Annotated in this window: 50 protein-coding genes and 8 pseudogenes (1 of these 58 cut by a window edge); 29 read left to right on the forward strand and 29 right to left on the reverse strand. The window is 67.3% G+C overall.

All coding sequences use genetic code 11. The annotated features are described in order from the left end of the window. Both G3I40_RS20435 and G3I40_RS20440 read right to left on the reverse strand, forming a co-directional pair. A pseudogene (locus G3I40_RS20435) lies at positions 1-308 on the reverse strand (IS3 family transposase); the annotation flags it as partial. Next, the gene (locus tag G3I40_RS20440; RefSeq protein WP_164303579.1) at positions 305-514 is read right to left on the reverse strand and encodes a hypothetical protein; all 210 of its coding nucleotides are present in this window, start codon (positions 512-514) and stop codon (positions 305-307) included. The pseudogene G3I40_RS20435 and the gene G3I40_RS20440, both read right to left, overlap by 4 nt. A gap of 395 nt (positions 515-909) precedes the next feature. On the opposite strand from G3I40_RS20440, the pseudogene G3I40_RS20445 reads away from it, so the two are divergent. Continuing rightward, positions 910-1065 (forward strand): annotated as a pseudogene (locus tag G3I40_RS20445) (transposase); the annotation flags it as partial. A 269-nt stretch (positions 1066-1334) separates the two neighbouring features. On the opposite strand, the gene G3I40_RS20450 reads toward G3I40_RS20445, so the two are convergent. The 4 genes from G3I40_RS20450 to G3I40_RS20465 form a co-directional block, all read right to left on the reverse strand. Next, complete coding sequence (locus tag G3I40_RS20450) at positions 1335-1472, reverse strand: hypothetical protein (RefSeq protein ID WP_164303580.1); 138 nt, start codon at positions 1470-1472, stop codon at positions 1335-1337. A gap of 992 nt (positions 1473-2464) precedes the next feature. Further along, positions 2465-5701, reverse strand: a complete 3237-nt coding sequence (locus tag G3I40_RS20455) for an RHS repeat-associated core domain-containing protein (RefSeq protein ID WP_343244971.1) — start codon at positions 5699-5701, stop codon at positions 2465-2467. Between the two features lie 242 nt (positions 5702-5943). Continuing rightward, positions 5944-6513 carry a hypothetical protein gene (locus G3I40_RS20460; protein WP_239091842.1) on the reverse strand — a complete coding sequence of 190 codons (570 nt, stop codon included), beginning with the start codon at positions 6511-6513 and terminating at the stop codon, positions 5944-5946. Positions 6514-6970: 457 nt separating this feature from the next. Next, complete coding sequence (locus G3I40_RS20465; RefSeq protein WP_164303581.1) at positions 6971-7195, reverse strand: hypothetical protein; 225 nt, start codon at positions 7193-7195, stop codon at positions 6971-6973. A gap of 890 nt (positions 7196-8085) precedes the next feature. Between G3I40_RS20465 and G3I40_RS20470 the strand changes: the two genes are divergently transcribed. The 4 genes and pseudogenes from G3I40_RS20470 to G3I40_RS20490 all read left to right on the forward strand — a co-directional run bounded on the left by G3I40_RS20470 (position 8086) and on the right by G3I40_RS20490 (position 11598). Then, a complete protein-coding gene (locus tag G3I40_RS20470; RefSeq protein ID WP_164303582.1) occupies positions 8086-8466 on the forward strand; it encodes a transposase in 381 nt (126 codons plus the stop codon). Between the two features lie 167 nt (positions 8467-8633). Beyond that, positions 8634-9234, forward strand: a pseudogene (locus G3I40_RS20480) (transposase family protein); the annotation flags it as partial. Between the two features lie 818 nt (positions 9235-10052). Continuing rightward, the gene (locus G3I40_RS20485) at positions 10053-10505 is read left to right on the forward strand and encodes a hypothetical protein (protein WP_164303583.1); all 453 of its coding nucleotides are present in this window, start codon (positions 10053-10055) and stop codon (positions 10503-10505) included. A gap of 82 nt (positions 10506-10587) precedes the next feature. Further along, on the forward strand, positions 10588-11598 hold the full coding sequence (locus G3I40_RS20490) for a YdcF family protein (protein ID WP_164303584.1): 1011 nt from the start codon (positions 10588-10590) through the stop codon (positions 11596-11598). A gap of 660 nt (positions 11599-12258) precedes the next feature. Here G3I40_RS20490 and G3I40_RS20500 read toward each other — a convergent pair. From G3I40_RS20500 to G3I40_RS20515, 4 genes and pseudogenes are all read right to left on the reverse strand, one after another. Then, positions 12259-13374 (reverse strand): MFS transporter, encoded by a 1116-nt coding sequence (locus G3I40_RS20500; RefSeq protein WP_203644475.1) that lies wholly within the window; start codon positions 13372-13374, stop codon positions 12259-12261. Positions 13375-14051: 677 nt separating this feature from the next. Next, a complete protein-coding gene (locus G3I40_RS20505) occupies positions 14052-15011 on the reverse strand; it encodes a squalene/phytoene synthase family protein (protein ID WP_164303586.1) in 960 nt (319 codons plus the stop codon). A gap of 191 nt (positions 15012-15202) precedes the next feature. After that, positions 15203-15809: pseudogene (locus G3I40_RS20510) on the reverse strand (transposase family protein); the annotation flags it as partial. A 732-nt stretch (positions 15810-16541) separates the two neighbouring features. Next, positions 16542-17125, reverse strand: a pseudogene (locus tag G3I40_RS20515) (RHS repeat-associated core domain-containing protein); the annotation flags it as partial. Between the two features lie 40 nt (positions 17126-17165). Here G3I40_RS20515 and G3I40_RS20520 point away from each other — a divergent pair. Further along, on the forward strand, positions 17166-17429 hold the full coding sequence (locus tag G3I40_RS20520) for a hypothetical protein (protein ID WP_203644462.1): 264 nt from the start codon (positions 17166-17168) through the stop codon (positions 17427-17429). Continuing rightward, positions 17426-17791, forward strand: a complete 366-nt coding sequence (locus tag G3I40_RS20525; protein ID WP_164303587.1) for a hypothetical protein — start codon at positions 17426-17428, stop codon at positions 17789-17791. The genes G3I40_RS20520 and G3I40_RS20525 overlap by 4 nt, the downstream gene beginning before the upstream one ends. A 145-nt stretch (positions 17792-17936) precedes the next feature. Here the strand turns inward: G3I40_RS20525 and G3I40_RS20530 are convergent, their stop codons facing one another. The 4 genes from G3I40_RS20530 to G3I40_RS20545 all read right to left on the reverse strand — a co-directional run bounded on the left by G3I40_RS20530 (position 17937) and on the right by G3I40_RS20545 (position 20851). Continuing rightward, entirely contained in the window at positions 17937-18140 is a 204-nt protein-coding gene (locus tag G3I40_RS20530) for a hypothetical protein (protein ID WP_164303588.1), read from the reverse strand. Positions 18141-18569: 429 nt separating this feature from the next. Beyond that, complete coding sequence (locus tag G3I40_RS20535; RefSeq protein WP_164303589.1) at positions 18570-19487, reverse strand: SDR family NAD(P)-dependent oxidoreductase; 918 nt, start codon at positions 19485-19487, stop codon at positions 18570-18572. Between the two features lie 323 nt (positions 19488-19810). After that, positions 19811-20269, reverse strand: coding sequence for a hypothetical protein (locus G3I40_RS20540; RefSeq protein ID WP_164303590.1), 459 nt, complete (start codon positions 20267-20269; stop codon positions 19811-19813). 60 nt (positions 20270-20329) lie between these two features. Next, entirely contained in the window at positions 20330-20851 is a 522-nt protein-coding gene (locus G3I40_RS20545; protein ID WP_164303591.1) for a hypothetical protein, read from the reverse strand. A 995-nt stretch (positions 20852-21846) separates the two neighbouring features. Here G3I40_RS20545 and G3I40_RS20550 point away from each other — a divergent pair. Together G3I40_RS20550 and G3I40_RS20555 are read left to right on the forward strand one after the other, a co-directional pair. After that, entirely contained in the window at positions 21847-22089 is a 243-nt protein-coding gene (locus G3I40_RS20550) for a helix-turn-helix domain-containing protein (protein WP_164303592.1), read from the forward strand. Next, a complete protein-coding gene (locus G3I40_RS20555; RefSeq protein WP_164303593.1) occupies positions 22086-22322 on the forward strand; it encodes a hypothetical protein in 237 nt (78 codons plus the stop codon). Before G3I40_RS20550 ends, G3I40_RS20555 begins: the two co-directional genes overlap by 4 nt. Positions 22323-22414: 92 nt before the next feature. Here the strand turns inward: G3I40_RS20555 and G3I40_RS20560 are convergent, their stop codons facing one another. Together G3I40_RS20560 and G3I40_RS47225 are read right to left on the reverse strand one after the other, a co-directional pair. Continuing rightward, a complete protein-coding gene (locus G3I40_RS20560) occupies positions 22415-24427 on the reverse strand; it encodes a S9 family peptidase (RefSeq protein ID WP_164303594.1) in 2013 nt (670 codons plus the stop codon). A 409-nt stretch (positions 24428-24836) separates the two neighbouring features. After that, positions 24837-25232, reverse strand: a complete 396-nt coding sequence (locus tag G3I40_RS47225; RefSeq protein ID WP_343244972.1) for a DUF6193 family natural product biosynthesis protein — start codon at positions 25230-25232, stop codon at positions 24837-24839. A 141-nt stretch (positions 25233-25373) separates the two neighbouring features. Here G3I40_RS47225 and G3I40_RS20570 point away from each other — a divergent pair. Then, positions 25374-25736 (forward strand): annotated as a pseudogene (locus G3I40_RS20570) (transposase); the annotation flags it as partial. A gap of 42 nt (positions 25737-25778) precedes the next feature. Here G3I40_RS20570 and G3I40_RS20575 read toward each other — a convergent pair. From G3I40_RS20575 to G3I40_RS20590, 4 genes are all read right to left on the reverse strand, one after another. Beyond that, the gene (locus tag G3I40_RS20575) at positions 25779-26135 is read right to left on the reverse strand and encodes an ANTAR domain-containing protein (RefSeq protein WP_164303595.1); all 357 of its coding nucleotides are present in this window, start codon (positions 26133-26135) and stop codon (positions 25779-25781) included. 125 nt (positions 26136-26260) lie between these two features. Next, positions 26261-26665, reverse strand: coding sequence for a hypothetical protein (locus tag G3I40_RS20580; protein ID WP_164303596.1), 405 nt, complete (start codon positions 26663-26665; stop codon positions 26261-26263). Positions 26666-26716: 51 nt separating this feature from the next. Beyond that, positions 26717-27531 (reverse strand): IS5 family transposase gene (locus tag G3I40_RS20585; RefSeq protein WP_164303597.1). Its coding sequence is split into 2 segments (ribosomal slippage): positions 26717-27183 and positions 27183-27531, totalling 816 coding nucleotides; the frame shifts between segments, so codons are not numbered across the junction. A gap of 242 nt (positions 27532-27773) precedes the next feature. After that, on the reverse strand, positions 27774-28340 hold the full coding sequence (locus G3I40_RS20590; RefSeq protein WP_164303598.1) for a hypothetical protein: 567 nt from the start codon (positions 28338-28340) through the stop codon (positions 27774-27776). Between the two features lie 984 nt (positions 28341-29324). On the opposite strand from G3I40_RS20590, the gene G3I40_RS20595 reads away from it, so the two are divergent. Then, the gene (locus tag G3I40_RS20595; protein ID WP_164303599.1) at positions 29325-29672 is read left to right on the forward strand and encodes a hypothetical protein; all 348 of its coding nucleotides are present in this window, start codon (positions 29325-29327) and stop codon (positions 29670-29672) included. Between the two features lie 479 nt (positions 29673-30151). Here G3I40_RS20595 and G3I40_RS20600 read toward each other — a convergent pair whose 3' ends face one another. After that, positions 30152-30397, reverse strand: coding sequence for a hypothetical protein (locus G3I40_RS20600; protein ID WP_164303600.1), 246 nt, complete (start codon positions 30395-30397; stop codon positions 30152-30154). A gap of 335 nt (positions 30398-30732) precedes the next feature. Between G3I40_RS20600 and G3I40_RS20605 the strand changes: the two genes are divergently transcribed. The 5 genes and pseudogenes from G3I40_RS20605 to G3I40_RS47230 all read left to right on the forward strand — a co-directional run. Further along, a complete protein-coding gene (locus tag G3I40_RS20605) occupies positions 30733-32319 on the forward strand; it encodes a PP2C family protein-serine/threonine phosphatase (protein ID WP_164303649.1) in 1587 nt (528 codons plus the stop codon). Then, positions 32316-33410, forward strand: coding sequence for a cobalamin-dependent protein (locus G3I40_RS20610; RefSeq protein ID WP_164303601.1), 1095 nt, complete (start codon positions 32316-32318; stop codon positions 33408-33410). Before G3I40_RS20605 ends, G3I40_RS20610 begins: the two co-directional genes overlap by 4 nt. Then, the gene (locus tag G3I40_RS20615; protein ID WP_164303602.1) at positions 33407-33838 is read left to right on the forward strand and encodes an STAS domain-containing protein; all 432 of its coding nucleotides are present in this window, start codon (positions 33407-33409) and stop codon (positions 33836-33838) included. The genes G3I40_RS20610 and G3I40_RS20615 overlap by 4 nt, the downstream gene beginning before the upstream one ends. Positions 33839-33889: 51 nt before the next feature. Further along, positions 33890-34393, forward strand: a complete 504-nt coding sequence (locus G3I40_RS20620; protein WP_164303603.1) for a MarR family transcriptional regulator — start codon at positions 33890-33892, stop codon at positions 34391-34393. A gap of 202 nt (positions 34394-34595) precedes the next feature. Further along, positions 34596-34769 (forward strand): annotated as a pseudogene (locus G3I40_RS47230) (IS5/IS1182 family transposase); the annotation flags it as partial. Positions 34770-35028: 259 nt separating this feature from the next. Here G3I40_RS47230 and G3I40_RS20625 read toward each other — a convergent pair. Further along, positions 35029-35709 carry a GntR family transcriptional regulator gene (locus G3I40_RS20625; protein WP_164303604.1) on the reverse strand — a complete coding sequence of 227 codons (681 nt, stop codon included), beginning with the start codon at positions 35707-35709 and terminating at the stop codon, positions 35029-35031. A 125-nt stretch (positions 35710-35834) separates the two neighbouring features. On the opposite strand from G3I40_RS20625, the gene G3I40_RS20630 reads away from it, so the two are divergent. The 6 genes from G3I40_RS20630 to G3I40_RS20655 all read left to right on the forward strand — a co-directional run bounded on the left by G3I40_RS20630 (position 35835) and on the right by G3I40_RS20655 (position 43929). Further along, positions 35835-36698, forward strand: a complete 864-nt coding sequence (locus G3I40_RS20630) for a fumarylacetoacetate hydrolase family protein (protein ID WP_164303605.1) — start codon at positions 35835-35837, stop codon at positions 36696-36698. Positions 36699-36751: 53 nt separating this feature from the next. Continuing rightward, on the forward strand, positions 36752-37750 hold the full coding sequence (locus G3I40_RS20635) for a VOC family protein (protein ID WP_164303606.1): 999 nt from the start codon (positions 36752-36754) through the stop codon (positions 37748-37750). A gap of 11 nt (positions 37751-37761) precedes the next feature. Next, complete coding sequence (locus G3I40_RS20640; protein WP_164303607.1) at positions 37762-39396, forward strand: bifunctional 3-(3-hydroxy-phenyl)propionate/3-hydroxycinnamic acid hydroxylase; 1635 nt, start codon at positions 37762-37764, stop codon at positions 39394-39396. Continuing rightward, positions 39393-41369, forward strand: a complete 1977-nt coding sequence (locus G3I40_RS20645) for an acetoacetate--CoA ligase (RefSeq protein WP_164303608.1) — start codon at positions 39393-39395, stop codon at positions 41367-41369. The genes G3I40_RS20640 and G3I40_RS20645 overlap by 4 nt, the downstream gene beginning before the upstream one ends. A 158-nt stretch (positions 41370-41527) precedes the next feature. Beyond that, positions 41528-42508 carry an amidohydrolase family protein gene (locus G3I40_RS20650; protein WP_164303609.1) on the forward strand — a complete coding sequence of 327 codons (981 nt, stop codon included), beginning with the start codon at positions 41528-41530 and terminating at the stop codon, positions 42506-42508. After that, entirely contained in the window at positions 42505-43929 is a 1425-nt protein-coding gene (locus G3I40_RS20655; protein ID WP_164303610.1) for an amidohydrolase family protein, read from the forward strand. Before G3I40_RS20650 ends, G3I40_RS20655 begins: the two co-directional genes overlap by 4 nt. Before the next feature lie 773 nt (positions 43930-44702). On the opposite strand, the gene G3I40_RS20660 is transcribed toward G3I40_RS20655, so the two are convergent. The 3 genes from G3I40_RS20660 to G3I40_RS20670 form a co-directional block, all read right to left on the reverse strand. Continuing rightward, complete coding sequence (locus G3I40_RS20660) at positions 44703-45245, reverse strand: hypothetical protein (protein WP_164303611.1); 543 nt, start codon at positions 45243-45245, stop codon at positions 44703-44705. A gap of 730 nt (positions 45246-45975) precedes the next feature. Further along, on the reverse strand, positions 45976-46422 hold the full coding sequence (locus G3I40_RS20665) for a DUF2267 domain-containing protein (protein ID WP_343244973.1): 447 nt from the start codon (positions 46420-46422) through the stop codon (positions 45976-45978). A gap of 93 nt (positions 46423-46515) precedes the next feature. Further along, positions 46516-46959 (reverse strand): Hsp20/alpha crystallin family protein, encoded by a 444-nt coding sequence (locus G3I40_RS20670; protein ID WP_164303613.1) that lies wholly within the window; start codon positions 46957-46959, stop codon positions 46516-46518. A gap of 125 nt (positions 46960-47084) precedes the next feature. On the opposite strand from G3I40_RS20670, the gene G3I40_RS20675 reads away from it, so the two are divergent. Continuing rightward, positions 47085-47732 (forward strand): hypothetical protein, encoded by a 648-nt coding sequence (locus G3I40_RS20675; RefSeq protein ID WP_164303614.1) that lies wholly within the window; start codon positions 47085-47087, stop codon positions 47730-47732. 225 nt (positions 47733-47957) lie between these two features. On the opposite strand, the gene G3I40_RS47935 is transcribed toward G3I40_RS20675, so the two are convergent. After that, entirely contained in the window at positions 47958-48086 is a 129-nt protein-coding gene (locus G3I40_RS47935) for an LPFR motif small protein (RefSeq protein WP_275410205.1), read from the reverse strand. 480 nt (positions 48087-48566) lie between these two features. Here G3I40_RS47935 and G3I40_RS20680 point away from each other — a divergent pair, with 480 nt between their 5' ends. Together G3I40_RS20680 and G3I40_RS20685 are read left to right on the forward strand one after the other, a co-directional pair. Continuing rightward, on the forward strand, positions 48567-48935 hold the full coding sequence (locus G3I40_RS20680) for an STAS domain-containing protein (protein ID WP_164303615.1): 369 nt from the start codon (positions 48567-48569) through the stop codon (positions 48933-48935). Positions 48936-49083: 148 nt separating this feature from the next. Next, on the forward strand, positions 49084-49461 hold the full coding sequence (locus G3I40_RS20685; protein ID WP_164303616.1) for an ATP-binding protein: 378 nt from the start codon (positions 49084-49086) through the stop codon (positions 49459-49461). Positions 49462-49678: 217 nt separating this feature from the next. On the opposite strand, the gene G3I40_RS20690 is transcribed toward G3I40_RS20685, so the two are convergent. The 3 genes from G3I40_RS20690 to G3I40_RS20700 form a co-directional block, all read right to left on the reverse strand. Further along, positions 49679-50257, reverse strand: a complete 579-nt coding sequence (locus G3I40_RS20690) for a LysE family translocator (RefSeq protein WP_164303617.1) — start codon at positions 50255-50257, stop codon at positions 49679-49681. A 95-nt stretch (positions 50258-50352) separates the two neighbouring features. Next, positions 50353-51222, reverse strand: coding sequence for a SigB/SigF/SigG family RNA polymerase sigma factor (locus G3I40_RS20695; protein ID WP_164303618.1), 870 nt, complete (start codon positions 51220-51222; stop codon positions 50353-50355). A gap of 162 nt (positions 51223-51384) precedes the next feature. Next, on the reverse strand, positions 51385-52593 hold the full coding sequence (locus G3I40_RS20700; RefSeq protein WP_239091844.1) for an FUSC family protein: 1209 nt from the start codon (positions 52591-52593) through the stop codon (positions 51385-51387). A 473-nt stretch (positions 52594-53066) separates the two neighbouring features. Between G3I40_RS20700 and G3I40_RS20705 the strand changes: the two genes are divergently transcribed. The 4 genes and pseudogenes from G3I40_RS20705 to G3I40_RS20720 form a co-directional block, all read left to right on the forward strand. After that, on the forward strand, positions 53067-53522 hold the full coding sequence (locus tag G3I40_RS20705; RefSeq protein ID WP_164303619.1) for an STAS domain-containing protein: 456 nt from the start codon (positions 53067-53069) through the stop codon (positions 53520-53522). Positions 53523-54186: 664 nt separating this feature from the next. Next, a complete protein-coding gene (locus G3I40_RS20710; protein WP_203644464.1) occupies positions 54187-55617 on the forward strand; it encodes an MFS transporter in 1431 nt (476 codons plus the stop codon). Between the two features lie 209 nt (positions 55618-55826). Then, positions 55827-56633 carry an alpha/beta hydrolase gene (locus tag G3I40_RS20715; RefSeq protein ID WP_203644465.1) on the forward strand — a complete coding sequence of 269 codons (807 nt, stop codon included), beginning with the start codon at positions 55827-55829 and terminating at the stop codon, positions 56631-56633. Positions 56634-56720: 87 nt separating this feature from the next. Beyond that, positions 56721-56986, forward strand: a pseudogene (locus G3I40_RS20720) (SDR family oxidoreductase) (it continues 517 nt past the right edge of the window).

A 56986-nucleotide genomic window follows, 5' to 3' on the forward strand; every position in this document is an offset into this window, starting at 1 on the left:
CTCTTGCCGCGTTTCTTGCCGAACACGCTCCACCAGCGGTTGTCGCGGCAGATCCGCCACGCGGTCCGGTCGGCCATGCCAGATCCCATGGCGCGGGCCTCGTCGGCCAGGAACCGGTAGCCGAACTCAGGGTCCTCGCGGTGGGCGTCGAACAGAGCGTTAGCCCGGGCGGCCTGTGCGAACTCGGCGTCGGTAACCGGCCGTTCAAGCCATCGGTAGTAGGGCTGTCTGGCGAGCTTCAGGACCCGGCACGTCACCGTGACGGGCACCCCGCCTGCGGCCAGCTCTTTCACGAGCGGGTAGATCATTTTCCCGGCAGGTTCGCCTGGGACAGGTAGGCAGCGGCCCGGCGCAGGACCTCGTTCTCCTGCTCCAGCAGCTTGATCCGCCGACGTGCTTCGCGGAGTTCCGTACTCTCCTGGCTGGTCGTTCCGGGCCTGGTCCCGTCGTCGATATCCGCGCGGCGCATCCACTTCCACAGCGTCATCGCGTGGACGCCGAAATCGGCGGCCACCTGCTCGACGGGTCTGATGCACGATCGGGTGACATCTTGACCTGACCCTGTCCCGGGTTCCTGAACGACCTCGCGAACATCGGACTGGCCCCACTCGCCGGAGCTCTGCAGAACACCGGAACGTCGTAGCGCAGGGCATCACCACCCCTTACAACTCCAAGGTCAACAAAGGCCGCTTCACCGACGTCAAGCTTCAGAAACGGATCATGGCCGGGCGTGCTGGCGCCCCGCTCCCCCGCCACCGCGTCGTCCTGGTGACCCACATTCGCCGACGCTCTGCGAACCGGTCGGTCATCTCACCGAGATGATCTCCGCCTACGAAAATCTTGTCAGAGCCACCTAGAACGTGTCCGATGGGTCGTGTGACGCTGCCGCTGGGGCTCGTTCCGTGGGTCATGGGGCGGGGAGATCTTTCGGATGAAGAGTGGGCCCTGTTGGAGCCGCACTTGCCAAGGAATCGTGGGCGGGGTGGACGCTGGCAATGCCACCGTCGTGTGATCAACGGGATCCTGTTCCGGCAGCAGACCGGCCTTCCCTGGCGGGACCTTCCTTCCTGGACAAGGAGCGAGGTCGGGTCAGCGCCCACTACTTCGTGGTCACCAACCCAGTTCTGCAGTGGCTCTGCTGGCCCACAGAATCACTCGCCCGCCTCATCGAGAGCCGAGGTTAAACGACAAGCTAAGACGATGTCTCGATTCACAGGCGGCGGCCTACTGCTGGCTGTGGTTAGTGTCGTTTTCGCGCTCGGAGTAGCCGATTAAGCGCTCTCGGTTCGCGATAGGGGCCCGACCATAACTTGGGGCCCCCGTCTCGACCATCGTCAGTCTTTGTTCTTCCTCCGTTTCTGATCCCGGAAAAACGCCCAGACGGCGACGGCAACAACTACGACGAAAATGAGTGCCGTGGCCAAGGGGCTTCCTTTGACTCCTGTACCCATCACCAGGAGGGTGATCGTCATTCTGTCCCCTTTTCAGAGCCAGAGACTGCTGATTACCGCGCCTGCAGTCAAGGCGATGCCAGCCGTAATAGACCTCGAAGCGACACCGAGCGCCGTCCCAGCCTTCGACAGCCCCTCTCCCCAACCGTCGATCCTGGAAAAGAATTCTGTCCGAGCCCGACCCCTCACGCCAGGGGGAACCGGCAAGTCCGTTCGGCGTTCTACTTCTTTATCATCTTGATCCTTTTTTCGTACCTGGACCAGGAGAATGCACTGATCACCACAACCAGGGTGAGCATTATTGCTCCTGTAGGCCAGAAACCATTCACGGCACTCCTTCCGATTTGCGGACGATTACGTCCAGTCTCAATCACCGATCGCCGCACCACCGGCACAAACGGCTTGGTAGCCAATGTCAGTAATTTTTGCTGCCGTGCACCCAACTTCGGCGGCTGCCATTGTAGTTCCAACTCCTCCGCCAGCTGCGCTAAGAATGCCCGTAGCCGCAATCTGTCCGGGAGAATCGCCCTCGGGTCCATGGGGTTGATGGGGGCGCCGACTGCGTAGGCGTAGAGGTTGGATTCCTTGCCGGAGGGGTCGGGCTGGGCGAAGCGGTCGAGTTGGCGGCCCTACTAACGGCTCCATCTATCTGTACGAGGCGAGGTGTAGGTATGACACGGCGCGATCGTGCCGCTCGGCGATAACTGGCGAGCAAACGCCGTGAAGCCCCTCGCAGGTGAGTGGTCTGGTGAGCACTCGTCCGCGAGGAGCTTCACGGCATTGCACTACTGGCCCAGCGCTATTGTCGCGCGCCGGAGCAAGTCAGAGGAGGCTCTATGAGTCAGCGCCTCCGCTTACGCGTCGAACGCCCATAAATGATCATCGCGATGACGACTGCTATCGCCACCAGGAAAATGATCAACCCCGCGTTCCCGTCGGGCATGAGCCGTCCGCTATTCGCGAGCGGAATCTGTCCGAACTGCTTCATAGCTCTCCTCTGCTGCGCACTACGCCTACGACCAGGCGTCAGTTGCAGAACTCTCGACTTCGTTACCAATGTACTCAGCCCCTGTGAAGCAGGCTGCGCCTACAACAAAGGCGCCTGCTCCCATGGTCGGAGCACCCGCAAGCGCAGCCCCTGCAACGCAGGCGTCTTCAGCCATGAAAGAAACGGCCTCACCAGCCGCAATGGCCGCAACCTGGCCCCAGTCACCATCCTGGGCGGCAACAGCCGCCTTCCCGAGGGAATAGATTCCCGTGACCTTCCCGGCACCATCCAACATTCCCTTCATCGCGCCCTCAACGGACCAATTTCCGCTCGGGTCGATGCGGTTGACGGGGTCTCCAGCCGCGTAGGAGTACAGGTTGCTTTCCTTGCCGGAGGGGTCGGGCTGGGAGAAGCGGCCGAGTTGGGGGTCGTAGTAGCGAGCGCCCATCTTGTAGAGGCCGGACGGGTCCAGATAGGTGCCGGTATAGCGGTAGGGCTGGTTCGTACCGCTGGTGGTGCGGGCTTCGCCGTAGGGGCCATAGCTGTAGGTCGCCGTGCGCTTGCCGCTCGCGTCGACCAGGCCGATGACGCTGCCCTGGACATCGGTGAGGTAGTACTGGCTCGCCCCGCCGCTCGTCATGGCTGTCAGCGTGCCCGAGGCTTCCCGGACGAAACCGGTCGTGCCCTCACGGGTCATGCCGGTCGCGGCATTGGTGAAGGTCGAACTGCCCCGAGTGAGTCGGTCGTTGTTGTCGACGCCGGCGTAGCCGTACGTGGAGGCCGTCCCGGAAGCCGTCAGCGCGGACAGCTGGGCGTACGGCGTCCACTGGCCGCCCGAGCGGGTGCCGGTGGGCGAAGCGGCGGAGGTCTCGTTGCCGTCGCCGTCGTAGGTGAAACCGGTGTTGCCGCCCAGCGAGGTGAGTTCGTTCGCGTTGTTGTACTCGCGGGCGGACTGGGTGTCGGCGCACGCGGGGAGGCTGGTGCCGGTGGAGCGGCCGGTCATGTTGCCGGCCTTGTCGTAGCAGTAGGCCCAACCCGCGGTCGTGGCACTGTCCTTGGTCTCCACGGCCTTGGTCAGGCGGCCCTTGGAGTCGTAGGTGTAGGCGGTGGCGGCGCCGTCGACGGTGCGCTTGTTGATCTTGTCGGAGTCCTTGCCGGACTTGTTGTAGTCGTAGGAGATCGTGGACAGAACGGTGGAGCCGTTCTTGACCTCGATCTTCTGGGCGCGGCTGGACTTGTCGTAGTCCGTCTTCTGCACCGTGCCGCCCGGGTACGTGGTGGTGGTGCGGTCGCCGTTCTTGTCATAGTCGTAGGTGGTCTTGGCGCCGCCGGGCTGGGTGAGGGTGGTGAGTTGGTTGGCGTCGTTGTAGTCGTAGGTGAGGGTGCCGCCCGCGTCGGTGGCGGTCTTGACGTTGCCGGCCGCGTCGTAGGTCACCGAGCTCGCGCCGCCCGCCGGCAGGCTGCGGGTGCGCTCGCGGCTCTGCTCGTCATAGGTGTACGTGCTCGTGCCGGTGGGCGAGGTGCGGGTCTTGATGTTGCCGTCGGCGTCGTAGACGAACGTCGTGGTCTTGCCGTCGCTGGTCTGCGTCTTGAGGCGGTCGCGCTTGTCGTAGGTGTAGACCGTCTTGATGCCGCGGCCGTCGGTAACGGTGTCGGTACGGCCCAGGGCGTCGTAGGTGTAGGTGATGTCCTCCTGCGCGGAGGGGCGGTCGACCTTGGCCAGATTGCCCTTGGGGTCGTAGGTGAACGACGTCTTGTTGCCCTCGGGGTCGGTGGCCGCACAGCGCTGGCCGGGCAGGCCTTCGCAGTCCATGGCGCCGGACTTCGGGTTGTAGTCGTAGGTCCACTTCGCGCCGTCGGAACCGGAGGTGGTGTCGGTCTGCGACATCATGTTGCCGGAAGTGTCGTAGCCGTTGGTGACCTTGTCACCGCTCGCGGAGGTCAGCGTCTCGGGGTAATGGCCGCCGGACTTCTGGGTCCAGGCCGCGGTCGACTGCGCCCCGGTGGGCTGGGTGGCGGTCTTGGGGTTGAAGGAGTCGTCGTAGTCGAACTTGACGGTGTTGCCCGCGGTGGAGCCTGTGCCCATGCCGTCGACAGCGCTGGTGACGTTGTTGTCCGGCCCCCACGACTTGGAGCGCTCGCGGCCGAGAGGATCGGTGGTCTTCTTCAGGCGCCAGCGGGCGTCGACCGTCTTCTCGGTGTTCTTGCCCCGCGGGTCGGTGACACGGACCACGCCTTCGCCCTCGCTGCCGGGCTGCGGCAGGATGTAGCGGAAGGCCGTGGTGGCGCCGGTGCCGGCGGTCTTGTCGACGACCCGGGTGATCGACGCGAGAAGGTTGGTGTTCCAGGTGAACCGCGTCTCGCGGCCCTCCGGCGTGGTCACCTTCGTCATCCGGTGCGAGGTGTCGTACTCGAAGGCCGTGGTCTTGCCGTCGGTGTCGGTGAACGTCTTGAGGTCGTTGCCCGACCACGTGTACGACGCGTAGCGGCCGGTGTTGTCGGTGACCTTGGTGATCTGCTTGCCGTCATTCCCGAAGTTCAGAGTGCGGCCCGACGCGGAAGTGATCTTCGAGGTGAACGCGCCGGAGTAGCTGATCGTGGTGGCGTTGCCGTTCTTGTCCTCGACCTTGCTCACGCGCGCGTCACCGGTCGTGCCCGAGCGGGTGAAGGTCGTCTTCTGCCCGTTCTTGCGCGAGGTCAGCGTGAACGACTTCTTGTCCGAGGACTGCGTGAGGTCCTGCTTGTAGCCGGGGGCCGGGGTGAACTTGGAGCCGTCGCGCTCGAACACGGCGATCGTGCCGGACGGACCCTGCACATAGACCGACGTGGGGTTCGGCTCGTGGATCAGGTAGTCGCTGCCGGTGGTCGCCTTCCAGCTGGTGTTCAGCCCGTTGTAGGCGAGACCGAAGGACAGGCCGGGGCCGGCGTCGGCGATGTCGAAGGCGTTCGCGGAGACCAGCAGGTTCCCGTTGCCGTAGTTGACCTGCGCGCCGACCGAGTCCGACAGCGGCGCCGCGAAGAACTCCGACCAGGGGACCTGGCCGGTGCCCAACCCCTGGAACGTGGACTGGAGGATGCCTTCCTGGACCAGCTTGCGGTCCTTGCCCGGAATCCCGATCGGGGTACTCTTCGGGGCCTTGGTCTGTCCCACGGGCGACGCGGTGAGCCGGGGCGAGGCGGGTCGGTCGGCGGCGGGCGCGGCCGACGCCTGGGCCGGGATCAGGGCAGCGAGCAGCGCCGTCCCGGCTGCGGCGGCGACCACTGCCGCGGCGGCAGAGCGTTTGCCACGTCTGGCTCGCCGGTTTTCGGGCATGACAGAGTGCACGAGGAACTCTCCTTGGATCAACAGGCTTCACGGGCCATGTGGTTGAGGAGCGGGACCCGGCGGGTGGCGGCCGGTGGGCGGCTGCCACCCGCGCACATCAGGTATGGGTCACGGCGCAGAGGGCCGCGAGGTCCCGTCGTGGAAGCCGGCGCGGGGCAGTCGCCCGCGCCGACGTCGGGTCAGCAGCGCTTGGACGACCTGCCGCTGTAAGCGCCCTCCTCGTCGGCGATGGTCAGTTTGCCGTCGCCGGAGGTGCAGTCGTCGACCGAGTCGGCGCCGTTGCCCCAGAACTCCTGGGACAACGAGTCATAGACGCGGCGCTCTCCTTGCAGCACCTCACGGTCGTAGTTCCAGACACCGACCTGGAGGTCGAACTTGATCTTCTTGTCCAGGAACGACTTCCACACCCACACGTAGCCGTAGTTCTGCTTGCACTTCGGCGAGTAGAACTGCTTCACCGAGGCGATCGTCTCGGTGCCCCGGTAGGCATAGGCCGTCGTGCCGATCTGGTAGGCGTCGGAGCACACGCCGGCCGCCGTCGCCGCTGCGGTGGCAGGGTTTCCGGCCTCCGAAGGAGCGCTCGAGGCCGGCGGCTTCGCGCCGGGAGCGGGGACGGGCCCCGTACCGGCGGATGCCGTGCCCGCTGCGGCCAGCGTCAGGGCGAACGCCCCCGACGCGGCGGCCGCACAGGCCAGCGTTCTCAGATTCTTCTGGGCGCGCGAAATCCGCGCACCGTTGGTGCGTCGCATCAAGACTTCCCCCCACAGGAAGACAGACCTCGCAGACCCCTGCGGTCACGAGGAGCCCACAACCTGTCACGGGACCTACACAAGCCGATGGTTGTGCCCTCGAACATCTGCACCACACGGGCCAGAACAAGCCCCTCCGCATCACAGGTTCCAGACAGGAACGCACGTGTCACCGGCCCGCATGTCGACGGAAGCCGGTCACAGGCCCGTCAAGTACCGGCAAAACATGACTGAAAACGATTGTTTGCGCTGCTCGAAGTGCGCGAGTGGTTATTCAACCGCGCCATTCGAGCCAGGTGTAGACCATGCTTATGGCGCTCTTGTCCCGGTATGCTGTCCGTTTTGCCACGTCCTGGGGAGAGTTGAGGACGCAACGAAAATGGCGTCAGGCATGAGCCGCTCACCGAAACCCATTTGACAAGCGCTTTCTCTCGCGAGAGCACCGCCACCTGTTCCGTCAGCCGGTGAGCAGCCCGATGCGCAGGGCCGTGACCGTCGGTGTGTCCACGCCCGCGAAGGGCACCTGGACGTGCCACGCCAGCATGCCGAGGAGCTCCCGGTCCGCCTTGCCGGGCCCGCCGTTTCGGCGTGCGAGACCATCCGCGCGAACACTGTCCTGGTCGATCCGGGGATGTGTGGGGCTACGGATCGCGAACGTACGTAGGCGCGCAGGCAAGCTCACCCACCAACGACGTACGGCACGGGACAAGTTGGGCATGCGCAGGTGAACGGCCAGAAATCGGCGAGGCTGGTGAGGGGGTTTTGGGGCGAGTACAGGGGCGCTTTGAGACGGGGGTTTCCGTTCAGGCAACACCATGACAGCCCGTTGCAACCTGCCTACAAGAAGATTGCAAGTGTCATGCGGCATGCTCCTCAGCGCCCGGCCTCCCGGCCCGGCAAAACCCAAAGAGCCGATAGAGCATCCTGAAATACGGGACTGCCTTCCACGGCAACCTGCCTACACGAGACATAAAACATGCGGGGGGAAATGAAAACGCGAAATCTCATTGTCACCGGAATTCTCAGCATAGCTGCGTTGGCGCTCTCCATGGGGCCGGCGAGTGCGGGCGAGAGCGTGTCTGTGAGCGTGACGCATCCTGACTGCCCAGCACTTCTCCATGTTGCCGCGGAGGGAAGCTTCACCAACAATGGTGACCTTTTCTACGCGTACGACGTCTGCACCGATGGGCATTCTGCGGTGTTGCAGGTGGACGCATCCCCGTTCTCCACGGATCCCAATCATTATGACTGGAAGATGCAGGTCAGTTCGGGCGCAGGGGAATCGGCCTACAAGACGCACAACTACACTGAGGGTACTCGGATAGCAATTCGTTCCTGCGTCTACGAGGGGGCCACCAGACTCCGTTGCAGTGGCTGGGAATTCGGAACCGCATAAACGCGGCAGGAAACGCAGAGACCCAGGTCCATGACCTGGGTCTCTGCGTTTCCCGGTAATCTCAACCTTTCACGCTCAAAGAGCTCGTAACAGGATCTTGCTGAAACAGGTTGGTGGGGCGTTACCGGTGTGACGATTCGGCCGTTCGTGATGGTGTGGGTACTCGACCGTGGATCGTGGACGACGAGTTGTGGGCGCAGATCGAGCCGTTGCTTCCGCCATGGCCGGAGCGGTCGCCGGCGCCGCGGCCAGTATCGGACCGGCTCTGTCTCCAGGGCATCCACTTCGTTCTCTACAACGACATAGCCTGGCAACTCCTGCCCCTGGAGAAGGGTTTCGGCTCGGGACAGACATGCTGGCGCCGCCTGGACCGGTGGCAGCAGGCAGGGGTCTTCGACCGGCTGCACCAGCTCCTGCTCGCCAAGCTGAACGTGGCCGGCGAACTCGACTGGTCACGCGCGTGCGTGGATGGTTCACACGTCCGCACGAAAAAGGGGGACCCGACATCGGTCCGTCGCCGGTCGACCGGCGGAAGACGGGCAGCAAACATCACCTGATCTGCGACGGACGCGGCACACCGCTGAAGGTCATCACGACCGCAGCCAACGTGAACGACGTCACCCAGACCCTTGCTCTGGTGGATGGGATCCCGCCCGTCGCCACGGCTCCAACCCGAACCGAGGCGAACTGCGCAAGCGCCGGATCCCGCCTGTCATCTCCCGCATTCGCCCAACTCGGCGCCGGGTTCTCGATATCGCAGGCCACCGCCTGGCGCTACGTGGACGAGGCCCTGGAGGTGCTGGTTCCTGGGCCCCGGGCCTCCACGAAGCCCTTACCGGCCTCGGTGACGGCGACCACGTCATTGTTGACGGCACGCTGATCCCCACCGACCGCGTCCGCGCCGATCAGCCGTACTGCTCACAGAAGAACAAGAAGCACGGCATGAACGTGTAGGTCATCCCCCGCCCGGACGGCACACCGTTGCGGTTCTCCCGCGCGACACCCGGCCGCACACACGACCTGGCCTCCGCCCGCGCCCACGGCATCGTCCAGGCCTGCCTGACCAGGCAGATCCTCGTCCTCGCGGACCGCGCCTACAAGAGCGCCGGCGCCACCTTCCGCACACCGTACTACCACCACAGCGAACAGCCCGAGCACTACCAGCAGTTCAACCGTGACCACGCCCGACTCCGAGCTCCCGGCGAACGGGCCTTCGCCCAACTCAAGTCCTGGCGCATCATGCGCAGAGCACGCTCCTCCCCCGCCGCATCAGCCGCACCGCCCAAGCCATCCACACGCTCCTGACATGCGACTACTCAGGATGAAAGAGGTTCAGTCAGAATGTCTCTCTACTTCTTTTCACGCTTGAGGCGCCAGTAGAGCAGGGCGAACGCCACCACCATGACTATCGCTCCGAGGATGACGGTGGCTGCTGTGTTGTCCCCGATCCCAATGCCCACTACTGCTAGGTCCACTTGCTTTCACCTTTCAGAGCCATCCGCCCGTTATTCCTGCACCGTCGAAGTAACCCAATGCGGTGTACTCGAGGTCAACCCCCAGGTCTGTTTTCCCCCTATACCAGCCAGCTTTGTCGCGGCTCCGACGCCACCCGTCCCTAGTTCCAGGAGTCCGACCGCTGCGGTTTCCCCTGCAGAATTCCCGATGCGATGGAACCCGCAACACTCAAGCCAGTGCCCACTGCGGCCGCTCCGATTGCCGCGGGCACCGATACCGAGGCCAGGGCGACAAGTCCGACTACGGTCCCTGCCAGGCCGAGGCCTTCGCCCGGTGAGAGTAGTCCGCTGAGGTCGGCGCGGTTAACGGGGTCCCCGGCGGCGTAGGCGTAGAGGTTTACGGTCATCCAACCGCTTACGCCCCCGCAATGAGGCGGGAGGCGGGCAGCAGCGGCCGGGCGAACTCCCCTCTGTATCGGACAGTTCATGACGACGTATCACCTGATCATGGTCCACCACGCAAGATCAGCATTTGACCCCACCCCCTAGGGGTGAGTGCGACCGAAGGCGTACAGCTAAATGCCGTGAAGAATGACGATATCCGGATTTAGGAGCGAAAGAATGTGAGTACGAAGAGATCGACGTCCCCGCGTGACAGTAGACGGGGACGCATGTGAACAGGAGAGAACATGCGTGGCGTTTTGATTGGCGTCCTGGGGGCCGTGGCAGTGGTCGGAGTCGCGGCGGCGGTCGCCGTGCCCGCGGCCGAGCACTGGTATGACGGGCGCCATGAGCAGACGTCCACCTACGCCTCGGGCAAGGAGGCGAAGGAGCAGCGGGAGAGTGTTCCCCGGTGGCTCCCGGACGACGCCACGTCGGTGACCTACGCGATGAGGACCACCGGAGGCGAACGCATCCTCAAAGCGACGCTTGGCGAGAGCCGCCTGCCCGCGCAGTGTCAGCCGCTCGGCGGCAGGACCGCCCCGCCGCCCGAGATCAGCGCCTCATGGTTCCCCGCGGACGCCGACGATACCGCGAAGGGACGCTGTGGCTCCTACTACGTCTCGCTGGACAGCAACACCTTGTATGCCTGGCAGACGAACAAGGACTGGGTGGCAAAGAACCACGGGACGGAGGAGTAGTCCCCGTCTGCGCTGCCGCTCCCGCCCCACCGGTCCCGCCCCGCGTTGACACTCGCGCGGCCCACGCCCCCTGAGGTTCTCCGTGCTCGCATTCGCTCCGCCGGCCGTTCTTCTGCTCTGGTTCTGCTGGGGCGTCCGCCAGGACCGCCGCCAGTTCCGCAACGCCGTGCTGCTCGGCCTGACCGTGCTGAGCCTCTCGCTCGCTCTGCTCACTCAGGTGGACCGCCTGCCGCACCGGCTGGCCGTGCCGGTGTACTCGCTGGTCTTCCTCGTGCCGGTACTCGCCGTCATCGTTCTCGGCGGCTTCCTCGTCGCCAACGGTCTCACCATGGTCCGCAAAGAGGGCCGCAGACCGGCGAACCTTCTCTCAGGGCTGGCCGGGACCGGCATCTTCGCCGTCCTCATTCTGGTGATGACGGCCGACTACGTGGGCGACTCGAAGGGCTACCGGGCTTTCATCCTGGCCGTCGTGTTCGTCACGGGTTACCTCGCGTTCCTCTTCCTGTGCTTCCTCGGATACGCCTTCCTGTACGGGCGTATCCGGGTACGGGGCGACGTGGACTTCGTAGTGATGCTGGGTTCGGGGCTCATCGGCGGTGAGCGCGTGCCGCCGCTGCTCGCCTCCCGGCTGCGGGCCGGGCTGACGATCCACGCACAGCAGGCGGCGCGGGGCGCGAAGCCTCCGGTGCTGCTGGTCTCCGGCGGCCAGGGACCGGACGAACAGCTCCCGGAGGCCCGGGCGATGGGCCGTTGGCTGATCGACCAGGGAGCTGACCCCGCACTCGTCCTCGAGGAGCCGCGGTCCCGTACGACATCGCAGAACCTGCGCTTCAGCCGCGCGATGATGGAGGAGGCCGACGAACGGTACGTGTGCGTCGTAGTCACCAACAACTTCCATGCGTTCCGCGCGGCCATGACCGCCCGCCGGGAGGGGGTGCGCGGACAGGTCCTGGGATCTCCCACCGCTTCCTATTTCTGGCCCAGCGCCACGATCCGGGAGTTCGTCGCCGTGTTCTGGGAGCACCGCAGGACAAACGCCGTCCTGTGTGTACTGCTGGTGGCCCTCGCCGTGGTGCTGGGAATGGGCCTATAAGTCCCGGCGCATCGGTGCGCGTTCAGGTCGATACCGGACGGCGCCGACCCGACCCCGGCGCACCGGTGAGAGTTCGAGCTCGGGACCGGCCGGCTCGGACCCGCTGCCTGTCACCGGGACAGCGGGACACCACACCGAACGGACCACACGAAACCACCCCGGGCATGTGGACCGTCAGCCACCCGTCCGCGAACGCCGCGAACGACCGGCCGACATACGAGGCCCGGCGCAATCACGGCGGGGAAAGGCGCCTACAGGCCGGAACACGATGTCGGCCACTCCCCCGGCATGGCCGTTCACCATCCAGAGCTCGTTCCCCTCGGTGCCCGGACACCGGTGCAGGGCGTCGCCATGCCGGGTCACCGCGAAGAGAGCGTCGTCGCGCCGCGAAGCCGACGTCGCCCCAGCAGCAGGCCGGGTACCGGCCCGTTAGCACCGACGTCAATCACTCGGTACCGGCGCTGGCGCCCACCAGCACACGGGCCGTCTCTCCGGCCTCGGCCACCAGGTCGTCGTCGGCACCCGCGACCCCGAGGCCACCCTGGCCCGCACCGAGCCCGACATGATGGGCACCGAACCCTTCGCCGCCTTCCACGCCGCCCACCCCGAGCTGACACTGGCTCCCTTCACCGAAGCCGACGGTGCAGCCAAGGACGTGTTCTAACCATCGCGTCCAGGCAGGAGTCGCCCGCCGAGTAGCACCGTGCAGGCCCCGACGGTCAGCAACCCGCCAGCAAGGAAGGTGCCACGCACGCCGGCGAGCGGCAGGACCAGTCCCCCGACCGCGGCGCCCACCGCGATGCCGGCGTTGTAAGCGCCGGAGTTCGCCGCAAGCGCCATATCGGTGCGGCCCGGCGCGCAATGCAGCATCTCGTTCTGGGTGGTCATGAACACCGGCCCGAGTGCACCGCCCATCAGCGCCAGGAACACCACCGCCGCCACCGGATGGGTGCCTGCCGCGTACAGGCCGAGCATGCCCACCGCCTGTGTGGCCACGGCAGTGGTCAGCGCGGACTGCGCGAAGCGGTCCAGCACCGCCCCGGTGATGCTCACCCCGGCCAGACAGGCAACACCGAAAACCACGAACAGGGCGCTGACCGCGCTCGAGGAGAACCCGCTCACGTCGCCCAGGAACTTCACGATGTAGGTATATCCCGCGAACGCCCCAGTCGCGGACAGGGTTCCTGCCGCCAGCACGATCCCGAACCTGCGGGTGTCGGGACTGGTTCCGTAGGCGGCGGGCTCTTCTTCCGGGCGTGAGCTCGGCAGCAGAACGGCGATCGTCACGAGGGAGATGAGCCCCAGAGCCGCCAGCATGGCGACTGGCACCTTCCAGTTGCTCTGCTGGCCAAGCCAGGTACCAGCGGGAACACCGAGCACGAGGGCGAGCGAACCGGCAACGGACAGCGCCCCGACTACACGTCCGCGGACCGCACGCACGAACAGGCCCACCGCGACAGGGCCCATCACAGCCCAGAACAGCGCCTGAGCGAGCGCGGTCAGCAGCCGCGCCACAAGGAGCAGCCAATAGGAGGTGGCCGACGCCGCAACGAGGCTGGACACCACCAGCGCGGCCAGTAGCCCCGTGAGCACATGGCGTCGGGGCACGGCCCGCACGGCGTGGGCCAGCGGCAAAGACGCCACTGCCACCGTCACGCCATAACCGGTGACCAAGAGACCGACCGCTGACACGGACACTCGCAGGCTTTCGGAGATGAGCTCCAGAAGGCCGACCGGCAGATTCTCCGCAGTGTTGAAGGTGAACGCAGCCAGCATCAGCGCTACGAGCACTGCCAACCTGTGCCATGGAGCCGGTCGCGGCGTGACCCTTCGGTCTCGTCCTGAGCTCGTCCGTTGAGCCTGTTCCGTGGCACCGTCCATAAATGCACCTCACCGGGCTCACATGTCCCGCCGCAACCGAATTTTTCTGTCATGTGGGGACGCTCAAATGATCGAGCGTTGGCTTCGAAGCCGCCCACTCCTGGGTTCGAAACTGCCCCACTCAAGAACGCCAACAAGCTGGAGAAGAAAGGGAACAGTGCACGGTCGGAATAACCCCCTCCCGCCAGTAGTGGCCGCTCTGCACAGCGGCTGCCGCCCCGACCCTCAGCCGGACAGCGCCAGCAAGAGGATCGCGGCCCTGCGCGAGTCTGGTCCTGGCCGTACCGGGCGACGGCCAGTGGGCCTATTCCTCGGCTGCGGCCCGCCGTGTCTGTGCGGTGTCGGTCCGCTTGCTGCAGCTGGCGGACCCACTCCCGCGAGATGCCGATGGCCTCGGCGGTCGCCGGGCCGTCTGACGTTCCAGCTGCCGTATGCCATGCCCGAGGAGCGACATCCGCGCTCTCCAGCTCGACAGTTACGCCACCGCGAACCGACTACGGTCCTGGCGAAAGCAGTTGAGCCGCCACGAACGAACCTGGGCCCGTAGCCGCGCTCCTGCCGCCCAATGTGGTCTACCGGTCCAGGACTGCGTGGACCTTCGTCTCTGTCCGGTTTCGCCGTGCGGCCCGGTACTGCTGGATCAGTGTCTTCATAATGGCTGGCAGGGACACATCGGCGCCTCCGTCCACCAGGTTGCCACCCGCCTGCTGCACTGCGTCCAGCTTGAGATGCTGCATACGGCACAGCGCCGCGACAAAGGGGCGCGTCGCAGGGGCGACGAGCTGGGGAAGCTGGTCGGCCACGCGCAGCTGATCCTGTGCCAGGGCGGTCTGCTCCTGCACGAGCGCGGCCAGCGAGCGTCGTACATCGGCCGTGGGCTGGACGATGCCGTTCACGGTCAGCTGATGCCGGTCGAGGTCCTGCTGGGGGATGCCGACGACGCCGCCGGCCGCATCCTCTGCGAGATCGTCGAGCCAGTCCAAGCGCTGCATCGACTCGATGAGTGCTCGGCATCGGGCTTCGAATGCGGACTGATCGGCGTGTGCACCGGCAGGAGCGACGAAGCCGGCCATGAGCATGAAGGCGGGCAGCGAGTAACCCGTGACGTACTCCTGCAGCTCCTTTTCGGTGCGGAACCCCGCGTAGTCGACGTCCAAGTGCGCGCCGTCGAGGAAGGCCTCAACTCGCGGTCGCAGGCCGGGATGGCGAGCGACGGTGTCGGCGAGCGTCCGGAGGGTGGCGTCGGTGCCGGCCACCGGCTCGTCGAGCGCAGCACGGGTGGCGTCTGCCCATTGCGCCAGCGCGGTCTTGCGGTCGGCGACCGCCCCGGTGTCGATGAGATTGTCGGTGGCGTGCATGAAGGCTACGGCGGCGATGACCTGTGGATGCAGAGCGGGCGCCAGCAGGAGCCGTACCGCCAGGTATTCCTTCTTCGCGAAGGACCTCACGAGATCGCGCTGACGGGAGTAGTCCGCGGCCAGGTCGGCGCGCCTGATTCCGGCAGTGCGCAGCGTCTTCTTCCAGGTGGGCATCACAAAATCCTAGGAGGTGCGACGGGTTGTGCGGGCTGCCAGCGGGCGGACGGTGCGCGACCTGCGGCCCCGAACAGGCACGCGTGGACGCACAGCTCTTCAAGGCGGGAGGTCCAGGCACAAGCCTGCCTAAAGGGTGTTGTACACGGCTGTGTTCGGGCAGGTCGGAGCCGGTTGGCGCGGTCCTCTGGTCATGCTGCGAGGGCGTGGTTGTGCGTCTGGGCGACCGCCTGGACAGCGTGGTGGAAGCCGTTGCCGTGTTGCCGGCAGTCGCGGAGGTTCTTGTAGTTCTTCAGCCGACCGATCACATGCTCCACCCGCGCGCGGACCGTGCGGTGGGCGTCGTTGTCGGCCTCTTCGCCTGGCATCAGCTCGCGTCGGGGGCGTTTGCGATGTGGGGTGACCATGCCGCAGTTCAGGTAGGCGCCGTCGGCCAGCACGGTCACTCCCTGGCAGTGCGCGGCAGGCCCGGACGCCCGCCAGGCGTGCGCGTGCGCGGTGGTGCCCGGGAGCGGCTGGGCGGCGGCGATCACGAGGCGGGTATCGGCATCCACGATGACCTGCACATTCGCCGAGAACCGGTAGTTGCGTGAGGACGAGCTGACCTTGCGGTCACGGACGGGTACCAGGGCGCAGTCCACGATCCACAGCCGGTCCGCCGCATCGGCCGGCCGCGTCACCGGCCTCCAACGCGAGCAGCGGGCCCAGCCTCTGGATAACCCGGCACACCGTCGAGGACGAGATCCCGAACAGCGGGCCGAGCTGCCGCATGGTCAGGTTCGTGCGGTAGTACACGGCCCCAGCCATACAACGGAGATGCCCACATCGCGACCTTGTCCAATGCCCTTTAGCAAATTCGGCTGACGTGCAGTATGACAACTTTACGCACCCCTGTCGTCCTTCTCTCCGACAACAGTAGAAGGGAACAAGAATCCCAGTACACCACCCATGAGCAGTCCGGCCATTGCAAAGAGAGGAAGACTCGAAGCTTCCACCCTCATTACAAGACCCGCAATGAGGGCACCCAGCGAGTTAAATATCGCTCCGATAATGCTGGCATTTCGCCGCCGCCGAACCGTCTCTCGCCTCTGGGGCATGAAACTCCTCTCACGCTATTCAGCCGACCTATTCCCGAGGTCACCCGAAGAGACTCTTGACGGCCTTTCCGGACTCGCCACTTAAGCCGAGATCAACCGGGAGGTAGCGTCCTCACCCACTCACGCACAGGCCTCGACCAGTTGGGCATGCGCTGATGGTGCCGTGTCTTGTTGAGGCCGCACCGCTGAAAGCGGTGCGGCCTCAACGGGTGAGCGTGGGTGCTGCCGTGCCGCGACGTAGGCACCGTGAACGGCCGATTGCCCCCCTGACCTGCCTACGGAGACCTGTCTACGCGCAACAAGCCCCCAAGCAGGAGCAACGCTCCAATACTGCTGACAACGGTGTAGGTAACGTCGCCGTCAACTATCGAGAATCCTAGGAGCAGAAGGAAGATGCACATCGCTGCCAGCATGACCCATGCTCGAGAATTCACTAGAAAATCCTTTTTACGAGGCTGTATCCGCTGTTCGGGCCGCAGTCTATGAACTCGTCGGATGCGGCACCGGTTTTCACCCAGTGAGGGCACTCGTCATTCACGTTCGCGAGGGCGAATCTCCCACCGATCGTAACGAAAGTGGCTGCCGCCCCTCCCCCGCTTGCGGCTGCTCCGCCGACAGCCTCTACGGCCATTCCTACTGCTTTCACGCTCTTGTTGAGCAGCTCGGTGGGGTCAATGCGGTTGACGGGGTCGCCTGCGGCGTAAAGGTAGGGGTTTTGTTCCTGGCCGGAGGGGTCGGGATGGGTAAAGCGGCCGATGCTGGGGTCGTAGTAGCGGGCCGCGTAGTGGGAGAGGCCGCTGGGGCCGTGGAAGCCGCCGGCGAACTGGTAGGGCTGGGTGACCTGTTCGCTGGTCGTAGCGCGGGTGACGCCGCGGGGACTGTAGGCGTACGTGGTGACCTTCGCACCGGTCTCGTCGGTGCCGCCGATGACGGAGCCGAACGCGTCGGTGGGTAGTAGTACGCCTTCCCGCTGCGGGTCATGGGATTCAGTGTGCCCCCGGGCTCGCGCACAAATCCCAGCTATGCACTGGTACCGGGATATAGCTAGAGTGCTGGCATGGGTAAGCAGACGAACATCCGCCTGGACGAGGCCGTCAAAGCAGCGGCCGAGGACCGGGCGAAGCGCCGCGGCCTTAGCCTGCAGGGGTACGTGGCCGACCTGATCGAGGCCGACGTGAACCAGTCGCGTGCGGCCTTCATGGCCGGCGCCGCGTCCTTCCTGGCGGCGTACACGGACGCGTTCGAGGCGGAAGTCGGCGAGGACCGCTACCCCGCTCTCCCCGGCAACGCCGCGGAGAGGGCCCCGAGGGACGCCGCGTGAATCTCCGTATCGACCTTGCGTGGATCCTGGCAGTGGCGCAGCAGATTCCGGGGGATCCCCAAGTCGTCGACTACGGGGTCCCCGTCGCCGCGGAAGCACGTCATCGGGCGGAGATCCTCGACCAAGAGGTCTACCCCGAACCCCATCACAAGGCCGCGGCGCTGCTGTGCGAGCTGGCAAGAAACCCGAGCCTGCAGATGAGGAACCTGCTGTTCGCAGCCACGGTGACCGCGGCCTATCTCTCGGCGTGCGGGCTTCCGGTAAGCCCCGGCCTGGACACCGTTCTCCCGCTGGCCCGCGCCGCCCGGAACGGGCTCCCCGTGCGCGAGGTCGCCGCTCAGATCAAGACCTGGACCAGCTGATCCTCGCGTGTTGATTTGCGCTGAGCAGGCGAACACAACGCACTCGGCTACCACGACAAGACAGCCACCCCCCGCTTACCGAAGCCGCAGGAACCTGGAGCCGATAGGCCCCTGACGACCACTCACGGTGACGTCAGGATTGACCTCAATGAGTCCAGTTGTGGAAACGCGCCCGCTTGGTACCGCACGCGCCGGCGGCCAGGGCCCTGTCGTAAGCCCGCTGCACGGCGGCGTCGGTTTCGGCCTTCGGCGTATTCATGGGGATGTAGACCCCGGAGTAGACAACGCACGACGAGTCGTAGACCGGCCACAGCGACCACGATCCGAACGCGACGACGGCGGCGATCACTGTAAGCACGGCTGTGACTCGGCGGCGCGGCGTGGAGAAAAGACGTGTTATCACCGGTGGATGGTACGGAACGGCGTGAAGGCAGCGGATGACCAGGGCCGTCCCTCACGGTGCCACCTGAACCCGTAGACACCTGCGACTGCGCCTGGGACCAGTGCGCGGCAAGCGGCTGGCGTGTACCGCTGGTGAGGCGCTGGATTTCCTGACCGCGCCCTGGCGCCGGCGAGCACGCGCGTTCCCGTGATCATCCCATCCTCACGGGTTGGCCATCGTGCCTACACGGGAAAGCTCCGCAGGGGAGCCGTTCGCGTAGACGAACTCGCCCTTCTCCCTGCCGGCCTGCCGTCCGCGAGAGGGCACCGCCTCGAGCCCGGTGACTCAGCGCCGTAGCGGACTTTTCCCCATATACCGGCGCTCTGGGGCGCGAGGCTACCGGCGGGCGGCGGTGGGCGCGACACCGGTCAGGTCCGCGCTCGCCTGCCACAGTCGTTGCGCTGTTTCGGTGTCCGTCAGCTGAGTCCACAGACGCTCGCGGTGCGGTCGGCCACGCAGGCCGAAGACGCGCGGCCCCCACAGCTCACCGCCGGCGATCCGTGGGTCGAGCACGGCCCGGACCGCGGGCCGGGCGCCGGCGTGCTTGCCCTGGAGCACGAGGCCGACGGGCGCCATGCGCAGCGCCGTCCCGGCCTTCCGTACGTGGACGGGTGGTCGCGACGGGGTGAGTGACTCCAGCGCACCGCCGGGGTGGACGACGACGCTCGACACCGTACTGCCCGCGGCACGCAGCCGCCGGTCGAGTTCCAGGCCGAAGTACATCTGAGCCAGCTTTGACCGGGCGTAGGTGCGCTTGGCCTGGTAATCCGTGCGGGACTGCAGATCGTCCAGATCCAGGCGCTCTGATTTGGCAGCGAAGCTGCCGACCGTCACGATGCGAGCGTCCTGCGCGGCCTCCAGCAGCGGCATCAGCCAATAGGTCAGCGCGAAGTGCCCGAGGTGGTTGGTGCCGAAGTGCATCTCGTTGCCGTCGCCTGTCCGCTTGGGCTCCGTTCCCTCGAGGAAGACACCGGCATTGTGAACCACCGCGTCAAGGCGCCCCACCTCCAAAGAATCCACCGTCGCCTGCAACGAGCCCAGATCAGCGAGGTCCAAGCCCACTGACCTCACCCGCGCCCCCGGCACCCGCGCGCGGATCGCGGCCATGGCAGCGTCGGCCCGCGGCGCACTCCGGCTGCCGAGCACCACTGTGGCGCCGGTACCGGCCAGCTGCTCGGCGGTGAAATACCCGATGCCCGCATTGCCACCCGTGACCAGATACACGCGGTCGGTGGCGCAGACGGTCTGAGGCATGACGAAGCTCCCGTGAGGCGTGACAGCGGCTGTTCGGCCGAACAACCCAGCGTCCACGATGCCGCCAGCCGCCGACACGCCGCCGACATCCGGCCGACAACGGCGAGCGCACCCAAAGCCGACCGCAGGCAGCACCACGGAGTGGGTTGGCGTTGACGGTCTGGTCTGGTCCCACTTTTCCGGCTTCAGGTGGCTCCATGTCGTCGTGTCTGGGGGTCTGCCTTCCGACTGGCCGCGGCCCCGGCTTCCGGTCTCGCGTGGCCCCAGCCAACGAGGGGTCAGCAACATCCTTCACGGCTCATCACGAGTCACACCAGGTCAGGTCATGACTGACCGTGGTGGTACTCCTCGGAAGGCATCGAGTCCCATTCGGAATTCGCGCCGTCGCGCGTGACCATGAACAACGGGCGCGATCGCAGGACCTGTCCGACGCGTTGCCCGCGTATGACGACCCCGGGATCATCCGGTCCTGCATAGCCCTCGGGCGTGTAGCGAAAGTGACCGTCCACTGCCTCGGCGTGCGCGACTTCGTCACTCTCCAGTTCCGACAGGTCCCTTCCGACCAGCGGGAATCCGTCGTGTCCGACCTGGGGACCGTGGACGGCGTCGGCTGCGATGCAGAACAGCCCCGCGGCTTGGCTCACGTATGCCGTAACGGCAGGCAGTGAAGAGGCCACCCCGCGGTGATGAACCTCGATCTTCCACGTAGGCGAGAAGATCGCGTGGACGCGCGGGCAATCGCTGACCTTCGTCTGGCCGACAACCTGAAACGCCTCGACCACCTCGTCGACATACGAAGGCCCGGCCGCGCCGTCCGCGACCGGGCCCGTAGCGTGCGGCGATCAGCGTTGCTTCGCGATCGCCTTCTTCAGCGCGACGACCAGCTCGACGCGTCGCTCCTTGCTCGTCATTTTCTGGTCCCGCGCCGTCCACGCGAGCGCGAACCTGTCGACCTGCCGCCAGTCACCGTTCGCCTTCATGGCGTCGACCCAGTGGGCGGCGGCCTTCGGCGTCTTGTATTCGTAGATCGACACCGTGTCCGTGGTGATGAGCTGCGAGCAGTCGTTGGTGCTCGCCTTCTTGCCCGCGGCCTTGTTGGAGCAGGAGGTCGTGTTGTCGGCTGGATTGCCGAGTGTGGTCACGCCGGTTGCATCGGCGAGTTCGACGGAAGCCTGCTTGGCTGTGAGCCCCGCGATCTGCGGCGGTGTGCTGGACACCTTTGCGGTTCCCATCTCAACGCTGGGCTGCGGAGAGACCGGCGTGGCATTCTGCTTGGGCTTGCTCTCACTGCCGCTGTCGGCCGTGCAGGCGGTGAGTGCGAGTGCCGCGGCGGCGAGCAGGGCAGCGGCGATGCGGTGGTTCATGGTCCCCCCCCACGGGTGATGTGCTGACGGCGCATCATCTCTGAATGGTGGGGTGGATGGGTGCTCCTGTGGCTGACCTGTGACAGTCGCTGTTCCTGGGCACGCCAAATCTGCGGCCAGTGCGCATGATCATCATCAAGAAGTCGGCGCCTGATGAATCTCTGCTTCTCCGGCAGAGGATGGACCAGCCAGGCATAGCCCCCCCCCTCGGGCGTGGTGCGCTTGCGTAGCCCTACTCACGCTGCGCCCCTGCCTCGGGACCTGTTGCGCCCTACGCCGACGGGTGGGCAGAGATGATCACTCAAACTTCAGTGGCAATCGGTCAAGGTCCGATGACAGAGGACAGTGTCCTGTGACAGCGAACCTCGAGTCTGCCATCGAAGTTTGAGTGACTGCGTCAGCCCGTTCGGCAAGATCGGGCAGCCTCTGTCCGAGCCAGTTCGGCGTCGTACCGGGTGGCCTCGAAGTGAAAGTCGCGCGGCGGGGTCTCGTCGCGCGGAGCCTTCCAGTCCGCCCAGGACACGGTGCCTACCGTTCGTTGCACGACGGCAGTGAGACCGCCGCAACAGCCAGCCGTACATTCGGGTTCACCGAAGAACAGGCGCCGCGCCTGGCCCGTGGCACGCAGAGGGCTGGGGAGGCCGGCAGGGAACGCGTCCTCGACCAAGGGCCCGCGGCCGCCGTCGCCAACGACTCCGTTCACGGCGCCATGCACCACGTCCTCCCCGTTGACCCAGAACCGCACCTGTGCGGCAAATCGCGGACCCGCGGGCAGCACTCTGATCTCAAGGCGATCGAACATCGATCCACCCTACGGTCAATCGCCGGTGGCACGACTCGGCAGTCATCGGACTTCGATGGCACGCACTCACAGTTCACTGTCACAGGACAGACAGGGCTCACTCCGTCGGCTGTTAGCGCGCCACCTTGCTTCCCTAATCGAACGCGTGGTCTATCTAAAAAGAGACCTGACCACAACAACAGAGGTGGGAGCCATGGCCCGCACGCAACACTGGAAACCCGCCGCCGTCCGGCAAGCAGCAATCGAGCGCGCGCACCGCACCTGGATGATCGAGCAAGGCGACGAACCCACCGTCAGGGACCTCACCGAGTCAGTCGGCGTCGACCCCTCCACAATCAGTCTTCAGCTGAAGCGCATGCGCGCCCGCGGCCTCGAACTGCCCACGCGCGGCTACCGGCCGGGGCGCCGCTGCCCATACTTCGGCGAAGAGCTATGACCACACTCTCCGGCCGCTACCACGTCGCCCTGAGCATCGACCGGAAACCGGTCCTCGAAGGGTGGTGGAACGACGCCGACACTGCCGACGGGAAGTTCGACAAGCCGCACAAGGACCACGAGGACAACGCCGGAGCCCACCTCCTCCTCACCGGGTGGGGCAGCGACCGCGAATGGCCACTCCGAGAGTGGCCTACTCCTCCACCTGCGGGCGACGGCGCACTGTCCACCTGAGCCTCTTCTCGACGTCTTACCGGTTCAAGTCCAGCTCCCGCGCATGCTGGTGACGCGAATCGGTAGAACGATGGCTTCCGGGCTCTGCCTGGTCACAGCAGGCCGGGTTGCTGCCATTCGGTGCCGAGGACGTGATGGTCGAGGAAGTTGAGGCAGGTCTCGTACCACAGGCGCGCGTGGTTCGGCTTCAGGATCCAGTGGTTCTCGTCCGGGAAGTAGAGGTACTTCGCGGGGACTTCGTGCCGCTGCAGTTCCTGGAAGAGGGTGGCGCCCTGCCCGACGGGCACGCGATAGTCCTTGGCGCCGTGGATGACCAGCATCGGGGTGCGGATCTTGGCGGCGTCCAGGTGCGGGGAGTCGGCCTCGTAGCGCTCGGGGCGGGTCAACGGGTCACCGAAGATCCGCTGGAAGTACCAGGGCACATCGGTGTCGCCCTGAAACATCCGCAGGTCCCACAGTCCCGCATGGCTAATGATGGCCTTGAACCGGTCCGTGCTGGTGGCGACCCGGTTCGCCATGTATCCGCCGTACGAGCCGCCGGCGAGGGCCATGCGTGAGGCATCGATGTCGTGGCGGGCCTCGGTCACATCAGTCAGCGCGATCACATCCGTGTACGGGCGTCCGCCCCACTGCCCCCAGCCGCGCCGGTGGTTGATCTGCCCGTAGCCGGTCGACAGGGCTGGATCCGGCAGCAACACCGCATAGCCGCGGGCGGCGAAGGGCCACGGATTCCACCGCCAGGTCCATCCGTTCCAGCTGGACTGCGGTCCGCCGTGGACCGCGACGAGCAGCGGAGCGGGCTGCTCGGCGGTCGCGCCTTCGGGCAGTACGAGCCAACCGCGCAGCGGGAATCCGTCGTCCGCCTCCGTGTGCACCTCGGTGAGTGTGCCGGGCAGCTGGCCGACACTACCCGGGGCCGGCAGCCCGGCCGGCGTCTGGTCGGCGACGTTGGCGTCGATCCGGACGGGTGTCGGCGGCGCGTCGACCGCGTGGCGCAGGGCGTAGAGCGTCCGCCCATCGGGGGCCACGGTCAGCGAGCTGTACGCGCCGGAAGCGGTCAGGCGGGTGACGCTGCCGTCCGGGTCGCGCCGGAAGACAGGCGCGTGCCCCTGCTCATCGGACGTGAAGAACAGTGTGTCGTCCAGCGGTGAACAGACGACGCTACCGGGCCAGTTGTCGTATCCGGGCAGTAGGTCCCGCATCGCGCCGTCGGCCAGATTGATGCGGACGAGAGTCGCTTCCCAGGGGTCGTTGTACGTGGGATAGCGCATCCGGCTGCACACGATGGCCGAGCCGTCGTGTGTGAACCGCGGCCCCTCGTAGAGGTGCTCCTGATCGCCGACGACGTGGATCTCCTCCCCGCTCACCGCGTCGGCCACCACCACGGAGGTGCGGTGCTCGTCCGGGACCCGGCCGGGCACGAACCGGCGGTATGCCACCCGTGTGCCGTCCGGCGACAGGGCCGCGTCCCCCGGGTCCTCGAGTCCGATCCCCTGCCCGCCGGCGTGGACTGGCTCCGCGTTGGCACCGGCACGGACGAATGTGTGCGGCTCCGCCGGGCCGAGGTCGCGGTCCCATGCACGGGTCGGCCCGGTCTCATACAGGATTGCGGTGACCTTGGCGTCCTTTCGCGCCGCGCGCAGCTTGCCGTGCTCCTCGGCGTTGGCGGCACCCGGAAGCAACTCCGCGGTGTGGCACAGCGCGCCGGAGTCACGGGCGACGGTGACCCCGGCGATTCCGCCGGGATGCCGGGCCACGACGACGGCCTCCCCGCGCGGCGGCAGCGCCCACAGAGCGGCACCCTCGTCTTCCTCGCCGTCACCGTCCGCCGGGCGGCTGGACAGGAAGTACAGCGTCCCGTCCGGACCGAACACCGGCCCGGACTCACCCTTGTCGGACCGGGTCAGCCGCAGCGCGTCGCGCTCCCCGGCCGGGTCTATCTCCCACAGTCCGGACACGAATCGCGTCCCGTCCCCGGACAGCGACTGCACGGCGGCTACGAGGCGAGTGCCATCGACGGACAGTGCAAGGGAGTTGACACGCGGGCAGGCGACGAAAGCGGACAGGTCACGGAAGGCGGTCGGGCCACCTGAGGACTCAATCATGGAGGCGATTGTCACCCGTGCACAATGCGGACGGCCAGGGAGCATGTCGTGGGGCGCCCGTCCGTCAGCAGCCCTTCCTCCATGACCGACCGCACATACACGCATGTAACGCCCGTTCGTTCTCGCCATTACCGAGACGCTAAGGTCCCGCGCACGGCCAGCCCGGTGATCGACGACGTCTTTGCCGCCCTGGACGAGCAGACTGAGCGATTTCAGAGTGGCCACTGATCGGGCGACGGGGCGGTGTGGGTTCGGAGTGCGCAACGGACCGGGCTTCCGCGCCGTTGAGGGAGGTGTTCGACGTCTCAACTCAGCAACACAGAAGCCTTGTTGGTTCCAAATCCTGCCGTACTCGACCTGTCTCACGCCCTGATCGAGTGGGTCACGATACTCAGCTCGTTCTTTAACCTCAGTCCGAGTGTGACTTCCGCGTTGTGGCTTCGTGAGCATCGAGTTCTTCTGGGGTTCCGATGAATACCGGGCCACAGCGTGCTGGAAGGTGTTTGACCACCATGGCGATGGCCTCCTGCACTGTGGCCGCCGGGCCCACCGTCTCAGTGCGGAGAGGGCCGGAGACCCAATAGGTGCCTTCGGCCGCGGGCTGGATATAGGGAACGTCCCAGGTCCACGGGAATGCCGTGCAGCGACTGAAGTGCAGCTCGCTCATCCCCGTCCAGGGGAACAACTGCCGCAGGTGCGGCTCCGCGTAGGCCGCTTCAAGGAGTTCGGCGCGTACGCGCCCGTCGTCCCGCACGGCCTGCCAGCCAGCTTCCACGACGGCGTTGCCCGATGAATTCCAGTTCACTGCCCCATCATGCCTGCCGGACTCGAACGGTGTCCCGAACTGAGCCACTCTCCTGGACATTCACCGGACAGATGGGCGGCCCCCGCATGAGGATGCGTTCCGTCACTGAATCGCACTCACACGAAGGCCGCAGGGGTGAGTCTGCTGCACTACGACGCACGGCACGACGCACTCGACTTCACGTCCCACTTTCGGGAGGACTTCTACGCATGCCTGCCCCGGCGCGATGACGCCTTGTTCGAGCTGTGCGACGCGATGCTCTGCGAGGACGGCCCGGTGGCCTCGCCGGTCGATCTGACGCTGGTGGCCGAACACCGGCGTGGGCACGGCGCGTTGTACGACGCGCTCAACCACGGTCGCAGCGACGTGGACAGGCTGCGCAAGGCGCTGGCGATGCTGCCGCAGCCCAAAGCCGCCGACGGGCGCCTGGTCCTGGCGGTCGATGTCTCGCCGTGGCTACGTCCGGACGCACCGACCGGCCCGGACCGCCTGTTCTGCCACGTGACGCCTGCCGGAACGTGGTTCTGGCAGGCAGCTGACGGTATTTCAGCCGTCAGCTGCCTGCCAGGCGTTGCGTTGGGCGTGCTGGGTGCGGGCCTGTTCCAAGGCGGTTTCCAGTGCTTGGCGGATGGCAGGCGACAGCGTGCCGCTCCCGGGCCAGCGGACCACCTGCTCGGCGACCGTGCGCAGCTTGATGTTGAGGTTCTGCGACACGGTGCGCAGGACGGGGAAGCCTTCCTCGGGGTGCAGTGCCCCCAGGGCGATGACGACACCGATGGCCTGGTCGACTATCTCGTGCGAGGTCAGCGCGTTGGTGAGCTGGTCGACCTGCCGTGCAAGGTCGTGCGGAGCGGGCGGACCGGCTTCCCTGTCCGGGGAGTTGACGGGGTCTTGATCTTCCATACGACGCATCATCGCAAGCATCACGTAGACAGTTGCCACCGGGCAACTGTCAGCACACTGGCCGCTCTGCGGAAGAGTTCCGTTCGCCGGTCACGACGATGTCTCAGTTGGCGATCGAGCCCTGCCTACAACTCGTACCAATCGCCTAGTTCGCCACACGTGCCTGTCTGGGCGAAGTCGTGAACAATGCTCCAGGCTCGATCGACGAACAGTGCGAAGTCTCCGGTGAACGCGTGCAGTTCGTCCATGATCAGCACTTCGACCTCAGCGTCCGCTGCCGCGGGGTCATCGCCTACGCGAAGAGACACTCCGCCAGAGTTGTCGAAGAGGTGGAGGACAGCGCGGTCTGCTTTGAAGCCCAGAGCCAGGTAGGGGAGATCGCCATCTGGCCGCCGGATCTCAAGGTAGCCCTGGTCGAAGCCAGTACGGAGGGCCTTGATATGAGCCTCAAGGTCCTGGACAGTCGAGTGCCGTTCGAGCCCTGAGAACCAGCCGGTCTCCAGGGCCGTCGCCGCCCACACCACGCTCACTCCTGCTCCTCCCGTCCGCGTCACGCTACCTGGCCCTCCTCCCTGCCGCTTTCACGGATGTCCGCCCTGTACACACCGGCGGTAGCAGATGAGGGCGCTGGCCAAGCCAGCGAAGGCGAGGAAGTGTTCAGCCTTGCGCTCGTAGCGACGATGCAGTCGGCGGCAGCCGTTCAGCCAGGACATTGTGCGCTCAACCACCCAGCGGTGCCGCCCCAAACGAGCCGACGACTCGACGCCGCGGCGAGCGATACGTGGCACGATCTGTCGGCGCCGCAGCCAGTTGCGCAGGTGGTCGAAGTCGTACCCCTTGTCTGCATGCAGCTTGGTGGGTCGGCGGCGCCTGGGGCCGCGCCGAGAGCGGACGGGTGGGATGCCTCGCATCAGCAGCCCAAGGGCCTGACTGTCGTGGAGGTTGGCGCCGGAGATGCCGATGGAGAGAGGCAGCCCGTTACGGTCACAGATGACGTGAATCTTTGACCCGAGCTTGCCTCGATCGGTCGGATTCGGTCCGGTCAAAGGCCCCCTTTGACCGCCCGGACACTGACCGAGTCGATCGCGCACCGTGACCAGTCCAACTCCCCGCTTGCGCCGAGTCGATCCAGCACCACGCGGTGAAGCTTGGCCCAAACCCGGGCGGCCGACCAGTCGGTGAAGCGCCGGTGCACGGTCTGCCAGGAGGCTCGGAAGACCGGTGGAAGCTGCCGCCAGGCGCAGCCCGACGTGGCGACAAAGATGACCGCAGCGAGTACCGCACGGTCATCACACCTTCGACGGCCCCCGCCCTGCACACGCACCGGCGGCTCCGGCGCCACATTCTGAAAGATCTCCCACAGTCCGTCCGGCACAAGACGCTCGACTATCCCCATGCCCCGTCAACGAACTACAGCCAATCGAGACATCGTCCACATCGGAACGGGGGTCAACCGCGGGGGTGATTTCGCCTCACGTGTGCGAGCGTGCATGTATGCGCATATGTCGAACTCGCCATGGTTATCGGGGTGTTAACAGGATTCATGAGCCGGTGGGGAGCGCGGGCGGGCCGGAGCCGGGGCGCTCTCGCTCCCGGAAGCCGCGCAGCGGCCAGAACGCCTACCGGCTCCGTCAGGGGTCAGCTGCCGATCCCCCAGCTCTGGCGACGCCGCTGCTCGGCGTTCCAGTCCCCGGCTCCGGACAGGCTGACGCAGTCGTCGCTGATCGCGGCATTGTCCGAACGAAGCGTGAGGCACAGCTGGTTGCCACGGTCGTCACGCTCGACCCCGACGATCCGGTAGCTTCCGTCGGCCTGGCGTTCCACGTCCCATCCAGCGTTGTCGGCCTGGTCTGCCGAGCACTTCAGGGGCCAGTTGGTGAACACGGAAGCGCACCGGCCGTTCTGGTGCCCTCTGATCTTGAGGCTGTCAGGTTCCCACAGGGAGGTGACCTTGCTGATGTCCCACCAGGCCGCCAGACCCGCCTCTGCACAGGGCCGCGTCCTCAACATCCCGGGGCTGGACGGCTCGGTCAGGCACTCGCCGTTGAATTCGTTCTTGATGGTGTGAGTCCCTGCGACCGTTACGTCCGGCCCTTTCCCAGCGATGCCGGCGGCAGGGGCGGAGGCGCCGGCCACGCCCGCGCCGACGAGGACGAGGACTGCGGCGCCGACGAGTGCTCCGGCGGTGGGATGGGTGCGGACCATGGGCGGGCTCCTTCGCTGAGGGGTGATGTGCCCGTACGGACACATGGCAGCCGTTCCCCTCCGCATCGGCGGCCACCATGGCTGGCCAAAGGACCACACGATCGGCCGGGCCTGTCTCCGCGATGCCGGGGACATCCACGGGGGGACGCCGAGTGGTTCAAGTACGGACACGAGCAGGACGCGACGCTCGGTGCACGACGGACACGACACCGGGGTAAGGCAGGCCCACCAACGCGCGCAAAGGTCATCAGCGGCGGCTTCAGTCGCAGCAACCAGACCCCGTACTCATGCACCGACGAGACACCTCTCGTGGCAGGCCCGACCAGGGAAACAGCCACCGAATCGCCCTGGAACCCGTCCGGTGAGCCAGTCATCGGGCGGCGAGTTCCAGGAGCTGGGGTTACGGGCACTATTCGGTGCGCAGGCACCGTGCGCCGGTCTCTGGATCTCAGTACCGCCGATCTGACGCGGCGGCCGATTCACCCCGTCCGGTGATCTCGCGAGCGGGACTTCCGGACGCGGGTACCTCACCCAGATGCACACTCACGGCCTCGCAACCGTCCTGGCTTCGTCTTCAGGATTGCCCTGCTGCTCATCATCGTGGGCATCCTCGTCGTCCTGGGCCTACGGCCATGTTCTTCACCGGCCGGCGCCGCGCTGCACGCCGCAAACACCCCAGCACCCCCGCTGCAGGGAGTCCCACCGGTGCCGTGCGCGAATAGGCGCAGCGCGGGACGGGATGGCAGACCCCCGACGACGATCCGGAACAAGGCCACCCCCATCGCTGACTCATCGGCGCCCTCGTGAGGTGTGCAGCCGTCGCGGCCGGGCACGGGAGGGCAGCCGGCCCGGCCGGGTGTGGTCGGCCAGCTGGGGGCGAGCGGTCCTTGTCCTGTTCAAGCACCGCGACCGTTCGCCCTCTTTGAACTGGCTTCGCCGGCCCTGCGGTTGCCGATCTCCGCGGGTGGGGCTATCCGGTATCCCATGATCAGCGAACCGCGTCTCGTCGCCGCCCCGGTGTCTTTGGTGTCCGAGGTGAGCGAACTCCTCGCCTACGGACTCACCAAGAACTGCCCGGCCTCCCGCGAACTGCACACCACGCTGCACACCCTCCGCAGCGACTACCGCGGGAGTCCTGCCGTGCCGCTGCCTGCGGAACTGCTGCCCCGCCTCCAGCGGACCCTGCTCGAACTGTGTATCAGCGCGGGCACGGACTTCCCGCCCGGCGAGAAGATCGTCCGCTTCACCCGTGCCGCCGACCAGATCCGCATCCTCACCCACCCGCACTCCGACACGGGCACGCCAGACCACTCCCCCACCGAAACGGCGTAACCCGAAGAGCGCGGAAAAACTGCTGACGGGGCCAGGCCTGCCGTCCCGGAGCCGCCAGCTCGGAACGTACTCCGGCCCGCCCAGTCCGGCGAACTCTGTCGAGGCCCTCAGGCGGCGAGCAGCCCGGGCCAACGCTGTGAGAGCAGCGGACGCATGTGCCCAGCGGGGTCGAAGACCGCGAGGGCCCAGCAGCACCTGCCACGTCACTCGAGCCGAGGTGGTCCCCGGGGACGGCCGGGGACCACCTCGCTTCACCGGAGGCGGTTGGGGCGGGGGAGCCTTGACGAAACCTCCGGCGAACCAGCCAGTTACCGCATGTGCGGAACGGCGATACAGAAGGTAGCCGACATCTTGCGGCGCCGTCGCCAGACTACGGGCGGCATGGCTGGAAACGATCTACACCTCTGTACCCGGGAGAGGACTGTTCAGGGTGCCCTGCATCCCACCTGGGATGCCTGCTTACATGCTCAGCTGGCCGCCTACGCGACCGCGGCGCCGGACCAGGCCGCGGCATGAAGACTGTCCTGCCAAGAAGAGATCGCACCCCAGATGACATCCTCGTTCTTGCCTCTGGTGACCGGATCCTTGCTGACACGGAACAGTTGAAGGTCGTTGTCACGGTTGCACGGCCGCAGGACCTGCGTGCGCCGCTCGATGGCGCCGTCCCGGACCTGTGCGCATTTGTCGGTCCTTCCTCCCCCGCTGAACTCTCCGCTGCGTTCCACGGGCGTGGAAGCTCTGCGGTGCGGTCGCGATGGTGGAGCGGCGACGTGGAGCGCCTTCACGTGAAGTCCACATCCTCGGCATGACCTTCGCACAGGCCCCAGATGGGCGCTGTGCCTGCGGTCGGAAGCGGCATGGTCCCGCCCTGGACGCCAGGCTGCGGGCGCTGGTTGCCAGGCGGCGGCAACGTGCGCGATGGTTGCCTGAAGGAAATGATTTCTCGAGGTTGTGAGGTGAGGGATTCGCTCAGCGGGTCCTGTAATTTTTGGTCTCCACCCAAGCGCAGACCGCCGCCCATACGGAGCCGGACTTCCCCTGGGCCCGCGCCCCGTACCCCGTGCTGGTCGCTGACGCCGCCGGCGTCCTGCTCCAGCGTAATGACGCTGCGGGGCTACTGCTTCCCGCCGCCGTTCCCGGCGCCCGCCTCGCGGACGTGGCACCGGACTGGCTGACCGCAGCCCACCACGCGATGCACCACAGCCCCGTCCGCAAGCCCGGCCCGGACGCGGTGCGGCCCCTGTCGGGGGAAGTGGACGGGCGCCGTTTCGAGGCGCATCCCAGTACCCGGGACGACGGCACCGTCGCCTGGTGGCTCGTCGACGACACCGACCACCAGCTCACCCGTGACGCACTGCACATGGAGCGTGAGCGGACCGCGTTCCTCGTGAAGTCCTCCAGCCGGCTGCTCTCCTCCCTCAATCTGGGCCGCTGCATGGACGTCACCGCGCAGATGGCTGCCGAGAACCTGGCGGATGCGGCCCTGGCGATCTCCCCGGCCCGCTCCGGCAGGCTGCCGGTGGTGACCTGCCTGCGCGGTGGTGCGCCCACCACGGCGCACGAGGCAGTGAACCCGGATGACGTGCCCGGACTGACCGAGGCGCTGCGCGGCTTTCCCCCGGTGCCCTCGCGCTGGCTCGACCCTGCCTCCGCCTCGAAATGGATGATCCCTGAGGGGTTCGGGCCGGTCGGCTCGATAGTGATCACTCCGTTGCCCGGGCACGGTGTCCCGGCCGGCGCCCTTGTGCTGCTGCGCAAGGCGGGCAGTGCAGCGTTCACCGACGAGGAGGAAGTCTTCGCGCGTCTCTTCGCCGCCCGGGCCGGTGCCGCGTTGTCCGCGGCCCGCCTGTACGCGGAGCAGACAGCCATCACGGAAGTCCTGATGCGTGAGCTGCTGCCGCCCACCCTGCACCAGATCTCCGGGGTGGACTTCGCCGGCAGCTACCGTCCCTCTCAAAACCATGAACGCATCGGCGGCGACTTCTACGACGTGTACCCCGCCGTCACCGAAGGGGAAGCCTCCCTGGTCACTCTGGGGGACGTGTGCGGAAAGGGTCTGGAAGCCGCTGTCCTCACCGGCAAGATCCGGAACACCCTGCACGCGCTGCTGCCGATGGCGGACGACCACCAGCGAATGCTCACACTGCTGAACACCTCCCTGGTGAACTCCCACCACACACGGTTCGCCACGCTGGTCCTGGCCTCCGCCGTCCGCCGCGGCAGCAGCGTCGAGGTCCGCCTCACCAGCGCGGGCCATCCAAAGCCACTGATCATCCGCGCCGACGGCACCGTGGAGGAAGCCGACACCCGCGGCACCCTGGTCGGGGCCCTGCCCGATGTCCCGGCCCGCTCCACCACGATCACCCTCGCTCCCGGCGAGTCCTGCGTCCTGTACACCGACGGCATCACCGAGGCACAGGGCGGGCCGATGGGTGACACCCAGTTCGGCGAGGCCCGCCTGCAGCGCGCCCTCGCCGGGTGCGCCGGGATGCCATCGGAGGGCATCGTGGAGCACGTCCAGATGCTCGCCTCGCAATGGGTCGGCGCCCGCCCCCACGACGACATGGCCGCCGTCGCGATCAGCGCACCGCGCACCCACCACCTCAGCGCCGTGAACGGCCGTACCCGGGGCAGGTTCACCACATGAGCACGCAGATACCGGCCCGCACCACCGACACCGACCACCTCCTGGACCTGGCCGGACAGCTGTGGGCCGCCGTGGCCGCCGCAAACGAGTACGCCGCCACCGACGTCGTCCTGCGCGCCCTGGACGACGGTGTCGATCCCGAGTCCGTCCTGCTGGACGTGATCGCACACGTCCAGGGCAAGGTCGGCCAGGAGTGGGCCGCGAACCGCATCAGCGTCGCCCAGGAACACGCGGCAACCGCGATCAACGAGCGCGTCGTCGGCGCGCTGAGCCTGCACCCCGCCGCCCGCACCCCCGTGTCACGGGGCCGCATCACCGTTGCGTGCGTGGACGGGGAATGGCACGCCCTGCCCGCCCGGCTGGTGGCCGAGGTCCTCAAGCTGCGCGGCTGGCAGGTCGACTACCTCGGGGCCCAAGTTCCCGCCCCGCACCTCATCTCCCACCTGCACGCCACCCACGCCGACGCGGTCGCCCTGTCCAGCTCGATCGCGACCCGCCTGCCGACCGCGCACGCGGCGATCACCGCCTGCCAGGCCGTCGGCGTACCCGTCCTGGTCGGCGGCGCTGCCTTCGGACCCGACGGCCAGTACGCGAAACTCCTCGGCGCCCAGGCCTGGGCCCCCGACGCCCGCGCCGCCGCCGACCGGCTCGCTGAGGGACCGCTGCCAACCCCCGGGATCGACCACCAGCAGATGGACGACCTGCCGCACCTGGGCGACCAGGAATACACCCTGGTCGCCCGCAACAGCGACAGCCTGGTGCGCACCGTCTTCCAGGCCCTCCAGGACGCCTTCCCGGCCATGCGCACCTACGACGACATGCAACGCGAGCGCACCGCGGAAGACCTCGCACACATCGTGGAATTCCTCGCCACCGCCCTCTATCTCGGCGACGAGAGCCTGTTCACCTGGTTCCTCACCTGGACCGCGGACATCCTCGTCGCCCGCGGGGTGCCCGCGCGGTCCCTGCCGCCGGCCCTGAATCTGTTCGCCCGCGAACTCAGAGACTTCCCCCGGGCCACCCACATGCTGCAACGCGGCATCGAAGCCCTCACCACCACCGCATCCGCCGACGCCGGAAAGCCCGCATGACCACGCTGCCTCCCACCCTGCGCCTGACCCTCGTCGACACCGAGGACAGACTCCGCATCGAGATGTCCGGCGACCTCGACTACGACCACGCCGAGCTCCTTTTGGGTGAGGTCACCGATCAGCTCGCCGCCCGGCCGCATCTGACGGACCTGCACCTGCACTGCGCCGGGGTCGGCGCCGTCGACTCCATGGGGCTGTCCGTCCTGCTGATGATCGCGCGAAGAGCCGGCGAAGCGGGCGTGCGCCTGCACCTGGAAGACCGGTCCGCACGCCTGGACCGGCTCCTGACCACCACCGGTACCCTCGACTACCTCACGGCAACGGCCCCCACCACCACCGCCGCGAACCCGCACCACACCACCCCGCCTCCCGCTGCCAGCAGCAAGGCAAGCGCGGCCCGCCCCACACGGCCCGACGGCACGACCTGAGGCACTGCCCGGGACCCACCCCCGGGCACAAGCACCACCGACCGGGGAGCCATGCCCACGCCAGACGCCACCCCCAGCAACGTCACCGCCGCAGCCATCCACTCCGCCAGCCACATCACCGAACTCCTCGACGTGATGTGGGAACGCGCCCGGGACGCCACCGCACACACCACCACCCCTGTCTCCACCTCCCAGCTGCGGCTGATGCACGTCGTGGACCGCCAGGACAGCATCCGGATGCGCGCGGTCTGCCGCCTGCTGGCATCCTCACCACCCAACGTCAGCCGCATGTGCGACCGCCTCCAGGCCATCGGCTTCCTGGAACGTCTGCCCTGCCCCGACAGCGGCCGCGAGATCACCCTGCGCCTCAGCCCGCCCGGCAAACAGCACCTTCAAAACATCCGCAAGCAGCGTGAAACCATGCTCCACCACGCCATCGACCACCTCCCCCTGGCCGACCGCCGCGCACTGGCCCAGGGACTCGCCGGACTCGCCGCCCAGCTCACCGCGGACCCCGGCAAAGAACCCAGCAGACCCACCCCCACCGTCGCTTGAGGGTTCCTTCAGCCGCTTATCGGGACCGCTCCGAGGTCGACGCCACCTGTGACGTAGCGCGAAGGGGCAGCGGGAGCGGGACATCCTCCAGAAGATCCGGGAGCTGGCCGAGCGTTGCGCGGAAACCACGAGCCTGGAACTCCACCTCCAGGGCGACTAAGCGTTACCCATAGCCACTGACCAAGAGCGAGATTCTCATGATGTGGCTGGAGTGAGCCTCGCGTCGGAGCCGTCCCTGAGAGGTCCGTTCATTGGGCTGAGCCCGCGCTGCTTGGGCAAGTGGGTGGCTGCTGCGCGGCGTAAGACGGCTGCCGCACTCACACGCGGGCGGCCCTGGAAACTCCCGCTGGAGGACCGGATTTCGCTGGTCGCGGCCTAATCGCCCGCAGCCGTCGCCCCCCTCTCTCAGTGACAGACGCCGTTCTACTCGGCCGGGATCCCCTGGCCTGAGGGGGCGATCCCACGGTGGCGTGATCGCCGTGACGTGGGGGGGGCAGGAACTTCCGCTGCTCCCGTTGACCGATGACGTGGCCGGACCTGAGGCACCCACCGTCACCATTCCCGCAGAGGTGGTGACAACTACAGGCGACGGGAGCGTCTTCAGACACGGCAGCCTGCTGCCTACGCGGGTTCGATCAGCCGACCCCGGTGGTCTTGGTCTCGATGACCGCGCGCAGGGACGCGGAGGTGCGGTCGATATGCCGGACCAGAAGCTCGACCGCCACGCGGGCGTCCCTGGCGAGAGCCGCGTCCAGCAGCTCCTGGTGTTCGCGGGCCACATCCCGGTCGTAGTCGTGCCCCACGGGGACCGACCATCGCCGGTAGATGGTCGCGGCGTCCCTCAGGGCCATGGCGACCGCCAGGAGCCGGTCGTTGCCGCAGCCGTCGAGCAGCGACTGGTGGAACTGCTCGTGCACGGCGAACCACTCCGCGCTCAGGCTGCCGTCGGGCAAGGCGACGGGAGTGTTGGCCAGTTGGTGGTGGGCAGCGACGGCGGCCGCCTCCCACTTGATGTCCCCGCGCTCGATGGACAGGCGCAGGACCATGGACTCGATCTCCGCGCGGGCCTCGGTGAGTTCGTCCAGGTGCTGGAGCGAGAGGGCGACGACGCTGAAGCCCTGTTGCGGGGCGGACACCACGAGGCCCTGTTCGGACAGGCGGGTCAGCGCTTCTCGGATGACCGACTGGCTGACTTCGAAGCGCCGCGAGAGCTCGACCAGCCGGAGACGCTGCCCCGGGCTCAATGTGCCCTGGAAGATCTCTTCCCGGATCTGTGCGTGTACCGCGGCCGCGCGCGTCGTTTTTACTCCCGCCATGGTCGACAACTCTAACAGTAAAGCGCCAGGTCGACAGATTATCGTTAATCTATTGCGTTAGAGAGAATCTCTGTGAACACTGGGTTTCGTAAGCAGTCGACGAGGACGAGACCGCAGGAGTGCACATGCGCATGGCGAACATCGACGGTCGGTTGTCTGTGCGCCTACCCGGCGGCTTTCGGGATGTCGCCGACGCGAGCGGTGGCCGGTTCGGCCCCGACCCGCAGCAGGCATTCGCCGACTGGGACGCCTTCCTCACCTGGGCGAAGGAGCACGCTGACAGCGGGCAGCCGGGCTCCGCTCGCCACCTCACCCCCGACGCAAGCACTGTGTGGGGTCCCCCTGTCCCCCGCCCTGCCCAGATCTTCGCCATCGGGCTCAACTACCGAGACCACGTCGCCGAGTCCGGGTTGACCATCCCGGAGGAACCGGCCGTCTTCACCAAGTTCGTGACCTCGCTCACCGGTCACGAACAGAAGGTGAGCCTGCCCGAGGGACTGGTCGACTGGGAGGTCGAACTCGTCGTCGCCATCGGGCGCCACTGCCGTCTCGCCACCCGCGAGAACGCCTGGTCCCACGTCGCCGGAGTCACCGTGGGCCAGGACCTGTCCGAGCGACGGCTCCAGCTCACGGGACCCGCACCCCAGTTCTCCCTGGGCAAGTCGTACCCGGGCTTCGCGCCACTGGGCCCCGAGCTGGTCACCGTCGACGAGCTCGCAGACCCGGACGACCTGGAGATCGGCTGCGCCCTCGAAGGCGACGAGGTGCTCCAGAAGGGCCGCACGTCCAGCATGATCTTCGACGTCCCGGAGCTGATCGTCCGTCTTTCGGCGGTCTGCCCACTGCTACCCGGCGACCTCATCTTCACCGGCACGCCTGCCGGTGTCGGCGGGGCCCGTGATCCGCAGAAGTTCCTCGCTCCCGGGGACGTCCTCGTCAGCTGGATCGAAGGAGTCGGCGAACTCCGCAACCCCCTGCACCGCGCCTGAACGACCGCATCCACCCCTGCGAGAAGCCGTCCCTCCAAAGAGAGCCGACCGCCATGCCACTGCACCGCCTGACCCAGATCGTCATGGGCGTACCCAACGTCGAGCAGACCGCCGCCTACTACCAGGACTTCGGCCTGACCCCGAGTGGAGGGCCGCTGGATACGGGAGCTCCGGACAGCGGTCCGGTCGACGCCCCCGCTGCCACGACGCACAAAAATGGTCAGCGCTTCCGCACAGTGGACGGCGGTGAGCAGCTGCGCATCGTGCGGACACCGCGACGACGCCTGGTCGAGCTCGGTGTGGGCGTGGACGATCCCGACGACCTCAACCGCGTGACGGCTTCGCTGGCCCTGCTCGGCGTCGCGGCCGACCGCACGCCGTCCGCCGTCGCGGCCGTCGACCCCGGTACCGAGGTACGGGTCCGCGTCGAGCTCTCTCCGCGTTACCAGCAGACGGCCACGCCCCTGCCTGCGTACAACGCCCCCGGCATCAACACCCGCCTCCAGGAGCGCGCCGCGGGCATCCTGCGCGAAGCTCCGGTCCAGCCCCGCAAGTTGGGGCACGTCGTGCTCGGCTCCACCGACCAGGAGTTCTCCCAGCGGTTCTTCCAGGAGGGGATCGGCTTCAAGGTGAGCGACACCGTCAAGGGCCTGGCCGCTTTCATGCGCTGCTCAAGCGACCACCACAACGTGCTGGTGCAGCAGGCGCCGGTCCCCTACCTCCACCACACGTCCTGGCAGGTCGACGACGTCGACGAGGTGGGCCGCGGTGCGACGGCGATGCTGCAGGCCGACCCGGACCGGCACACCTGGGGGCTGGGCCGCCACTTCATCGGCTCCAACTTCTTCTGGTACCTCAAGGACCCGGCCGGCACGTTCTCCGAGTACTACTCCGACCTGGACTGCATCGTCGACGACGCGCTGTGGACGCCGGGCCAGTGGGAGGGTGCCAAGTCGCTCTGGGCCTGGGGCCCGCCGCCTCCACCGTCCTTCCTCGCCCCCGAGGATCTCGCGGACCTCATGACCGGCGCCCACAGCGGCCCGACGAAGTAGGAGCCCGCGACATGCCTGTTCACGAGGACCGCACCACGGACAGCGACGTCCTGGTGATCGGAGCCGGCCCGGTCGGGCTGACGTGTGCGACCTTCCTGGCCCGCGACGGCTGGAAGGTGACTGTTCTCGAACGGTGGCCCTCCCCCTATCCCCGGCCGCGCGCCGTGCACTTCGACGACGAGGTCGCCCGCCTGCTCGCTGGGACCGGACTCGGCCCACGGCTCGGTGACCTCACGGAGGCGGCCGACACCTACGAATGGCGCAACGCCGGCGGTGAGACGCTTCTGCGCTTCGACTGGTCGGGGCTCGGGCCCTCCGGCTGGCCCACCGCGTCGATGATGTACCAGCCGGACCTCGAACGGGCACTCGTCGATGCGGCGGAGGCCACCGGAGCCGTCACCGTTCTGCGCGGCCACGAGGCCGTCCAGCTCGTCGAGAACCCCGACGCGGTGCGGGTCACCACCCGGGACACACAGGGCCGTGAACATGGCTTCACCGCCGCGTGGATCGTCGGAGCCGACGGAGCGAACAGTTTCGTCCGCACCCACATGCCGACCGAGATGCTCGACCTGGGCTTCTTCTACGACTGGCTGATCGTCGATGTGCGCCCGCACGATCACGAGCGCATATGGAACCCCGTCAACCTGCAGATCTGCGACCCGGCCCGGCCCACCACCGCCGTCTCCGGCGGGCCGGGGCGCAGACGGTGGGAGTTCATGCGCATGCCGGGAGAAACGGTGGAAGGGCTCAACACCGAGGCCACCGCCTGGCAGCTGCTGGCGTCCTGGGGCCTCTCCCCCGACAACTGCACCCTGGAGCGGCACGCCGTCTACACCTTCCAGGCACAGTGGGCCGACATCTGGCGCGCCGGCCGCCTGGTGCTCGCTGGTGACGCCGCCCACCTGATGCCGCCTTTCGCCGGTCAGGGCATGTGCTCCGGAATCCGGGACGCCGCCAACCTCGCCTGGAAGCTGCACCTCGTCCTCACGGGCGAGGCAGACCCCGCGGTCCTGGACACCTACGGCAGCGAGCGCGGCGCCCACGTCCAGCACGCCATCGGCATGTCCGTCGAACTCGGCAAGGTCATCTGCGTCACCGACCCCGACACCGCGGCCGGCCGGGACGCCTTCATGACCGGACAGGGCGCGGATCCGGAACGGATCCTGCCCCCGCTGCCTCCGGCGATGCTCCTCGAAGGCGTCATCTCCGCCGAGCCGGACCGGTCGGCCGGGAAACTCAGTCCACAGGCACGTGTCCGCCACCGCGACCGCACCGGGCTCCTGGACGAAGTCGTCGGGCACGGCTTCGTGGTGGCATCCACCAGCGACCCGCGCGCTGTTCTGCCTCGCGAGCAGGTCGCTTTCCTCGACCGGGTCGGCGCACGCCTGCTGCACCTCGTGCCGACAGGCGGCACGGCCGACCCCGAGACGGCCGCCTTCGACGTCGACGACGCCTATCTGCCGCACCTTCAGGCAGCGGGCCACACCGGCGTGGTGATCCGGCCCGATCACTACCTCTTCGGCGCCGCACGGAACCCGCAGGAACTGACCGCCCTCGTCGCTGAACTGGAGGGGCAGCTCGCCTCCCCCCAACGGTCCTCGGCACCCGTAAGTCCCACCTCCGAAGTCCCGGCAGGAAACGCATGAACACGCTCGACGCCACGGCGCCCGCAGCTCCGATCTGGACACCCGACCCGGGCACAGCCGCGCGGACGCGCATCGCCCGCTTCACCGAATTCGTGGCCGCCCGCACGGGCAGCACCCACGGCGACTACCGCTCGCTCTGGAAATGGTCCGTCGAGGACCTCGCCGGATTCTGGTCGGCAGTGTGGGACTTCTTCGACATCCGCTCCAGCCACCCGTACGACAGCGTCCTCGACGACGAGCCCATGCCGGCCACCCGGTGGTTCTCGGGTGCACGGCTCAACTACGCCGAGCACGCACTGCGCACCGGCGGGCCGCAGACCGCGGTCATCGCGGTGGCCGAGGACGGCACCACCAGTGACGTCAGTCGGGACGAACTCCGCCGCCAAGTGGGGTCGCTGGCCGCATGGATGCGCCGCAACGGTGTCGTGCCGGGCGACCGGGTCGCCGGCTACCTTCCCCACACCGTGCACGCCGTCGTCGCGTTCCTGGCGGCGGCCAGCATCGGCGCCGTCTGGTCCGCCTGCGGACAGGACTACGGAGCCGAAGCCGCGGCAGCCCGCTTCGCACAACTCGAACCGGTCGTCCTGTTCGCCGCCGACGGCTACGAGTGGAACGGCAAGCAGCACGACCGCCGCCCCGAGACCGGCCGGCTCCGTGAGGCCCTGCCCACCGTCCGGCACACCGTCCGCATCCCGTGCCTCTCCCTGCCGACAGCCCCCGACCCGTACGCCGTCGACTGGACGGACGTCACCGCCGGCCAGGACGAGCCCGTCTTCGAGCAACTGCCCTTCGACGCACCGCTGTGGGTGCTGTTCTCCTCGGGCACCACCGGCACGCCCAAAGGGATCGTGCACGGGCACGGCGGCGTCCTCCTGGACCACCACAAACTGCTGGGCCTGCACCTCGACCTGCGGCCCGAAGACCGGTTCCTCTGGTACACCACCACGAACTGGATGATGTGGAACATGGTGGTGTCCGGCCTGCTCGTGGGCGCGACCCTCGTGCTCTACGACGGCAGTCCCGCCTTCCCCGGACCGGACCGGCTGTGGGCACTGGCGGCGCAACACCGTGTCACGGCCCTGGGAATGAGCCCCGGCTACCTTCTGGGCTCGGCCAAGGCGGGCCTCGAACCCGGCCGTGACCACGACCTGTCCGCCCTGCGGGTGCTCGGCTCCACCGGCGCCCCACTGCCCGCCCGGCCCTACGGGTGGGTGCACGAGCACGTGGGATCCCACGTGCAGGTCGCCTCCACCAGCGGCGGCACCGACATCGTCAGCGGATTCGCGGGCGGTGCGCCCAACACCCCTGTGTGGGCTGGGGAGATCTCCGCCCCTTTGTTGGGCGTCGCACTCGAATCGTGGGACTCGGCAGGGCGGCCCGTCGTCGACCAGGTGGGCGAACTGGTCGTCACGCGGCCCATGCCCTCGATGCCTCTGTACTTCTGGAACGATCCGGACGGATCGCGCTACCGCGAGGCGTACTTCAGCGTCTTTCCTGGCGTATGGCGGCACGGGGACTGGATGACCCTGACCTCCCGCGGCAGCGTCATCGTGTCCGGGCGCTCCGACTCCACCCTCAACCGCCAGGGAGTCCGGCTCGGCAGCGCGGACGTCTACGCCGTCGTCGACAGCCTGCCGGGCATCCGCGAGAGCCTCGTCATCGGCGCGGAACTGGCCGACGGCGGTTACTGGATGCCCCTGTTCGTCGTGATGGAACCGGGCCACGAACTCACCAATGCCGTACGCGACCGCATCGACGCCGCCCTGCGCACCCACGCCTCACCCCGGCACGTACCCGACACGATCCTCGCCGTACCCGCCGTACCCCACACCCGCACCGGAAAGAAGCTGGAGGTGCCCGTCAAGCGCCTCCTGCAAGGAGATTCGCTCGACCAGGTGGCCGACCCCGGGGCGGTCGACGACTTCGGGGCCCTCACCTACTTCACCCGCTTCCGCGACCGGCGCACCGAATAACCGAATAGGGGACGTCAGCCACGGTACGACGCACCCGCCCGGCGACACCGGCCCCCTACCCATCCACTGCATGCCAGACCCGCGCCGACCCTACGGACAGCCCTCCCGTCAACGGAGTAAGCACAAATAGATAAGTTTCAAGGAAAAGAGGTACTTGCATGCCGACACCTCCGTTCGTCGATGTGCACGCACACTTCGTCACCGACCGGTACGTCGAGGAGGCCAGAGCCGCAGGCCACCTCCACCCGGACGGCATGCCGGGCTGGCCGGACTGGAGTCCTGCCGGCCACCTCGCCATGATGGACAGGGCAGGGATCGGCAAGGCCATGCTCTCCGTCTCCTCGCCCGGCACGCATTTCGGCCAGGACACGGCCGCCCGCTCCCTGACCCGGCATGTGAACGAATACGCGGCCCGCCTCCGCGCACAACACCCCGACCGCTTCGGCCACTTCGCCTCCCTGCCTCTGCCCGACGTACAGGGCTCGGTGGCGGAAGCCGGCCACGCGCTCGACGTCCTCGGCGCGCACGGCCTCGCCGTGGAGACCAACTCGCACGGAATCTACCTGGGCAACGAGAAGTTCGAACCGCTGTGGGAGGAGCTGGACCGGCACGGGGCCGTCGTGTTCGTCCACCCGACCTCTCCACCCGGCGCGGAAGACATCTCGCTCGGGCGGCCCCGCCCGATGATGGAGTTCCTCTTCGACTCGGCACGGGCCGCCTCGGACCTCGTCCTCAACGGAGTACTGGAGCGTCGGCCCAACATCCGGTGGATCTTCACGCACGGCGGCGGGGTCCTGCCACTGCTCACGGACCGCATCCAACTGTTCGCCACCGCCCTGGCGAAGGCACATGCGGACACGGCACCGGTACGCGACCAGCTCGCCCGCATGTGGTTCGACCTCGCCGGCACCCCCTTCCCCCGCCAGGTCCCCGCACTTGTCGACCTCGTCGGCGACCAGCATCTGCTCTACGGCAGCGACTACTGCTGGACCCCGGCCGACATGGCGATCGAGCAGGCGGCCTCGATCGACTCGGCCGACCAGCCCGAGGCCGACACCTGGCGCGCGCTGACCTCACGCAACGCCCGCCGGCTCCTGGAGAGCCGACCGACCGCCTCCGTTCGAGGAGTCCACCGATGACCACCGATGCCGCGCCCCTCCATGGCCGCCTGCTGCTGAAGTCGGCGACGGTGGTCAACACCCGGGACGGGACCCGTACCCCCGACACCGACGTACTGATCGGCGACGGCCGCATCCTCCAGGGCGGCCGCGGCATCGAAGAAGCGACCGCAGCCACGGTCGACGCGTCCGGAACGTACGTCGTTCCGGGCTACGCGGACATGCACGCACACGCACTCGACCACCACGCCGACGGCCTGCGACTGATGCTGGCACACGGCGTGACCGGCTTCCGGCAGATGGCCGGCTCCCTCGACAAGCTCCGTGACCGCGCGGCAGGAAATCTCCGCCTTCCGACGGACTCCCCGGCCCTGCTCGCGCTGCCAGGACCACTCCTGCAACCCATGAACAGCGCCACCAGCGCCCAGGCCGTCGCCACCGTGCGCGAGCAGTACGAAGCCGGGGCCGACTTCATCAAGGTCGGCATGGTCACCCGTGAGGTCTTCTTCGACGCCCAGGCCGAAGCGACCAGCCTCGGCCTGCCCATCGTCGGCCACCTGCCCCCCGGCATCGACGTGGCCGAGGTGTCCCGGCTGGGCATGAAGTCCATCGAACACCTGGGCCCAGGCGCCGCTCTGGTCTCCTGCTGCTCGCCCCAACAGGACCGACTCCGGGAAGCCTCCGCCCGGTCGGCGCCGGCACTTCCGCACATCAGACTCCCCTTCATGGACAGAATCGCCAAGAGGGTCCTGGCGAAGCTCGTCGTCAATCCCGTGAACCTCAACAAGCCCGCCCAGATCGCGATCCTGGACCAGGCCCTGGGCACCTACGACGAGGACCTGGCCCGTACCCTCGCCGGCCACTTCGTTGCCGACCGCACCTGGCAGGTGCCGACGCTGATCCGGCTCAAGACCCAACACCTCTGCGACGAACCGGCGTTCGACTCTGATCCCGACCTGCGCTACATCTCCCCGAGGGCGCTCAAGTCGTGGCGAGCCGCAGCCGCGAAATTCGCCAGGTTCTCACCCGCCGAGCGCGCGACGTTCCACGCTGCGTACGCCAACCAACTGGCCCTCACCAAACTGTTCGACGACGCCAGAGTGCCGATGCTCGCCGGCAGTGACTGCTCGGGAGCGGCCTGGCTCGTACCCGGTGCGTCCCTGCACCACGAATTCGACGAACTCGCCAGGGCGGGCCTCAGTCCCCTGCGCATCCTGCAGATGGCCACCTTGCGCCCGGCGGAATTCCTCGGCGCCACCGACACGAGCGGAACGGTCGAACCCGGCAAGAACGCGGACCTCGTCCTGCTCGCCGCCGACCCTCTCGCAAACAGCGACAACCTTCACAGCATCCAAGGAGTGATCCGGTCCGGTCGGTACTACAGCACCGCCGACCTGAATCGGCTCAAGGAAGATATTGCCGCCCGCCGAAGCGTCAGCTGACACCGTCTTCACCGACGCGGAGATTATGACCATCAGCGAGACCCCCGCGGCCTGCATAACGCGGCCGCGATCGCCAAAACTTCACCTCGGCTGAACGCGCTGGTCTTCGGATCCGCGGCCTCCATCGGCTGCGCTATGACACCCACCGCTCCACTGTTCGCCCAGGCGCAGCAGGTCACCGGCGCGCGGGCAGCAGGCATCGCAGCACCCCACGCTCGATCAGGCGGAACTTGCCCTGGGCCGGCAGATCTTTGACGCCGGCGTGGCTGCCGAAACGGCGTGACCGTGCTGAACGGCCAGAAACTCGGCCGCCCCACCTTCGACCACGCCCACCGCCTGCTGCGACAGTCCAAACACTCAGACGTCCTCGCCAACGAACGCCGTACACCCATAGCCGGACCAACCGCATCGACCGGCTGGTCTGCCTGTCCATCCAGACGGTGGCCGTCCCCGTCATCACCACCATGCGCTAGACGATGCGCCCGCAAGAACAGGGCCCATGCCCCGGACCGGACGGTCAACCGAACGAGCCACACGCGGTGGTGGGTTGATCGCGATCAGCGGAGGACCCGGCCGACGCGGCAAAGAGGCATCACGATCACTGCTCAGGCCTCGCAGGATGACGCCGTCGGTGGTCTCGGCGAGTGTTCCCATCCGGGCGAGTGGCCTGCCTTGCACCCCAATAGTTCACGGATCTCGCCCCCAGCAGAGGGCCCAACACGGACAACATGGTGCCCCCTCCGGCCGATCGGAGGGGGCAGCTTCACGGGGCCCTACAACGCGACGAAGGTGTGGACGCTGTTCAGCTCCGACACAGTGCCCTGGCCGAGGGTGCACTTGGTGATGTCGAGAGACGGCGCGGTCATGACTTCAATGAAGTTGTGCCCGGCAAGAACGCCCTCCGTGATCTTGCCCGAGAACGTGTTCTGGAACAGAGCGCCGACGACTTCCGACACTCTCTGAGCAGTGACCTTGCTGGTCTTGCCGTTGTTCCACTTGATCGTCCAGGACACCGTTCCCGTCGACAGCAGCTGCAGACAGGAACGATTCGTCACGTTGCTGTCCTTGTGGGTGCCGCTCGTGATGCCCGCAGCAGCACCGGTGCCCACACAGGCCGAGTACTTCTGGTCGATGGTCCGCGTCGTGTCCGATGCGGTCTGAGTGATCGGCGGGTTGTACGTGGTCTTCGAGGTGCCGGCCAGACAGTTCAGGGTGTCGAGAGCGGCCGTGCCTGCCGTGGCAGGCGCAGCGGAAAGCCCTGCGGCGCAGGTGGCGAGCAGGGTGGATGCGGCGATCAGGGAGCCGATTCGGTTCACGGAAGGTACCTCCGAGCGAGTGCGACGATGCCGAACTCCTTTGTCCCGCAGAGGCAAGACGACGTACCGGGATACGGCCGATGTTCCCTCGTTCGGCTGATGACTCTTGCCTCCCGCCTCCCGCGAACATCACGACCCGTTTACGGGCGGGGTGTGCAAGAGCTTTGCGGGTGCTTGAGCACTCGGTGGGATGCGCACGTTCGGTCTGAGCTGCATCCGGCAACGCCGGCCGGCGAACGATTTCCCTCCCAACTGCGGCGGCCCCAAGGAGGGCCCCGGGTGAACGCCTCGACTCGCGACGCTCATGCAACGGAGTCCTGATCCTGCCGAACGTCCCGGCCGCCGAGCGCCATCGAGGAGGCCGCTCGCGGTCAGGGTCTGGGAGCGCGAACGGCCTCCGGTCGGCAAGGGCAAGGGGGAGCGTCCCGACCCAAATGAGTTGCCATGCCTTGGCAGTTGCCTTGCGGAGCCGATGTTCGTTACGAGCCCGGGCATGCCGTCACGGCAGAGGTGCCCGGTCGGCATGCTGCCCTTGGAGCACTCGCCGGGGTTGGCGATGTACAAGCCGGGGTCGCCGGAACGCTTTGTCGACCTCCCGTGGCGGCCAGGCAAGGAATGCACGGGCCTTGCGCTGTCCCCGCGACGCCCGCCCATCCCCCAGGAGACCCGTCGGCCCTCGCTGTTCGTCCAGGCGCCGCTCCTCGTGCCGGGCGAAGCGGCTGATGCGCCCTCAGGCCGCCACGGCGACGTCGGCGGCGTGCAGGTGGCGGGAGTTGACAGTGAGGTCGGCCTTGCCGAACAGCAGGGCGTAGCCGGCGGGTAGTTGGGCCAGGATGCGATCCAGGAGCTGCGGTGGCAGGGTGCGGGCCAGGGAGACGAGGACGGATCCGACGTCCCAGCGTGTCGTGGCGTAGGGCGCGTCGGTGGATGCGGCGAGGTTCTTGACGAACGCGTGCGCGGTCACGCTGGTGCCGCTGGGCGCCGCCTGCGCGAGACACCGCGCGGCTTCGGTGGGCAACTGGCGGCCCACTTCGGCGCGTTCAGCGCCGGTGAGTTGTTCGCCCAGGGCGGCCAGCACGGTGACGGCGACGCGCTCGGCCTGCTCCAGGGTGGCATAGGCACCCTGATAGCGGATCTGCTCCAACAGGTTCGTGTAGGCGTCGGAGGGGGCGTGCACGGGGACGGGTCCTTTCACACGTCGGTCGAGTGGCCGAGGCCCGGCCCGCCGGGGGCGGGACGGGACTCGGCCGTAGATCTGCAGGGGTGCGGGTCAGACGGACAGCTGCTTGGTGTCGCTACGGGCGCCGGGAGTGATGCTGATCCTGCGCGGCTTGGCGCGTTCGGCGATCGGGATGCGCAGGGTCAGGACACCCGCGTCGAAGGTGGCGTCGATGCGCTCGGTGTCGAGCGTGTCGGCCAGCATCACCTGCCGGGAGAAGACTCCCACAGGCCGCTCGGAGAGTTCCATCTGCGTGTTCTCGCCGACGAGGACGGGACGGCGTTCCGCCTTGACGGTGAGCATGTTGCGCTCGACGTCGATGTCGATGGCTTCCGGTGTGATCCCGGGCAGGTCGAGACAGATGACGTAGTCGTCGCCGTCCCGGTAGGCGTCCATCGGCATCTGAGTGGGCTTGGTCCATGTCCCGGCCGGTCCGGCCAGGAGCTGCTGGGTGAGGCGGTCGATCTCACGGAAGGGGTCGGTACGCATCAGCATCTCGCTACACCTCCAGGGTTCGGGGCATTCCTGCCGCGTGCTCTGCACGTGCCACAGGTTGTATCATGTCATCGGAACGATGACAACAAAGGATGTCATCAAAGCGATGACATGCAGGAGGCGACGTGTCCCAGACCCCTGAGCCCGGCGGCCCTCAAGCCGCCCCCGAATCATTCTTCGCCGCGTACGCCGCTTTGCAGGACATGACCAGCACCGCAGCGGCCGCCCACCACCCGGCAGCCACCGAGGCCGGACCCCAGGTCAACGCGGCGCTGGACGCACTCGTCCTGCTGCGCGAACTACGGGGACAGATCGCAGGCTGGGAAGCGTCCCTGATCGGCACCGCCCGCCAGGCGGGAGCCAGCTGGGACAGCCTCGCCCGGCCTCTGGGCGTCAACAGCCGCCAGGCCGCAGAGCGCCGCTACCTGAGACTGCTGCCCGGCGCGGCGGGCACTACCGGCGACCAACGCGCCCAGGCCGTTCGCGACGAACGCGCCGAACAACGCACTCTCGACACCTGGGCCCGGGCCCATGCCGGGGATCTGCGTCAGCTCGCCGGCAGGATCACCGCCCTCGCCGCTCTCCCGTCGGCAGCACAGCCGGCACTCGACCGCCTTCGCCAAGCCCTCACCCACGACGACGCCGCCCGGCTCCTGGCCCCGCTCACCGATGTACACGTCCACCTGCCCGCAGGCACCGCGCTGACCCGAGAAGTCCGCACCACTCTCCAGCAAGTCGACGAACGGACTGCCGCCGGCAAAAAGCCCCACTGACTCTCCGGCGCACGCCGTTGACATGCCTGGCCAGTGCTTACGACGCATGAGGCCGATGGGGCCCAAAACACGGGCAGGTACGTGCCAGCAGCCTCCCGTTGCTCCCTTCTGGATTGCGCGTCGCCGACCGTCCGGCCCCTGTGGCGATGGCCACTGAGCCGGACCAGACACACGAGGGCGGTCCCGGCCTGTGGCCGGGACCGCCCTCTACTTGGTGCCCGCGTGTCAGTGGTTTCCGTGAGCGCTGGCAGAAGCACCACCGAAGAGCCGCGCGACTGCGCGGAACGGAAGCGTGACAACCGTGGCGATGGCTCCACCAATCGATCGCAGAACATCTGCAATGGCCTTCAGCATGACGGGACCTCCAAGAACGGTTCTTGCTTTCTTTCTTGCACCACGAGCGGTGAACTCCTGCACAAGTTGCTCTCCACTCCGGTTGCCCGACGTCCCACGCTGAAAACCAAGACGTCCAGCACCGGAATCCCGAGCGGACCACTCACCCTGCCCGCCTGCCGACCGACCGACACGGAGTGTGCCGCAACCACAGGCGACGGCAGACACAGGCAGAGGGGCAAGGCATGCCCTTCGCGCTGAATGCCGGGCTGCCGGGTCGCGTCACAAGGTCGTGTCGACGCGACGCCCACACATCGAGGGGGTGCACCGCACATCATGCGAGGCACGCCTTCGTCATGTGCGCTCGGCCTCCGTGCCGTCGAGCTGCAGGTGAGGCGTGCCCGGCGCCGCCTCGCGTCCGGGCCAAGGTGCCATGTGTTTGAGTTCGTGGCACACAGGGCAGAGCCAGCCTTCCCAAACAAGTGTGCGAGGGTACGGGGCATGACATCAGAACGCCTCGAAACCCGGATTGAGCAGCACGGAAGCATCGTGAAGGTAGCGATTTCCGGCGAAGCAGACCTGGAGAGCGTCGCAGAGATCGCAGGCGCGCTCAGCCACGCTCTGCACGATCCGCGCTCCGAAGCAACAGTGGTCGATCTGTCCGGCCTCGTCTTTGCCGACAGCATGCTCCTCAACCAGCTCCTCAAGACCCATGCCGACCATGGCGAGGCGGAGAAGCCGTTGCGGATGGCGGGCCCGCTGCAGCCCGGCGTCGGGCGGCTGCTGAAGATCACCGGTTGCGACCAGATCCTCGACGTCGCGGCTGATCTGGAAGCCGCCCTGGCCGCACTGGACTCGACGGGGAGCTGAAGCACGCCGCCTGGCGCCCCGGCTCTTGTGTGCGGCTGCCGATGTCGGGCAGACGAACCGCAACACACGCCGTGGACAAGAAAAGGATCAGCCCATAGCCACCGTAGAAAGGACGCTGGAGATGGCGAGCCCTCCCGCTCACCGCACGATGACGGATCTGACCTGCCCCGAGGCTCGCAGCCACGTCAGGACCGCGCTCCAGCCTCTGCTTGAGACACTGCCGGCCCAGCAAGCCACCCTGCTGCAGCAGGACGCCTGTCTGATCGCCAGCGAACTTGTCACCAACGCCCTGCTCCACGCGGGCGGCGTCAGGGACTTCCTCGTGAGCATCCAGGGCAGCGCCCTGACCATCCATGTCAGCGACTTCAGCACCACCTTGCCCACCCACCGCGCCACAGCGCGCGCAACACCCGGCGGCCACGGCTGGCTGATCATCCAACGGCTCAGCGCCGACGTCGCCATCGAGCCGGATGCACTCGGCAAGACCATCAGCGTCACCCTCGACGCGCTCCGCGCGATCGGCTGAACGACCCCAGGCCGCACTCCACCTCCCCGCCCTCCTCATTTGGGCCCGGCGATAGACCGCCGTCAGCGATCGGCCGCTTCGACATCACCGGCGCGCTCATCGGCCTGGCCGGGATGGCAGTCATCATGCGCGCCCCGCGCGACCACTGACTTCGACGCTGCATCACGGGAGACCGTGGGCCATCGGATCCCCCGTCGCGTGGAGGGGTGGTGCCGAGTCAGGCGGCGACGGCGATACCGATACCGATCGCGATGAACAGCCAGCCGGTGGTCAGCTCCCAACAGTGGCGGATCTTCGGGCGGGCGAGCAGGGCAAGTAGCCGTGCAGCGACGACGACCAGGGCGAACCAGTAGAACAGTGCTGCCTTGGGGTTGAGGACGTTGGTGAGGAACCCTTCGCCGAATCCCGAGCGCCATCGTGCGCCGGCCGGCCGGGGCTGGTCCGATGCCGGCGACACGGCACCACAGGAGCTGTCTTTGTGCCGAGTTCCTCGGGCGGCGTGCTCCCGTGTGGCACGCCGGGCGGCGAGAGCGGCCCGCGCTCCGAGGTAGACGAGATAGGCAGCGCCCAGGAGCTTGATGGCGTCGTACACGACGGGCGAACGTGCGGCGATCACCGACAGCCCGATGGCGGCTGCGAGCATGTGCACGCACAACCCGGCCTGTGCGCCCAGCGCCGCTGCCCGTCCTTTCGACGGGTGCTCGGCGGCCGAGCGCACGACGACCAGGAAGTCCGGTCCGGGGACCACGTAGGCCACCAACATCACGCCGATGAAGCCGATGAGGTCGACGGACATCCGTTCTCCGTTCGTCGGACCATGACAGCCATCTGCCTGTCGAACCGGCCCGTGGGCCCGCGCCGGGAGTACGGCCTCCTCAAAGCGTCATGGGACTATTCCGTCGTCATCAGGCCGGCGCGCAGGTTTGCGATCACGCGGCTGATCAGGCGGGAAACGTGCATCTGCGAGCAGCCCAGCTCCTCGCCGATCTCCTGCTGGGTCTTCTCCTCGACGAAGCGCAGATGGATCAGACGGCGGTCGCGCTCGTTCAGTTCGGCGATGAGCGGGGCCAGGGAGTGGAAGTTCTCCAGGAGTTCGAAGCGGTCCTCGTCGATGCCGATGAAGTCGGCGAGCATCGTCTCGGACTCGTCCTCCGCACCGTTCACGGCGGCATCGAGCGAGACACTGTTGTAGCCGTTGGAGGCCTTCTGTGCCTCGGCGACCTCGGCCGGGTCCAGCTGCATCAACTCAGCCAGCTCGGCCGTCGAGGGCGCGCGCCCCAGCCGCGTGCGCAACTCCTCGGTGGCCTTGGACAGTTCAAGGCGTGCCTCCTGCAACCGGCGCGGCACGTGCACCGCCCACGACGTGTCACGGAAGAAGCGCTTGATCTCGCCGGTGATGTAGGGCACGGCGAACGAGGTGAACTCGACCTCGCGGCTCAGATCGAACCGGTCGATCGCCTTGATCAGGCCGATGGTGCCGACCTGGATGATGTCCTCCATGTCCTGCGGGCCACGGTGCTTGAATCGGCTGGCCGCGTACTGCACCAGGGACAGGTTCATCTCGATCAGCACATTGCGCACGTAGCTGTACTCGTGCGTGCCTTCCTCGAGCTGTGTGAGGCGGTCGAAGAAGTGCCGGCCTATCTCGCGGGCATCCTTGGGCCGCACGGATGCCGGGTCGGCGTAGGCCTGCTCGATCAGCTGATCCTGCACGCTGTCGGCAGTGGCGTGCGCCCGGTGGTCAACTGCCGTGATGCTCATGGTGGTCCCGCCCCTGTCTCTCGAAGTCCGCCTGCAGTTCTCTGCCTTCGCGCGGTTGCCCTCATCCGGCGCATTCACACACATCACAAATGTGTGACGGCGGCCACATCCATGGCCTCGGTATGTGGCCCGTGTCGGTGAGACCTGACCGCCCATGACCGTCTACCGGTCGAACGGCTCGTGGGAGGTCTGGTCCAGGACTTGGCAGGCGTATTCAAGGTCGTCCACCAGGCGGATGGCCTCGGCCAGGAGGGTGCCGTACGGGCGCGTGGTGTCCAGAACGGGGGTTGCTGCCTGTCGGGCGTATTCGGTGAGGGCGTCGAGTTGTTCGCGTGCTCCCTGGGCTGCTTGCTTCAGCGCACCGGTCTGCTGTGCAAGGAAGTTCTCGTCCACGCCGCTGAGGCGTTTGGTGATCTCACAGCATGCGGCGAGGAGCTTGCCGTAGGCGATGAGGAAGCCGCCGCGGCCGGTGTCTGATGTCTCGTCCTGCTGGGCGTAGGTGAGGCTGCGGCACAGAGCGCCGACCTGTCCGGCCACTCGTTCCAGGGAGTTGACGACGCCGCGGTATCCGGTGAAGTCGCCGTGCCGGCGGTGGGTGCGCAGGATGCGGCGCGGGTTGTAGGCCAGGGACTCGCGGGCGCGGGTGACGGCGTCTTGCGCCTGGGCGGCCAGCGGCAGCAGGTCTGCGGAGCGGCGCTGCCAGGAGGCCGTCTGATTTTCGTCGAGGCTCTGTTCTGTGAGGGCGTGTTCGATGTCCGTCAGCACGTCGCAGGTGGCGTGCGCGAGAGCACGCAGGGCCTGTTCCGCTGTGCGGTTCCGCAGTGGGGGGAAGAGCACCAGGTTGATGACGGTGCCGATGGCGCAGCCCGTGAGGACCAGTGCCACGATCTGGCCGAGCGCGGCCCACTGCTGGTGGCCCGGCACGGTGACGTAGGTGGAGAACGCGAACATGGCCGCCGTGGCGACTTGGCCGCCTTCGGTGCGCAGGGCACGCCAGCGGCCGATGATGAGGGCGAGCGCGGTGACGGTGGCGAAGGTGATGAGGTGAGGGCCGATGAGCTGGCCCAGGATCCCCTGAACCAGTACCCCGGCAGCGACCGCGGCGACATAGCGCAGGGATTGCCACAGCGACTGGTAGACCGTCACCTGCATGATGGCGACCGCGGAGAAGGGCGCGAAGGCCGGGGACTGGGCGTGCCACAGGTCGGAGGAGACGTACCAGCACGCCGTCGCGGCCAGCGTCGACTTGCTGATCATGAGGGTGACGTGGCGCTCGTGTCCGTCCGTTCCCCAGGCGCGGCTGAGCCAGCCTCGTGCGCGGGCCCAGTGATCTGCGATCCGGCTGCGCAGCGGGGCCTGCGGCGTGTTCATCAAGGTCTCCTAAGCCCTGCCGCCTCTCATGCCGAGGAGCGCAGCAGTCATGTGCTGTATTGCGTGGATCCGTGAGCGGGCGGCGGAACTATCGGTCCCCTCCGGCACCAGAACGTGGCGTCAGGGGACGCGGCTCAACAAGGCCCGGACCGCCTCGGAGCGGGGCATCAGCATCGGCGGATCCTTCTACGTACAGGTGCAAACCGCACCCCATTGCCCCGTCTCACAGCAATTCACGCCTACGAGCCGTGTGATCGCCCGCACAAGGACGCCGGACACGCCTACTATCGTTGCCATAGGGCAAGTGTTAACCGCTGCGGCCCCAGCCGGGAGCATCAGGAGCGGACCATCTTCTGCCGTCACAGAGCATCACTGGACCCGTGAAACGCGAAACAAATTTCCGGTCTCAGTTGACGTGCTTCCAAGTTCGTATCAAGCTGTCGGAACTCAACAGGACAGCGGGAGGTAGGACGGTGCTCAGCGGGACGCAACAGGCCTGGACAGCGCTGTATCTGCGCGATGAGCCGCACGGCATCCGCATCGCTCCCTCGGCCCCACTCGTCGAGGCACACGACCGCGGCGAGCGGATCAGCGTGACGGTGTACGGCGACGTGGACATCGATGTCGCCCCTGCCCTCCACGACGCGCTGCAGCAGGCACTTCGCCGGTCGGCCGCGGGCTTGGATCTGGAACTGGAGCCTCTCCGGTTCTGCGACGCGGCCGGGCTCCGCGTCCTGCTCCAGGTACGAGAGTCAGCCCTCGAGTCGGGCAAGACGGTCTACATCCGCTCCGCCAGTCCACTCGTCACGCGGCTCCTGGAAATCACCCGCACTGGCGCGCTCTTCGCGGGAACCACCCCCCACGAACCGGCGTCGAGGGAATCCGAGCATCGGCCTGCCCCTCTCCCCCGGCGTGGAGAACTCGCCTGATCCACCCTGTACTTGCTCCAGCCCCACCCGCCCGAACGACGCGGCCTGGTCGGTGCAGGATCAGGGCGCGTCGTCGCCCTTCCACGTCGCATACGTTCGGATCACCCTCCCGCGAACGGAACTGGGCCTGCCCGAAGAACTGCGAGTTCCAACGTGCACCCACCCAGCCACGCCTCCTGGATCTGGGAATGGGCCTCCGGCACGCCGACGCCTGGAGACGGCTCCCTGAACAGGGGTGACCTGCCCGCTGAGAACGATGGACTCTCAAGGTGCGGAAGGTTCACAAGGACGGGCCCGCATCATCTGAGGGTTCCCTCTCAGGGGTACAGCGCACGATAGGCGGCGGTTCGGTGACGCCATGGGCCGGCCTTTATGCAGGACCAAAGCCCTTTGCACGGACCCCGAGAAACCCTCTACCCTTTCCTGGTTGTCGACCATTTCCTACCCGAGGTGACTCCGATCCGCCAGGCCCAGTAGCCGTTCGTCTTGAGGCTCCATTCCAGCTGTCCGCCACCGCGGACCCCTGACGCATGCCTCGACGACGGCGCCCTCCAACGGCCTGGGCCCGTTGCATCCTTGACGCTTTCACCCTGTCGCGCCGCGCGCGGACAGCGGCCTGCCCAGGCCCGTCCCCCTCCCGCTGCTCGCGAACAGAAAGCACACCATGTTCACCCGCACCCCCAGCCCGGCCGTCAAAGGCCGTAGCAGTACGGTCATCTTGGCCGTGGTGCTGATCGCCGAGCTGATGAATGCGCTCGACGCCTCCATCGTCTACACCGCGCTCCCCTTGATCCAGCAGGACACCGGCGCCTCCAGCGCCGCAATGCAGTGGATCCCGGCTGCCTACGCACTCGCCTTCGCCCTCGGCCTGATCACCGGCGGACGCCTCGGCGACCTGTTCGGCCGCAAAAGCGTCTTCCTCACCGGCACCGCCATCTTCACCCTGGCCTCCCTGCTGTGCGGGATCGCTAGCGGCCCGGGCCTGCTGGTGGCGGCGCGCGCCGTGCAGGGCGCCGGCGCGGCGGTGATGGTGCCGCAGGTCCTGGCCACCCTCGCGGTCACCTTCGACGGCCCGTCCCGGGCCCGGGCCTTCGGCCTGTACGGGGTGGTCATGTCACTGGGCGGAATCCTGGGCCCCGCGCTCGGTGCCGTTCTCACCGCCGCTGATGTCGCCGGTCTGGGCTGGCAGATGATCTTCCTGATCAATCTGCCGATCGGCCTGGCCACCCTGACCCTCGGCCGGCGGTTCCTGCCCGAGTCTCGTGCTTTGCGGGCACAGCGCCTGGACTTGGCCGGCGTGGTGCTCTCCACTGCCGCGATGTTGCTGGTCACTTACCCGCTCACCGTGGGCGGCGAGCGGCACTGGCCCGCTTGGAGTCTGCTCATGCTGGCCGCGGGAGCCGTGCTGCTGGCCGTCTTCGTACTCCACCAGCGTGCCAGGACCGCCCGGGGCAGGTCGGCGCTTGTCGCCCTCGCATTGTTCAGGAACCGGGCTTTTACCGGCGGGCTGGCCGCGCAGCTGACCTTCGGTCTGATGCTCGGCGTATTTCTGCTGACCTGGGTCCTGTTCATGCAGGACGGTCTGGGCCTCACGCCGTGGCAGTTCGCACCGGCCAACATCGCCATCTCCGTCGGCGGCATGGCAGGCGCGACGCTCGCCTCCAGGTGGACCGTCCGCCATCAGCGACGCGTCCCTCAGGCCGGCGCCCTCCTGATCGCCCTCACCCTGACCGGCTACCGGCTGCTGATCACCAGCCAAGGCACCGAGCTGTCCTTCGTGGCCGCCGCCGCACCGATGCTCCTCATCGGAGTCGGCCTGGGCGCGATCGGTGCCCAGCTGTCCGGCCTCACCCTCGGCCAAGTCCACAACGACGATGCCGGATCCGCCGCCGGACTGTTCAACACCGCCATGCAACTGGGCACCACACTCGGCCTCGCCATGGCGTCACTCGTCTTCTTCAAGCACGCCCCCGCAGGCAGCCACGGAGCCACCGTGACCACCGCCTTCGCAGGAAGCATCTGGTACATCCTCGCCGCCCTGACGGTGATGTGGGCCCTCATGTTCACCCTGCCCAAACCGACACGGGCCCTCTGACCGACAGGCCAGGATCCCTCGATGGCCGGATACCCGGCCATCGAGGGGAGAAAGGCACCCACCCAGAGCTCAGCGAAGTACTGTCGTGAATAGGGTTCCGGGAGGCATCCCGCGTCACTCGGACCCGGAACTTCGCACGGCCAACGTGCCGTCGGCGCAATTCCGATGCGACGAGGATGGTGACGTTGAAGCCTTCACACAGTGGCCACGTGTCGGTCGACGGCGTGAGCCTCTATCACGAGGTGTACGGCGAACCTGGAACGTCGACGACGGTCCCCTTGCTGCTCATCCCCGGCGCGTACATGGGTACGGACTCGATGAAGCCCTGGGTGTCGGCCTTCGCGGACACACGCACCGTGATCGTCTTCGACCAGCAAGGACATGGCCGCACGCCGGACACGTCGCGCGAGCTGACGTACCCGGCGTTCGCCGACGACGCTGCGGCACTGCTGGGCGCGTTGGCGGTCGAGCGTGCGGACGTGATGGGCTACTCGCAAGGCGGCGGGGTCGCACTACAACTCGCACTCAGACACCCGGAGTTGGTGAACAAGCTGGTCACACTGTCGGCCGCCTACCGCAGGGACGGCTGGTCGGCGTCGGTCGTGGACGACGTCGAGGACGCGGATCCCACGGGGTGGGCCGGCACGGCTGTCGAGAGGGCGTTCATGGCACACACTCCGGACGCAGTAGCTTTCGATACGTATCTCCGGAAGATGAGGAAGTTCGGCAGCGATGACCAGAACATCAGTGATGCGGAGATCCGTTCGATCTCTGCGAAGACGATGGTGATTTCCGGCGACACGGACGACGTGAGGCCAGAACACGCGCTGGCGCTGTTCCGGCTGCGTGGCGGCGGCGACACGGATACCTCAACGTCGGCGGTAGGAACTCCGGCCGCACGCCTGGTGATTCTGCCGACGACCCACGTAGGCATCTTTGCGCAGTCGGCGGTACTGGTACCGATGGTGAGCGCGTTTCTCGACGATGAGACGCCGACGGTGCCCGACCTCTTCTAAGGTGACGTGTGCTCTCATCGTCACGCCGTGAATCGAGCCCCGAGGACGTCTGCGTCCTTCACGACGCCCGCCGGGAGGGCCGCGCTGATGCGGCGTGAGGCGCCCGGGCGGGCCAGTCTGGCTGACAAGGTCGTGCTGGTCGTCGGCGCCACCTCCGGGATCGGCGCCGCGGTGGCGCGGCGCGTGGCCGCGGAGGGAGCAGCAGTCGTCGCGGCGGGGCGGCGCACCGCACTCGGCGAACACCTCGTCACCGAGATCCGTGCCGACGACGGTGAAGCCATGTTCGTCACCTGTGACGCGACCGTGGAGGACGACGTGGCCGCTGCCGTGTAAGCCGCACGTTCCACGTACGG

Source organism: Streptomyces sp. SID14478, from assembly GCF_010548525.1.
Taxonomy (GTDB): Bacteria; Actinomycetota; Actinomycetes; order Streptomycetales; family Streptomycetaceae; genus Streptomyces.

Excerpts from the sequence above, each read along its gene's own strand:
- G3I40_RS20650 (WP_164303609.1), top strand. The coding sequence starts at position 41,528 with ATGCCGACACCTCCGTTCGTCGATGTGCACGCACACTTCGTCACCGAC.
- G3I40_RS20610 (WP_164303601.1), top strand. The coding sequence starts at position 32,316 with ATGAGCACGCAGATACCGGCCCGCACCACCGACACCGACCACCTCCTG.
- G3I40_RS20560 (WP_164303594.1), bottom strand. The coding sequence starts at position 24,427 with ATGATTGAGTCCTCAGGTGGCCCGACCGCCTTCCGTGACCTGTCCGCT.
- G3I40_RS47935 (WP_275410205.1), bottom strand. The coding sequence starts at position 48,086 with ATGCTGAAGGCCATTGCAGATGTTCTGCGATCGATTGGTGGAGCCATC.
- G3I40_RS20635 (WP_164303606.1), top strand. The coding sequence starts at position 36,752 with ATGCCACTGCACCGCCTGACCCAGATCGTCATGGGCGTACCCAACGTC.
- G3I40_RS20630 (WP_164303605.1), top strand. The coding sequence starts at position 35,835 with ATGCGCATGGCGAACATCGACGGTCGGTTGTCTGTGCGCCTACCCGGC.
- G3I40_RS20690 (WP_164303617.1), bottom strand. The coding sequence starts at position 50,257 with ATGTCCGTCGACCTCATCGGCTTCATCGGCGTGATGTTGGTGGCCTAC.
- G3I40_RS20485 (WP_164303583.1), top strand. The coding sequence starts at position 10,053 with ATGCGTGGCGTTTTGATTGGCGTCCTGGGGGCCGTGGCAGTGGTCGGA.
- G3I40_RS20590 (WP_164303598.1), bottom strand. The coding sequence starts at position 28,340 with ATGGTCCGCACCCATCCCACCGCCGGAGCACTCGTCGGCGCCGCAGTC.
- G3I40_RS20520 (WP_203644462.1), top strand. The coding sequence starts at position 17,166 with ATGGGTAAGCAGACGAACATCCGCCTGGACGAGGCCGTCAAAGCAGCG.
- G3I40_RS20615 (WP_164303602.1), top strand. The coding sequence starts at position 33,407 with ATGACCACGCTGCCTCCCACCCTGCGCCTGACCCTCGTCGACACCGAG.
- G3I40_RS20670 (WP_164303613.1), bottom strand. The coding sequence starts at position 46,959 with ATGCTGATGCGTACCGACCCCTTCCGTGAGATCGACCGCCTCACCCAG.
- G3I40_RS20680 (WP_164303615.1), top strand. The coding sequence starts at position 48,567 with ATGACATCAGAACGCCTCGAAACCCGGATTGAGCAGCACGGAAGCATC.
- G3I40_RS20500 (WP_203644475.1), bottom strand. The coding sequence starts at position 13,374 with ATGCTGGCTGCGTTCACCTTCAACACTGCGGAGAATCTGCCGGTCGGC.
- G3I40_RS20595 (WP_164303599.1), top strand. The coding sequence starts at position 29,325 with ATGATCAGCGAACCGCGTCTCGTCGCCGCCCCGGTGTCTTTGGTGTCC.
- G3I40_RS20535 (WP_164303589.1), bottom strand. The coding sequence starts at position 19,487 with ATGCCTCAGACCGTCTGCGCCACCGACCGCGTGTATCTGGTCACGGGT.
- G3I40_RS20620 (WP_164303603.1), top strand. The coding sequence starts at position 33,890 with ATGCCCACGCCAGACGCCACCCCCAGCAACGTCACCGCCGCAGCCATC.
- G3I40_RS20545 (WP_164303591.1), bottom strand. The coding sequence starts at position 20,851 with ATGAACCACCGCATCGCCGCTGCCCTGCTCGCCGCCGCGGCACTCGCA.
- G3I40_RS20655 (WP_164303610.1), top strand. The coding sequence starts at position 42,505 with ATGACCACCGATGCCGCGCCCCTCCATGGCCGCCTGCTGCTGAAGTCG.
- G3I40_RS20575 (WP_164303595.1), bottom strand. The coding sequence starts at position 26,135 with ATGGAAGATCAAGACCCCGTCAACTCCCCGGACAGGGAAGCCGGTCCG.
- G3I40_RS20700 (WP_239091844.1), bottom strand. The coding sequence starts at position 52,593 with ATGAACACGCCGCAGGCCCCGCTGCGCAGCCGGATCGCAGATCACTGG.
- G3I40_RS20550 (WP_164303592.1), top strand. The coding sequence starts at position 21,847 with ATGGCCCGCACGCAACACTGGAAACCCGCCGCCGTCCGGCAAGCAGCA.
- G3I40_RS20640 (WP_164303607.1), top strand. The coding sequence starts at position 37,762 with ATGCCTGTTCACGAGGACCGCACCACGGACAGCGACGTCCTGGTGATC.
- G3I40_RS20685 (WP_164303616.1), top strand. The coding sequence starts at position 49,084 with ATGACGGATCTGACCTGCCCCGAGGCTCGCAGCCACGTCAGGACCGCG.
- G3I40_RS20450 (WP_164303580.1), bottom strand. The coding sequence starts at position 1,472 with ATGACGATCACCCTCCTGGTGATGGGTACAGGAGTCAAAGGAAGCCCC.
- G3I40_RS20645 (WP_164303608.1), top strand. The coding sequence starts at position 39,393 with ATGAACACGCTCGACGCCACGGCGCCCGCAGCTCCGATCTGGACACCC.
- G3I40_RS20555 (WP_164303593.1), top strand. The coding sequence starts at position 22,086 with ATGACCACACTCTCCGGCCGCTACCACGTCGCCCTGAGCATCGACCGG.
- G3I40_RS20625 (WP_164303604.1), bottom strand. The coding sequence starts at position 35,709 with ATGGCGGGAGTAAAAACGACGCGCGCGGCCGCGGTACACGCACAGATC.
- G3I40_RS20505 (WP_164303586.1), bottom strand. The coding sequence starts at position 15,011 with ATGCCCACCTGGAAGAAGACGCTGCGCACTGCCGGAATCAGGCGCGCC.
- G3I40_RS20710 (WP_203644464.1), top strand. The coding sequence starts at position 54,187 with ATGTTCACCCGCACCCCCAGCCCGGCCGTCAAAGGCCGTAGCAGTACG.
- G3I40_RS20695 (WP_164303618.1), bottom strand. The coding sequence starts at position 51,222 with ATGAGCATCACGGCAGTTGACCACCGGGCGCACGCCACTGCCGACAGC.
- G3I40_RS20460 (WP_239091842.1), bottom strand. The coding sequence starts at position 6,513 with ATGCGACGCACCAACGGTGCGCGGATTTCGCGCGCCCAGAAGAATCTG.